Here is a 57,068-nt window from a genome sequence, read left to right on the forward strand (position 1 = left end):
GGAAATTTTTGGCGACAGCCTGAATGATCCGCGCGTGAGCATTCGGGAATCCGACGTCACCGAAATCATCGGCTCGCACCGTTTGAAATTCGACGCCATTCTGCTTGACGTCGACAACGGCCCGGAGGGGCTGACCCGCAAGGCCAATGATGCGCTCTATAGTCCGTCCGGGTTGGATGCGGCGCGCGCGGCGTTGCGGCCGGGGGGCGTGCTGGCGGTCTGGTCGTCCGGGCCCAATCCGGCATTCGCAAAGCGCCTTCGTGGTGCAGGCTTCGACGTCAACGAAGTCAATATCCGCGCCACTGGCAGAGGCGGCGGCGCGCGCCACGTCATCTGGATTGCCAATAAAGCGTAGCCCGGATGGAGCCAACGGGTCGCGCGAATGCGCGCCCGATGACAGGCTTCGCGTAATCCGGGCCAGGCGCGAGCTGATAGAGTTTCCCGGATTGCGCTGCGCTCCATCCGGGCTACGCGGAGCTACGCCGCCTTCGCTGCCGCGCGACGCGCGTGCTCGTCGATCGCGCCGATGATCTGCGGCCACATCGGGATCGGCAGCGCGTGACCCATGCCTTCGATCATCAGCAGCGTTGCGCCAGGGATCGACGCCGCCGTGTCCTTGCCGCCTTCGGGGCGTACCAGGGGATCGACGGTGCCGTGGATGACCAGCGTCGGCACCTTCACCTGACCCAGCCGTTCCTTGCGGCTGCCGGAGGCCAGCACGGCGCGCAATTGGCGTCCGACGCCGGCCGGATTGAGACCGCGCTCATAGGTGCGCGCGGCGCGTGAGGGGTCGAGCGCTTCGTCTTCCGGGAACGAGCCGACGCGCAGCACTTTCCAGGTCTTGGCGAACCGCGCGAAATATTCCTCCTTTGATGTCGGTGGCGGCGCCATCAGCACGGCGGCGGCTTCGCGCGTCGGCGGCGGCACTTTCGGGTTGCCGGTGGTCGACATGATCGAGGTCAGCGAACGCACCCGCTGCGGAAACGACAGCGCGACTTCCTGGGCGATCATGCCGCCCATCGATGCTCCGACGAGGTGTGCCGATTGGATGCCGAGTACATCGATCAGGCCGACCGTGTCCTTCGCCATGTCGATCAATTTGTAGGTCGAGGCGACCGGGATCTTCAGGAACCGCAGCTTGAGCAGCTCGAACGGGGTCAGGCGCTTGCCGCCGGAAAGATGCGAGGATTTGCCGATGTCGCGATTGTCGAAGCGGATGACGCGAAAGCCGCGCGCGGCGAGCTGGCGGCAGAACTCGTCGTCCCAATGGATCATCTGGGCGCCGAGCCCCATGATCAGCAACAGCGGTTCCGCGGCCGGATCGCCAAAAATTTCGTAGCAGATATCGATGCCGTTGGCGCGAGCGATCTGTGGCGGCTGATGAGCGAGCATCGCTGTGTCTTTCCCTCGGGTGGTACCTTGACGGATAAACTGTATGGCACGGTTTCCCGCACCGCAGAAGACCTGTCGCGGACGCCCATCGTCCGGTTGACCGGCCCGCCGCAACGGTGTGGTATGGCTCAACAGAAGCGAAGCGTGGCAAGCGCTCGTAACCTTTTAGGGAGAGGGCGTCTATGGCCGACAAAGGCAACGATCCTGCCGCGATCTGGCAGACCATGCTCGGGGAGATGGAGAAGGGGTTCAACTCCTTCGCCAACCAGGCGATGGCCTCGCCTGAGTTCTCCAAGGCGATGAACCAGGTCGGCGGCGTGTCGGCGGGCGCGCAGAAGCAGCTCGGCGAGCTGATGGAGAAATACCTGCTGGCGATGAACCTGCCGAGCCGGGCGCAGATGGTCGGCATGGCCGAACGGCTGCAGTCGATCGAAGGCCAGCTCAACGAGATCAAGGCGATGCTGCATCAGGTGCATCATAACTCGCTGGCGCAGGACGGCGGCCTTGGCACGCCGCGGCCGCCGCGCACCAAGCGTCCGCCATCGGAGGGAGAGCAGAAATGAACGCTCCGGCGGCTCTCGATCTGGCGTCGATCTCGGAGCGGGTCCAGTCCGAGGTGCAGCGCGCGATCCAGCGCAGCATCAAGGGCGTCGAATATTTTTCCTCGTCCGGTCCATCGCTCGGCTCGACGCCAAAGGACATTCTCGCCGTCCGCGGCACCATGAACCTCTATCACTATCGGCCGGTCGCGGACGAAATCTATCGCATTCCGATCCTGATCGTGATGGCGACCACCAACCGCGGCTACATCCTCGACCTGGTGCCGGGCCAGAGCTTTATCGAGTTTCTGTTGAAGCGCGGCTACGACGTCTACATGCTGGACTGGACCGCGCCGAAGCCGGAGGAAAAATCCCTGCGGATGGAGGACTACGTCCTCGACTTCATCCCGGATTGCGTCCGCCGCGTGCAGCAGGATTCCGGCGAGCATGATGTCAACGTGATCGGCTATTGCTTCGGTGGCGTACTGTCGCTGTTGTACGGCTCGATCTTCAACGACGGGCCGATGAAGAACCTGATCTGCTTCACCACGCCGATCGATTTCCGCGAGATGAAGCTGTTCCAGAATTTTTCTGATCGACGCTATTTCGATGTCGACAAGCTGGTCGACAGCGTCGGCAACGTGCCGCCGGAAATGATCCTGTCCTCGTTCGAAATGTTGCGGCCGGCCTCGCGCACCGTCAGCCAGGTGCAGTTGTGGGAGAACATCTGGAACGACGAATACGTCAAAGCCTACCGGATGATGGATCGCTGGGGCACGGACACCTTGCCGCTGGCCGGCGAGTACTTTCGCGCCATTACCAAGGACCTGATGTGGGACAACAAGCTCTACAACGACACCATGACGGTCGGCGGACGCGCGGCGGATATTTCAAAGATCAAGGTGCCGATCCTGCATGCGGTGGCCGAACACGATCACATCGTGCCCTATGACGCGGCAAAACACCTGATCACCAAGGTCGGCTCCACGGACAAGGAAGAGGTGATGCTGAAGGGCGGTCACGTCAGCCTTGTCGCCGGCGCCAATGCGATCAAGCGGCTGTGGCCGAAACTGGACTCCTGGCTAGGTAAGAGATCAACATGAGCGAAACACGTTCCTATCCGCGCCACGTCAAGACCGACGCCGGCGACATTGAATTCCGCATGATGGCGCGCAGCGACGAAGCCGCCGTGCTGGCCTTCGCGCAAAAGCTCCCGACACACGATCTGCTGTTCCTGCCGCGCAATATCAGTCAACCCAAAGTGCTGTCGGCCTGGGTCAACGAGATCGAACGCGGCGCCATCACGAGCCTGCTGGCAGTGAAGGGTGGGACGGTGGTCGGCTGCGGCACGCTGGTGCGCGACCCGCATTCCTGGTCGCCCCATGTCGGCGAGATCCGGATGGTGGTGTCGCAGGATGTCCGCGGGCAGGGCGTCGGCCGGGCGCTGTCCCAGGAGACCTTTGCGCTGGCCCTGGGCGCCGGCCTGGAAAAGCTGTCGGTACAGATGACGGTCGACCAGCAGGCGGCGATCACGCTGTTCGAAAGCCTTGGCTTCAAGGCCGAGGCCCTGCTGCGGGACCACGTCCGGGACGTCGACGGCAAGAAGCACGACATCGTCGTGCTCGGGCACAATGTGGCGCAGGTTCGGGCACAGATGGAAGCCTACGGGTTGCCGGGGGCGGTCCAGCACTAGAGACGGCTCCAGGGCGCTACATCGCGGAGCCGAGACAAAATAGCGAAAACAACCCCATGCAAAGTAGACGGGGCTCGGACCGGCATTAGCCAAAAGTATGACTTTTGCCGGTTCTCTGAGCAGAACGCTCACGCATCGGGCTTTTCACGGATTCGTGATATCGCGCTGCAACATTGATATTGCGGCGCACCATTAACTATGGCACAACGATCTCGCCCCGGGCCAATCCGGACGGGGTGAGCCCATAGCTCAAACCTGAGGATGGAGAGACCCCAATGACCACCGAAACCAATTCCGTGCTGAACACCGTCAAGGAAGCCTTCGCGCCCGTCACCGAGGCGTTCACCAAGCTTCAGAACCTGGAAGTTCCGGAAGCTGCCCGTGAGTTCGTGAAGAAGCAGGCCGAGACCGCCAAGGAGCGCGCTGCCGACTTTTACGCAGGTTCGGAGAAGGCGACCGCTGCGATCGAGACCGCCGTTGCCGGTTCGGTTTCCGAGGCCGCCAAGATCAGCCGCAACATCCAGCAGGCGTTCTATCAGGACGCGGAAGCGTTCTTCGCCGGCATCGACAAGCTCGCGTCGGCCAAGTCGCTGAGCGAAGCCGCCCAGATCCAGTCGGACCTGGTCCGTGCGCGTGGCGAAGTGCTCGTCTCGCGGGCGAAGGCCAGCACCGAATATCTCGGCAAGCTCGTCACCGAGGGTGCCAAGAACGCGCAGGACAACTTCGCCAAGGTCTATTCCAAGACCGCCTGATCGCGATCCGCCTGACAACTGCATTTTCGAAGGCCCGCTTTTGGCGGGCCTTCTTTTTGTCCTCTCCACGTCATGCCCGGGCAGAAGCGCGAAGCGCGTCTTCGCGCTAGATTGACCCGGGCATCCACGTCTTTCTTGCTTGGGTTGATCAAGACGTGGATGGCCGGGACAAGCCCGGCCATGACGGCAGTGGGGCATCGCGGTAGACTCCAAATCATGACGCTTCCCGCCACCTTCGGCATCGACACTCCCGGCGACGCCGCCCGCGCCGCCGAGTTGCGGCGTGTGAAGTTGCTGGCGACGGGGGTGCTGGCGGCGACGTTTGCGATTTTCCTCGGCGCGAAGGCGTTGCTGCCGGTGCATCCGGTGTTCGGCTTTATCGCGGCCTTTGCCGAGGCCGCCACCATCGGCGGCCTCGCCGACTGGTACGCCGTGGTGGCGCTGTTCAAAAGACCCTTGGGATTGCCGATCCCGCACACCGCGATCATCCAGAGCAACCAGCAGCGCATCGCCGACAAGCTCGGTGAATTCATCGAGGTGCATTTCCTCGAATCTGCCCCGGTCGAAGCAAAACTGCGGCAGATCGATTTCGGCTCGTTCATCGCGGACTGGCTGCGCGACCGCAAGCGCAGCGAGGATCTCGCGCGCTTTGCGCTGCGGCTGTTGCCCGAAGCGGTAGCTGCGACGGAGAATTCCGGGCTGATGACTTTCGTCAGCCGCCGCATCACCGCGCAACTGATGGCGATCGATCTCGCGCCGCTTGCTGCTGGTACGCTGCGCGCATTCGTGAAGGAGGGGCGGCATCAGGGTCTGCTCGACGATCTCCTTCGCGGCGTGCATCAGATGATGACGCAGGCCGAGACCATGGCGATGATCCGCGAGAAGATCCGCGCCGAATTGCCGACGCTTTTAAAACTCTATCGCGCCGACAAGTTTCTGGTGAACAAGATCGTAGCCTCGGCGACCGCGTTCTTCGAGGAAGTCCGCAACGATCCCCAACATCCGTTTCGCGGCGAGTTCGACCGTATGGTGCTGACCTTCGTCGACCGCCTCGGTAGCGATCCGGCTTACGCCGAACGCATCGCCGGCCTGAAGCGCGATCTCTTGGCGCGGCCCGAACTGACCAGCCTGGCGCGTCATATCTGGGAGAATGTGCGCACCTTCTTTGAACGCAGCGCGTCGGGCGAGACGCAGGTGCTGGAGCAATATCTGGTGCGCATGTTCGTGAAAGCGGGCGAGGCGCTGGCCGGCGACGCCGAGTTGCGCACCGAAATCAATCAGGGGCTCGTTGCGGTGATGCGCACCGTCGTCGCCGAACAGAAGAGCGGCGTTTCGACCTTCATCTCGGATCAGGTGAAATCCTGGGACATGGGGCAGTTGATCTCGCTGATCGAAATCAACATCGGCCGCGACCTGCAATACATCCGTTTCAACGGCTCGCTGATTGGCGGGCTTGCAGGGCTGGCGCTCTACACCCTCGAATACCTGCTGCGGCTGCTGTGACTAATTGATCACGTCAACGCTTTTAGTTGTCCCGACTGTGATCTGCCCCGCTTGCAACGGCAAAACCGGTTCCTTAGCTTTTTATGGAACAATGTTGCGTTGCGAACGATTCTACTGCGTTGCGTCTAACTGAACCAGTGGCGTGGCTGCCGAGACGTAAGGGGCCCGCCCGAGAGGAGACATAATGTCCGTTGCTACACAGACGCTTTCGCCGCCGTCCAGAACGCTGATGTTTCTGGAGGGGCGAGCTATTTCAGAACTGGGCGCTTTTCTCGGCGCGCTGCCGCTGCTCAGCCTCGCCCCACGAGGCGATGGTCATCCGGTGCTGGTTTTGCCCGGGCTTGTTGCATCAGACACTTCCACGCGTCCGCTGCGCAGCTTCCTGAAGAGCCGCGGCTACGCGGTCAGCGGCTGGCGCCAGGGCCGCAATCTCGGGCTGCGCCACGGTGTGCAGAACGCGATGGTCGATCTGGTGCACGAGTTGAACGACACCCATGGCCGCAAGGTCTCGCTGGTCGGCTGGAGCCTCGGCGGTCTCTACGCACGCCAGCTCGCCAAGATGATGCCGGAGCGCGTGCGCTCCGTGATCACGCTCGGCAGCCCGTTTGCCGCGGGACCGAAGGCGACCAACGCCTGGCGCGTTTATGAGATGGCAAGCGGCCGACGCGCCGACGAAGAGGATTCGCGTTTTGGCGGCGCGCTGTCGGGGACGCCGCCGGTGCCGACCACCGCGATCTTCAGCCGCACCGATGGCATCTGCGCCTGGCAGGGCTGCATGGAAAAGACGTCAGCGACATCAGAGAGCATCGAGGTCGAGAGCAGCCATTGCGGCATGGGCCATCACCCCGCCGTCGTCTATGCGGTGGCCGATCGCCTGGCGCAGGCGGAAGGTGAATGGTCGCCGTTCGATCGAAGCGGCTGGCGCAGCGTGGTTTATCCGGATCCGCATCGCTGACTGGCGCGGTTATCTTACCTCGCCCCGCTCTTGCGGGGAGAGGTCGGATCGCATCGTCAGATCGATCCGGGTAAGGGGCGCTCTCCGCGTACTCACGTCTATCGAATTTGCGGAGGCAGCCCCTCACCCCAACCCTCTCCCCGTGAAGAACGGGGAGAGGGAGAGGCAGCCACCGTTGTCGCAAATCCAAAAAACGCGGTATGCCTTGACGCATGCCGCCACCGCTTGCCCGCATCATCCAGCAATTGAAGCGAGAACCGTCGCGCACCGGTTCGATCGTCATCACCGTGTTCGGCGATGCCATCGTGCCGCGCGGCGGCTCGGTCTGGCTCGGCACGTTGCTCGAATTCTTCGAACAGCTCGACATCGACGCCAGCGTCGTGCGCACCGCGATGTCCCGGCTGACCGCCGACGGCTGGTTCGAACGCAATAAAGTCGGCCGCAACAGCTTCTACCGTCTGGTGCAGAGTGGGCGGCAAACTTTTGATATCGCAACGAAACACATCTACGGCCCGCCGGCTTCTGACTGGACCGGGCGCTTTGAACTGCTGCTGATCGGCAATGGCGAAGACCGCGACGCCTCGCGCGAGGCGCTGAAGAATGCGGGTTTTGGCAGTCCGCTGCCAGGCGTGTGGGTTGCGCCTTCGGGCGTGCCGGTGCCGGAGGAAGCCTCGGGCGCCATCCGCCTCGAAGTCTCCGCCGAAGACGACAGCGGGCGGCGCTTGCTCAGCGAAAGCTGGCCGCTGCATCGCACCGCCGACGCCTATCAGAAGTTCATGAAAACCTTCGAGCCGCTGCACGGCTGGATCGTCAGCGGCGAGCGGCTGACGAAGGCCGACGCCTTCACCGCGCGGATTCTCCTGATCCACCATTACCGCCGCGTCGTGCTGCGCGATCCCTTGCTGCCGATGGCGTTGCTGCCGGCGGACTGGCCGGGCAGGGCGGCCCGCGCGCTCTGCGGCGAAATCTATCGCGCGCTACTTCCCGCGTCGGAACAATGGCTTGACCGCCATGCGACCAACGAAAATGGGCCTTTGCCAAAGCCCGTCGCGGAACTTTCGAGGCGTTTCGGCGATCCGTAAATATGTTACAGAAATATATTGCGCATCTAAATTTATGTTATATATTTCCTCCCAACGATATCAGGGAGGTCCGCCATGTATACGCAGGCGCTCAATTCGTCCGAGGGCGAAGACCGCCACATTGAGGACGCCGCGCGGGCCGCGCAGTTTCAGGCGCGTATCGACGCCGACGAACGCATCGAGCCCAACGACTGGATGCCGGCGGCCTACCGCAAGACGCTGACGCGGCAGATTTCCCAGCACGCGCATTCCGAAATCGTCGGCATGCTGCCCGAAGGCAACTGGATCACCCGTGCGCCGTCGCTGCGCCGCAAGGCCGCATTGCTCGCCAAGGTGCAGGACGAATGCGGCCACGGGCTCTATCTCTACGCCGCCGCCGAAACGCTCGGCACTTCACGCGAAGAACTGGTCGACCTGATGCTGGCCGGCAAAGCAAAGTATTCCTCGATATTCAACTATCCGACGCTGACCTGGGCCGACATCGGCACGATCGGCTGGCTGGTCGACGGCGCGGCGATCATGAACCAGATCCCGCTGTGCCGCTGCTCCTATGGTCCCTATGCGCGCGCGATGATCCGCGTCTGCAAGGAGGAGTCCTTCCATCAGCGCCAGGGCTTTGAGATCATGCTGATGCTGTGCCGCGGCACCGACGAACAGAAAGCGATGGCGCAGGACGCGCTGAACCGCTGGTGGTGGCCGGTGCTGATGATGTTCGGTCCGCCCGACCAGGCCAGCCAGCACTCGGACACCTCGACCAAGTGGAAGATCAAGCGCTTCTCCAACGACGAGCTGCGCCAGAAATTCGTCGATGCGACCGTGCCGCAGGCGCAGTTCCTGGGACTTACGATTCCAGATCCCGGCATGAAACAGAACGAAGCGGGCAACTGGGAATACAGCGCGATCGATTGGGAAGAGTTCAAGCAGGTGCTGGCCGGCAACGGTCCCTGCAACCGCGATCGCCTCGCGGCGCGGCGGAAGGCGCATGAGGATGGTGCCTGGGTGCGCGAGGCGGCGATGGCCTATGCCGAGAAGCGCCGGCAGCGCGCCGCCTTGCAGGCTGCAGAGTAGGGAGACCCGCGATGGCAACGCCGAACATTCCGCTCTGGGAGGTCTTCATCCGCAGCCGCAACGGGCTGGCGCACAAGCATGTCGGATCGCTGCACGCGACCGACGCGACCCTGGCGCTGCAGGCCGCGCGCGACATCTATACCCGCCGCGGCGAGGGCCTCTCGATCTGGGTGGTGCCCTCGAATGCGATCACTGCGTCCGATCCGTCCGAGAAGGGCATGATGTTCGAACCGGCGGAATCGAAAATCTATCGGCACCCGACGTTTTACGACGTGCCGGATGAAGTCGGGCATATGTGAGACGACTAACCGCAGGTGATTGAAAATGATCGTCGCCAACATCTCTGTCTCCGAGGCCCCGCTGGTGCTCTACACCTTGCGCCGCGCCGACGATGCGCTGATCCTCGGGCACCGGCTGTCGGAATGGTGCGGCCACGCGCCGATGCTGGAAGAGGACATGGCGCTCGCCAATATGGGCCTCGACCTGCTTGGCCAGGCGCGCGAGCTCTATTCCTATGCGGCCAAGGTCGAGGGCAAGGATAACGACGAGGACAAGTTCGCCTATCTCCGCGACGTCAGGCAGTACCGCAATTTGCTGTTGCTGGAACAGCCCAATGGCGATTTCGCGCGTACCATGGTGCGGCAATTCTTCTACGCCACCTTCGCCGATCTCTATTGGCGGGCAATGATGCGCTCCGGCGATCCGACGCTGGCGGCGATCGCGGCGAAGTCGGAAAAGGAAAGCGCCTATCACGTCAGGCACTGTTCGGAATGGATCGTCCGCCTCGGCGACGGCACCGAGGAAAGCCACCGCCGCGCGCAATCTGCGATCGACGAGCTCTGGGCCTTTACCGGTGAGATGTTCGCCGTCGACGACAGCGAGCGCGCGCTGATCGATGCCGGCATCGCGATCGATCCCGCGCCGTTGCGTTCGCAATGGTTGAAGACGATCACGGGCGTCGTGGGCGAGGCGACGCTTGCGTTGCCGAAGAACGACTGGATGCAGCAGGGCGGCCGCAGCGGCCGGCACAGCGAGCATCTCGGCCATCTCCTCAGCGAGCTGCAGTCGATGCAGCGGACCTTTCCGGGGGCGACATGGTAACGGCCATTCTCAACGATAGCGATCTGCGCCGTCGCGCCTGGGAAGCGGCTGCGCAGGTGGTCGATCCCGAGATTCCCGTGCTCACCATCGCCGATCTCGGCGTGCTGCGCGAGGTCGACGTCCATGACGGCCGCGTTGAGGTCGCGATCACGCCGACCTATTCCGGCTGTCCCGCCATGAACATGATCGCTCTGGAGATCGAGCTCGCGCTGGAGCGTGCCGGCATTGCGCGGCCGACCGTCCGCACGGTGCTGTCGCCGGCCTGGACCACGGACTGGATGAGCGAGGACGGCCGCAATAAGCTGCGCGAATACGGCATTGCGCCGCCGCAGGCCTCGAATTCGCGCCGTGCGCTGTTCGGCGAACAGCAGGTGACTTGTCCGCAGTGCGGCTCGCAAAATACCGAGTTGCTGTCCGAATTCGGCTCGACCTCCTGCAAGGCGCTCTGGCGCTGCAAGAGCTGCCGCGAACCGTTCGATTATTTCAAGTGCCATTGAGGCCGTGATCCATGACCGTCATTGCGAGCGAAGCGAAGCAATCCAGAAGCCACGCAAAGAAAGACTGGATTGCTTCGTCGCTTCGCTCCCTTGCGCAAACGCTTTGCGTTTGTCGCAGGCAATGACGCTGAGAGACTATTAGAATGTCCCACGCACCGCGCTTTCACCGTCTTGCCGTCAACGACCTGCGCCGCGAAGCCGCCGACGCGGTGTCGATGACGTTTGCGATCCCGAAAGAGCTGGAAAGCGACTACAGCTTTATGCCAGGGCAATACCTCACCTTGCGCACGACGATGGACGGCGAAGAAGTACGCCGCTCCTATTCGATTTGTTCCGGCCCCGATGACGGCGAATTGCGCATCGCCGTGAAGAAAGTCGACGGCGGCGCGTTCTCCAATTGGGCCGCGGAAGAGTTGAAGAGCGGCGACGAACTCGATGTGATGACGCCGACTGGCCGCTTCGGCATCGCCCATGCGCCTGGCGAGGCGCGGATCTATGTCGGCTTTGCCGCGGGAAGCGGGATCACGCCGATCCTGTCGATCGTCAAGGGCGTGCTGGCGCGCGAACCCGATAGCCGCTTCTTCCTGTTCTATGGCAACCGCACAACATCGAGCATGCTGTTCCTCGAAGAGTTGGAGGAATTGAAGGACCGCTTCATGCAGCAGCTTTCGCTCTTCCATGTCATTTCGGGCGAAGAGCAGGACATCCCGATCCTGCACGGCCGGCTCGACGGCGAAAAGGTGCGCGTGCTGCTGCGCTCGCTGGTGCCGGCTTCAAGCGTCGATCACGTCTTCATCTGCGGCCCGATGGGCATGAGCGAGGACATCGAGGCGACCTGCCGCGACATCGGCATCGCCGAGAATCGCATTCATGTGGAGCGCTTCGTCTCCGAGTTCGGCGGCAAGCCGCGTCCGAAGAAGATGATCGAAGCGTCCGCGCCGCCCAGGGCGATGGCGTCCTTGATCATCGATGGAAAACGACGCGAGGTGCCGGTCGCTGAAGGTGAGGCCATCCTCGACGCGGCGTTGCGCGCCGGCATGGATTTGCCGTTCGCCTGCAAGGGCGGCATGTGCTCGACCTGCCGCGCCAAGCTGGTCGAAGGCAACGCCCAGATGGAAGTCAATTACTCGCTGGAGCCGTGGGAACTAAAGGCAGGCTTCATCCTGACCTGCCAGGCGCGGCCGTGTTCGGATAAGGTCGTGGTGGATTACGACCACGTTTAGGAGTTCGCGGGTCGTTGACACTTCAGGTGCTTCGACCCCAAGGCTGACACACTACGCAGCGAGGCCTGTTCAAACAGGCCCGTGCGCACAGGGAGAGAACGTCGTGGAACCGTCTCGCAGAGCGGGCAACCCGCTATGAACGTCGCGCTTTCGCCCGATGAGATCGCCCGCGCCTGCGCGGATGCGATGTGGAAGGAAGACGACGCCAGCAAGGGCCTCGGCATGAAACTTGTCGAGGTGAAGCCCGGGCAGGCGACGCTGACGATGACGGTGCAGCCGCACATGGTCAACGGCCAGCGCATCGCCCATGGCGGCTTCATCTTCCTGCTGGCGGATTCCACCTTCGCCTTTGCCTGCAACTCCCGTAACGAACGCGCCGTCGCCGCGCAATGCGACATCGCCTTCATCAGGCCGGGCAAGCTCGGCGACGTGCTGGTCGCGGCCGCGCGGGAAGTTTCGCGCAACGGACGGTCCGGGATTTACGACGTTCGCGTCACCGCTGGCGATGTCGTGATCGCCGAATTCCGCGGCCATTCCTGCACCATCGCCGGAACGTGGCTGCCGGTTGCGGACAACGGAGCCACACAAAGCTAGCGAGAAGGGAAACGCCATGGCCATGGCAAGATTGAAATCCAGCGGAAGCGGTTACGGCGCTGAATTGGACGAGGCCGAGCGCGCCTCGCGCGACGAGATCATGGCGCTGCAGACCAGGCGTCTCGCCTGGTCGCTCAAGCACGCCTATGACAACGTCGCGCATTACAAGAAGGCGTTCGATGCGGCGGGCGTGCATCCATCCGATTTCAGGCAGCTCTCCGATCTCGCCAAATTCCCGTTCACGGTGAAGACCGACCTCCGCGACAATTACCCCTTTGGCATGTTCGCGGTGCCGCGCGAAAAGCTGGTCCGCGTCCATGCGTCCTCGGGCACGACAGGCAAGCCGATCGTGGTCGGCTATACGCAAGGAGACATCGACATCTGGTCGGATGTGATGGCGCGCTCGATCCGCGCCGCAGGCGGCCGTACCGGCATGCTGATGCACAACGCCTATGGCTACGGCCTGTTCACCGGCGGCCTCGGCGCGCACTACGGCGCCGAAAAGCTCGGCTGCACGGTGGTGCCGGTTTCCGGCGGCATGACCGAGCGGCAGGTGCAGCTGATCAACGACTTTAAGCCCGACATCATCACGGTGACGCCGAGCTACATGCTGGCGATCTCGGATGAGTTCAAGAAGCAGGGCCTCGACCCGCGCAAATCGTCGCTGAAGTTCGGCATCTTCGGCGCCGAACCCTGGACCAACGCAATGCGCGCCGAGATCGAGCAGACCTTTGACATGGATGCGACGGATATCTACGGCCTTTCGGAAGTGATCGGGCCGGGCGTGGCGCAGGAATGCGTGGAGACTAAGGACGGTCTGCATATCTGGGAGGATCATTTCTATCCCGAGGTGATCGATCCCGAGACCGGCGCCGTGCTGCCTGACGGCGAGAAGGGCGAGTTGGTCTTCACCTCGCTGACCAAGCAGGGCTTTCCGATCATCCGCTACCGTACCCGCGACCTGACGCGGCTGTTGCCCGGCACCGCACGGCCGGGCATGCGGCGCATGGAGAAGGTGACGGGCCGTTCCGACGACATGATCATCCTGCGCGGCGTCAACGTATTCCCGACCCAGATCGAGGAAGCGCTGCTCGCGACCGACTGGTGCGGCGGCCATTTCATCATAGAGCTGACGCGCGAGGGACGCATGGACGAGATGACCGTGCTCGCCGAAGCCCGCCCTGAAAGCTGGGACGGCAGCGGGCTGCCCGCGCATGCCGAAAAGGTCGCGGTTTTCATCAAGAATACCATCGGCATCACCGCACGCATCAAGGCTGTGGCCCCGAACACGCTGGAACGTTCGCTCGGCAAGGCGAAACGTGTTTACGACAAGCGGCCGAAAGGGTAACTCCTGCTGCTCAGAAGCCAGCAGGAATGCCTGATGTCATTTGCCGAGAAGCCCGATCTTCGATCTGCCACGGTCCAGGCGCGCTGTGTTCGCCTGCCGGCAAAGGCCGCTGATGCCGCTTCGCTCGCGCCAGTCGTCGAGACGCAGGCTTTGTCGTGCGGCGAGAATGATCTGCTGATCGAGGTCAAGGCCGCCGCTGTCAACCCATCGGACGTGAAGGCCGCAACCGGGCTGATGCCTTACGCCGTATTTCCGCGCACGCCGGGCCGCGACTATGCGGGCGTCGTGATCGACGGTCCGCAGGGGTGGATCGGGCGCGAGGTGTTCGGCTCGTCCGGCGATCTCGGTATCCGCCGCGACGGCACGCATGCCACGCATCTGGTGGTCGAGGCGGAAGCCGTGGTCGAGAAACCGAAGGGCATTTCATGGGAAGAGGCGGCCGGCATCGGCGTGCCCTTTGTTACCGCGATGGAAGGCTTGCGCCGCGCCGGCATTCCCAAGGCGGGCGAGACCGTGCTGGTGATGGGCGTCAACGGCAAGGTCGGGCAGGCGGCGACACAGATCGCGAGTTGGCACGGCGCGCGCGTGATCGGCGTCGTCCGCAGGAGCGAGCCCTATGAAGGCCACGCCAATTCTCCCGTCGATGTCGTCGATGCCTCCGCGACCGAGGTTGCGGCGCGCGTGCGCGAACTCACTGATGGCAAGGGCGCCGACATCGTGTTCAACACGATCGGCGATCCCTATTTCGAGGCCGCGCACAAATCGCTTGGCTTGCGCGGGCGGCAGATCCTGATCGCCGCGGTGGACCGCATCGTGCAGTTCAACATCCTGGAGTTCTATCGCGGCCAGCACACTTACGTGGGCATCGACACGCTCGGCCTGTCGTCGGTCGCGACCGGCGCGGTGCTGCGGGAACTCGGCCCCGGCTTCGCGGGCGGGCATCTCAAGCCGTTCCCGATCAAGCCGAACGCGATCTATCCGCTGGAACAGGCCAAGGCGGCATTTATCGCCGTGGCCGGTTCGTCGCGCAATCGCGTGATCCTGCGACCCTGGGCCTAGCGGAAATTAATCTCTCCCGCCATGGTCGGCGACAACGGTTTTATTCCCCGATTGCTAGGCCGCGCGAGAGATTAATTCTCTGCATCGGCAGGCCGTGGACGGCCCCATGCTTCCAACGTAATAGCAGCACGGAAATTGCTTCCTATTTAAGCGATGACGGCCGGGCGGCCGCGCGAGAAGACTGGGAAATGCCGGTGCTGGACAGTGCCAATATCGTCATCATCAGCGGATTGCTGATCGGTCTCGTTTATGGATCGGTCGGATTGCTGAGCGGGTTTTGCCTGCTCAGCAGTCTGCGGGGCTTTTGGGCGGAAGGCGATGGCCGGCTGGTGCGGACCTATGCGCTGGCGATCGGCGTAGCCGTCGCAGGGACGCAGTTGCTGACGGCGGCAGGCCTCGCCGATATCGGCAAATCGATCTATCTGCAGCCATCTTTCTCCGCGCCGGTGATGTTCTTCGGCGGCCTCTTGTTCGGCTACGGCATGGTGCTGTCGAACGGCTGCGGTTCACGCGCGCTGGTGCTGCTCGGGCGCGGCAATCTCCGTTCTTTCGTGGTGGTGGTCGTGCTGGCGATCTTCGCCCAGATGACGCTGAAGGGCCTGATCGCGCCGGCGCGCATCGCGATGGTCGGCGCATCGCAGACCAGTGCCACGGCAAACTCGGTGCCCGCGCTGCTTGCGGCGGCAGGCTTGAGCGCAACGGCCGCGCGGATGCTGGCGGCCTCGATCATCTCGGCGGCGTTGATCATCTTCGCCTTTGCGCATCCTGCGTTCCGGCGCTCGCCGGGCCAGATCGCCGCGGGTCTCGCGGTCGGCCTGCTGGTGGCGGCCGGCTGGTTCGCGACCGGCTATCTCGGCGCCGACGATTTCAATCCGACGCCGGTGACCTCGCTTACCTTCATCGCGCCAATCGCAGATGCGCTGCAATACGTCATGCTGTCGACCGGATCGACGCTGAATTTCGGCATCGTTACCGTGTTCGGCGTGCTTGCCGGCAGCCTCGTCACGGCGCTGCTGACCGGCCGCTTTCAGCTTGAGGGCTTTCAATCGCCGCGCCACATGCTGCGATCCGGCGGCGGCGCGGCATTGATGGGCGCGGGCGGTGTGATGGCGTTCGGTTGCTCGATCGGGCAGGGGCTGACGGGATTTTCCACGCTGGCGCTGGCGTCGCTGATTGCCTTTGCCGGTATTTTGGTCGGCTCCGCCGCAGGACTGCGCGGCGCGCTCCGCGTCCGCCCGCTGGCGGCGGCCTAGTCGGCGGCCTTCGTCACGATGCGCACCTCCGACGTCAACGTCCGATGCACCGGACACTTGTCGGCAATCTCCATCAATCGCTTGCGCTGATCGGCGTCGAGCGCGCCTTCGATCGAGATCACGCGGTCGATCTGGTCCAGCATGCCCTCGCGGGTTTCGCATTCGGCGCAATCCTCTGCGTGAACCTTGCTGTGCTTCAGCGTCACGGTGACGCGATCGAGCGGCAGCGACTTGCGGTCGGCATACATCCGCATCGTCATCGAGGTGCAGGCGCCCAGGCCCGCCAGCACGAAATCATAAGGCCCGGGTCCGCTGTCCTGGCCGCCGGCGGCAACCGGTTCATCCGCCAGCATCTGGTGTGGGCCTGTTGTCACGGTCTGCTGGAACTTGCTGTTGCGGGTCTCGCGCACCACGACGTTGCGGGGCGCCTCGCTCGCGGCGGCGGGCTGCGCGGCGGCGGGCTCGATATAGCGCTCAGCCCATGCGGCGATGACGTCGGCGACATAGGCGGCATCGCGCTTGCCGCTCAACAGATGGTCGGCGCCTGACAGCGAAACAAAGCTCTTGGGATGTTTGGCCGCGACGAAGATCTTCGTGGCATTGTCGATCCCGACGGTGTCGTCGGTCGGCGACTGCATGATCAGCAGCGCCTTGTGAAGCTTCGCGACATGTGCCATCAGGCCATGTTCGGCGATATCGTCGAGGAATTCGCGCTTGATGTGGAACGGCCGGCCGGCGAGCTGGACCTCCACCTTGCCGTGCTTGCGGATGTCCTCGATGCGATCTCCAAAGAGATGGGTGACGTGTGCGGGATCGGCGGGCGCGGCGATCGTCACGACCGCCTTCGCATCCGGAATCTTTTCTGCGGCGGCGAGGATCGCGGCGCCGCCGAGGCTGTGTCCAATCAGAATCGCAGGCGTCCCGCGCGTTTCACGCAGATGGTCGGCGGCGCGGACAAGATCGGCGACGTTGGAAGTGAAGGTCGAATTTGCAAATTCGCCCTCGCTGGAGCCGAGCCCGGTAAAGTCGAAACGCAATACCGCAATCCCTTTGGCGGCCAGCGCGGTCGCGATGCGTTTCGCGGCCAGCACGTCCTTGCCGCAGGTGAAGCAATGCGCGAACAGCGCGTAGGCCTGCACCGGACCATCCGGTGTATCCAGCGCAGCGGCAAGCTGATGGCCGCCTTCACCGGTGAATTGGAAGCGTTCAGTCGGCACGGGCGTTCTCCCTAGTCAAATGTTGCGGCTTAGTCTCCGGAATATCTCTGCTCAGCCCAGGGGTCACCGCGGTTGTGATAGCCGCGCACTTCCCAATAGCCCGGCGCATCCTCAGCCAGAAACTCGATGCTCTGCAGCCACTTCGCACTTTTCCAGAAATAGAGATGCGGCACCACCAGCCGCACCGGGCCGCCATGCTCCTGCTCGAGCGGCGCGCCCGACCAGCTATGGACGAGGATGGCGTCCCCGGCGGCGAAATCCTCCAGCGTCAGATTGGTGGTGTAGCCGTCATGCGAATGCAGCACCACGAACCGCGCCTCCTCGCGCGGCCGGCAGGCATCGAGGAGATCGCGGGTTGCCAACCCCTCCCAGTGATTGTCGTAGCGCGACCAGGTGGTGACGCAGTGAATGTCGGATATGAACTTGCTCTGCGGCTGCGCGGAAAATTGCGCGAAATCCCAGAAGATCGGATTCTCGACCGCGCCGTAAACATCGAGCCGCCAGCGCTCGCGTGAAATGTTCGGGGTCAGTCCGAGATCGAGCGTCGGCCAATCCTTCGTCAGATGCTGGCCCGGCGGCAGGCGCGCTTCTTCGGGCCGCGAAATCTTGCCGGTGAGGAATTTTCCCTCGCGCGCCCAGCGCGCCTTGCTGCGCGTCAGCTTGCTTTCCGGCGGCGGCTCGTTCTCGTCGACCATATCGGAACCGGTCACTCGTGGCGATGCATTGCGGAGGCATGCTTGGTGTCGCGCATCGTCGCATAGATGATGAGCGAGAGGAAGATCATGCCGCTGAGATAATAATAGAACCAGTCCTCATGCCCCAGCGTCTTGAAATAGAGCGCGACCGCCGGCGCCGTGCCGCCGAACAGCGATACCGTGATGGCGTAGGGCAGGCCGACGCCGAGCGCGCGGACATTGGTCGGGAATAATTCGGCCTTCACGACGGCGTTGATCGAGGTGTAGCCGGCAACGAAGATCCAGGCGGCGCAGATCAGCAGAAAGGCCGTGAACGGCGACCTGGCCTCCTTCAGCGTGGTCAGGATCGGGACCGTGGCCAGCGTGCCGGCGAGCCCGAAGAAAATCAACAGCGGCTTGCGGCCGATGCGGTCGGAGAGGCCGCCATAGATCGGCTGCAACAGGGTTGCAAAGATCAGCGAGCCGAAGATCACGAACGTGGTCTGGTCCTCGGTGAGTCCGACGGACAGCTTGACGAAGGTCTGCATGTAGGTGGTGAAGGTATAGAACGCCGCGGTACCTCCCGCGGTGAGGCCAACCACCAGCAGCAATTCGCGCGGATACTTCAACAGGCCGCGGATCGATCCCGAGGGCTTGCTGACTTTCTTGGCTTCCTCGAACGCTTCCGTTTCATGCAGATTGCGCCGCATGACGGCGGCGAAGATCGCGAGCAGGGCGCCGATCACGAAGGGGATTCGCCAGCCCCACTCCTTCAGTTCTTCCGGGGTGAGAAACACCTTCTGCAGCAGGAGCAACACCATGATCGCGGTGAGCTGGCCGCCGATCAGGGTGACATACTGAAAGCTTGAATAGAATCCGCGGTGCCTGGGGTCGGCGACTTCGGTCAGGTAGGTCGCGCTGGCGCCGTATTCGCCGCCGAGGCTCAAGCCCTCGATGATGCGCGCCAGCGCCAGGATGGCGGGAGCGGCAATCCCGATCGTGGCATAGGTCGGCGTCACCGCGATGATCAACGAACCGAAGCACATGCAGATCACCGAGAGCGTCAGCGACAATCGCCTCCCATAGCGGTCGGCGATGAAACCGAACAGCCAGCCGCCGAGCGGACGCATCAGGAAGGTTGCAGCGAACAACACTGCGGCGTCGAGCTGCTGCACCACCGGATCGCTGTTCGGAAAGAACGCCGGCGCGAAATACAGCGCGAACGCGGTGTACGCGTAGAAATCATACCATTCGACGAGATTGCCGATCGAGCCGATGAAGATCGCCTTGATCCGCCGTTTCACGTCCTTGATGTCTAAATGATCGTCGGCGGGCTTGATGGCTTGATCCGTCATGGCGATCTCCACGGGCGATTGCGATCCCTTTATTCCGGATCGGTTCGCCTCTTTGACCAGCACTGCTAACGGTCGCGGGCCGCGCCCGGTTCCCTCTGATGGACGCGAGGAGTTGGTGCCCGCGCGCGGCCGATCACGGACCGTTCAAATAATCTTTAATTCGGCGCCCGTGGATCGATCGGTGTCGCGCCACGCACGCCGAGAATATCCTCAAGCACCTTGGCCCCCGCCAGCAACTGCGCCTCACCGCGCGGTGGCGCCACCACCTGCAGCCCGACCGGCAGGCCGGAGGCGGTAAATCCGCACGGCAGCGACAGCGCAGGACAACACACCAGCGTGATCGCATAGACGATGCCGAGCCATTCGACGTAATTGTCGAACTTCTTGCCGGCGCATTCGGCGACGTAGCGGTTCTCGACCGGGAAGGGCGGTACGATCGTGGCGGGCGCGAGCAATAGATCGTATTTGTCGAAAAATTCCAGCGTGCGCGCGGTCATGGCGACGCGCTGTGCTTCGGCGCGTTCGAGCTGCTCGACCGTCAGCTTCAGGCCTTCCTCGATGTTCCAGATCACCTCGGGCTTCAGCAGGTCGCGCTTCGAGCGTAACAGCGCCGCCTTTGACAGCGCAAAATCGAACGCGCGCAACACGTGGAAACATTCATGAGCCTCGCGCAGGTCGGGATGGGCCTCCTCGACGATCGCGCCCGCTTCCGCAAAACGCTGCGCGGCCTTGCGGGTGACGGCCGCGACCTCGGGATCGACCGGCGTGATGCCGAGATCGGGCGAATAGGCGACGCGCTGCGGCTTGCTGCCGGAACGCGCGGCGGACAGAAACGACGTCGGCAGCACGGGCAGCGACAGCGGATCGGCCGGATGTTCGCCGCTCATGGCATCGAGCAGCAGCGCGAGATCCTCGACATTGCGCGCCATCGGGCCCTGGACGCCGAGATTGCGATCGACCGCCGCGGCTATCGTGCGTGCGACGCGGCCGATGCTCGGCCGCATGCCGACGATGCCGCAGAAGCTCGCCGGGCTGCGCAAGCTGCCGCCCATGTCGGAGCCGTGCGCCAGCCATGCCGTGCCGGTGGCGAGCGCCACCGCCGCACCGCCCGAGGAGCCGGCTGCGGAGCGTGACGTGTCCCAGGGATTGCGGGTCGGGCCGAACACTTCGTTGAAGGTGTTGGCGCCGGCGCCGAATTCCGGCGTGTTCGACTTGGCGTAGACCACCCCGCCATTGTTTTCGAGATGCTCGACCAGGATATCCGACTTCGCCGGGATACTATCCTTGTAGATCGGCGAACCCTGCGTGGTCAGGACGCCGGCGACACTGGTCAGGTCCTTGATCGGGATCGGAAGGCCGGCGAGCAGCCCGCGTTCGCTGGCCGGCTTCTTCATCAGCGCGGTGGCGTGCTTGCGGGCGCGGTCGAAGCACAGCGTCGGCAGCGCGTTGACTTTGTCGTCGACTTCGGCGATGCGTTTTTCGAGCACGTCGAGCAGGTCGAGTGGGGTAACTTCGCCCGATTTCAGTTTGCCGACGATGGCACACGCCGTCTCACGCACCAGCCCCTGATCCGCCACTTCGCACTCTCCGTTCGTTTCCGTTTCTTGATTGCAGGTGGTGCTGTAGAACATTTTTTGGCAAAGTGGAAACGCACCAGAGTCGTAGCCGACTGGAGATATCTGCATGACGACATCGTTTTCCGCGCTGGACTGGCGCGCGATGAGCCAGGAGGCGCGCGACCTCGGCCTTAATAATGCCGTCGCCGCGCCCGGCAGCTTGGAGATGGTCGCCGGCTGGGAGCAGCGCTCTGCCGCGATGCGCAAGCGTTTCCCCGGGCATCTCGACCTGCGCTATGGCCCGCGCGAGCGCAACCGGATCGATTTCCTGAAGGCCGCCGACAACGCGCCGACGCTGCTGTTCATTCACGGCGGCTACTGGCAGGCGCGGGCCAAGGAAGTCTTCACCGTCGTTACCGAAGGTCCGATGGCGCATGGCATCAATGTCGCGCTGATCGGCTATACGCTGGCGCCGGAGGCTGCGCTGGACGAAATCGTCGCCGAAATCCACGCAGGCATAGATTTCCTCACCGGGCAATTGCCTGCGCTGGGTGCCGCGGCCGGAGGCATCGTGGTTTCCGGCTGGTCCGCCGGCGGGCATCTTACCTCGATGGTGCTGTCGCATCCGAAGGTGAGGGCAGGCATGGCCATATCAGGCATCTACGACCTCGAGCCGATCCGCCACAGCTACCTCAACGAAAAGCTGAGGGCCGATGAGGCAACCTCTCACCGCAACTCGCCGATGATGCACGAAGGTGGTCCGCCAAAACCGCTGTCGCTGGTGGTCGGCAGCGCCGAGCTGCCGCTATTGCGCAAGCAGACCGCAGACTTCGCCGGCCACCGTGCGAGATACGGCTTGCCGGTGACGTATGAGGAAATTCCGGGTGCGAACCATTTCACCATCATGCACGAAATGATGTCGCCGAGGGGACGGATCACGACGCTGATCCGGCAATTGTTCGAGCGAACGACCGGCCAGAATTAGCCGCACTGACGCCTGTCCGACCCTCATGGCAAGGAATTGCATACTGACAAGGATGGATCAGACAGGACGCTTCACCGTCCAACGCTCCTGGGCAGTGGCATCCGTCCATGCGGTGCCTGGTGGGAGTAGCGTAATCCAGGTCTCGGCGAGCTTGCCGCCCTCGATCCGGTAGCTTTGCATCCCCGCCCGGCTGGGGCGCTCGCCAGTTGTGGGATCAGGCCACACGAACGAGAAGCGAAACCACGCACGGTCATCTGTGAATGAGTGATCGTACACGACGACGCGGGTGCCCGGTCGCTCCTTGTGGATAGCTGCGAGTTCCGCCGCGTAGGCCTCCCGCGTCACCGTCCGGTCGCCCTTTTCGTCATGCCGGATGTAGTGCGATCCGACGCAACTCGGGATCAGATCGTATTGGCCTTCATGCCAAACTCGCTCCCATCGGTCGAACAGGTCGCGTACAGCCTCAGACATGGACTAAACTCTTTGGCGCGGAACTGCCGCAGTTCATTGATGGGCCAAGTGTATTTGGCTATGCTCGAGGAAATTCAATAGCAAACACTGATCCTCAAGGGCGGATGGCCCAGGCCATTTGTGCAGTGGCACCGGCCGCATGTGCAGCCGCGTTGCTGAACGTTTGATCGCGGAGTCTCAAAATGGATGCTGCAACCGCCCAAAAACTTATAGCGTTAGCGATTTCCATAGACAAAACGATTGGGGCTATATTGGATGAGGTCGAAAATATCAGCGACGATCAAGAACGGACGTGCTACAAGCGCGCAATCGAGGATATAATGGGCTTTATTGCGCGGGACCTAATTTTTCCTATTGTTGATCAGCACCCACAGCTAGATCCTGATAAATGAATTACGGGGACGGAACATTAAATCATGTAATTCGTAATTTTGATCTTTTCTCTTTGGGGGTCCGGACTCAATTAAGCTACAGTCGCACGATCGCTTCCCGTGACCGCGGCCTGGCAGACAGGGTCGGCAACCGCTTCTTATTGCCCTGTACTTAAAGCAAGAATTCAGGCCGCTTATTCCTTGCTCTTGCTTTCGTCTTTGCCAACCCCTCCATCAACTTGTCGCAGCGAGTTTCTTTTCGTCCGCCACCCCTATCTCAACGAGAAGCTGCGGGCGGATGAGGCAACCTCGCGCTGCAATTCACCGATGATGCAGGAAGACGGTCCGTTAAAACCGCTGTCGCTGGTGGTCGGCAGCGCCGAGCTGCCGCTGTTGCGCAAGCAGACCGCCGATTTCGCCGGCCACCGCGCCCGATTAGGCTTGCCGGTAACGTATGAGGAAATTTCCGACGAAAACCATTTCACCATCCTGTACGAGATGATGTCGCCGAAGGGACGGATCACGACGCTGATCCGGCAGTTGTTCGAGCGGACGACGGGTTAGGCGTCGCCATTGCGTCTGCCCGACCCTCATGGTGAGGAGGCGCGATAGCGCCGTCTCGAACCATGAGAGCCTGTAGCCCATCCTTCGAGACGCATCGCTTCGCGATGCTCCTCAGGATGAGGCTTGTGGGGCTGCAAGCAGCCTATCCCCACCCCGACGTATGTCCGCCGTCCACGGTAAAGATCACGCCCGACGTATACCCTGACCGGTCGGAAGCGAGAAACGCCATGAGGTCGCCGATCTCGCGCGCATGCGCAGGGCGGCCGAGCGGCATGCCTTTCTGGAATTCCTTGTAGCGGTTCTCGTCGCCGAACTGGTTCTTGGCCCGGGTCTTCAGGAGCGTGACGTGGCGGTCGGTGCCGACAGGGCCGGGATTGATGCCGACCACACGGATATTGTCGGCGAGGCTCTTGCCGCCGAGCGCGCGGGTGAAGGCCATCAGGGCCGCGTTGCCGGCGCTGCCGCAGATGTAGTTGGCGTCGAACTTTTCGCCGGCAGCACCAATGTCGTTGACGATGACGCCGTGCCCACGCGCCTTCATCTGCGCGTAGATCGCGCGGGTGAGGTTGATATAGCCGAACACCTTCAGCTCCCAGGCATGGCGCCAGGTCGCCTCGTCGATCTTGTCGATCGAGCCGCCCGGGATATCGCCGGCATTGTTGACGAGGATGTCGATGTCGGCGGCGTCCTTGACGAGCTTGGCGATGTCGTCGGGCTTGCGCAGGTCTGCGACATGGGCGGTCGCGCCGATCTGGTGCGCCGAGCGCAGCCGCTCCGCGAGGGCCTTCAACTGCTCGCCGTTGCGGGCGGCCAGCATGACGTCGCAGCCTTCTTCGGCAAAGGCTTCGGCCGCGGCCGCGCCAATGCCCTTGGAGGCGCCGGTAATCAGGACGCGCTTGCCGCGCAGGTGCAGATCCATGGGATTTCTCGCTTCGGTGAGGGAGGCAGGAAGAGGGGGCCGCAAATTGTTAGACTTGCGGCGACATGGCGGTCAACATTGCAGTGCAGCGTTGCGCAGGCGGCAGGTTTGGTCCATTGCAAGGCAATCAAATAACCGGCATTAGCCGCCTGACAAGACAACAAGGAAACTCTCGATGAGCGCCAAAAAGCAATATCGGATCGCGGTCATTCCCGGTGACGGTATCGGCAAGGAAGTGGTCCCGGAAGGCCTGCGCGTGCTGGAGGCGGCGGCGAAAAAGCACGGTGTGTCCGTTCATTTCGATCATTTCGACTTCGCGTCCTGGGACTATTACGAAAAGCACGGCGAGATGATGCCGGAGGACTGGAAGGCGAAGATCGGCAAGCACGACGCGATTTATTTCGGCGCGGTCGGCTGGCCCGCCAAAATTCCGGATCACATTTCCCTGTGGGGCTCGCTCATAAAATTCCGGCGTGAATTCGATCAATATGTCAATCTGCGTCCGGTGCGGCTGATGCCCGGCGTGCCGTCGCCGCTCGCCAACCGCAAGCCCGGCGATATCGATTTCTGGGTGGTGCGCGAAAATACCGAGGGCGAGTATTCTTCCGTCGGCGGCCGCATGTTCCCGGACACCGACCGTGAATTCGTGACGCAGCAGACCGTGATGACGCGCGTTGGCGTCGACCGCATCTTGAAATTTGCTTTTGATCTGGCGCAGTCACGCCCGAAGAAGCATCTGACCTCGGCGACCAAGTCCAACGGTATCTCGATCACGATGCCCTATTGGGATGAGCGCGTGGAGGCGATGGCGAAGAACTATCCCAAGGTGAAGTGGGACAAGTACCACATCGACATCCTCACCGCGAACTTCGTGCTGCATCCGGATTGGTTCGACGTCGTGGTCGGCTCCAATTTGTTCGGCGACATCCTCTCGGACCTTGGCCCCGCCTGCACCGGCACTATCGGCATCGCGCCGTCGGGCAATATCAACCCGGAAGGCAATTTCCCGTCGGTGTTCGAGCCGGTGCACGGCTCGGCGCCCGACATCGCAGGCCAGGGCATCGCCAACCCGATCGGCATGATCTGGTCCGGCGCGATGATGCTGGAGCATCTCGGCGAGAAGCAGGCTGCTGCCTCGATCGTCGGTGCGATCGAACGCACGCTGGGCGAACGCACGTTGCGGACGCGGGATCTCGGCGGCAATGCCGACACGGCGGCGTGTGGCAAGGCAGTGGCGGAGATGGTGGACTGAGTTCTTCCTTCTCCCCTTGTGGGAGAAGGTGGCATAGGCGGCCGTTGGCCGCCGTACTAAAATAGGACGCCGATGCTTTGCATCGGCTATGGACGCGCAGCGGCAGCGAGACGGATGAGGGGTCTGTCTCCGCGGAGAGAACCCCTCATTCGCCTGCGCTTCGCTTCGGCACCTTCTCCCACAAGGGGAGAAGGGACAGCGATCGTCTACGTCAAAATTACACGTACGATTTCCGCGACGGATCGAAAATCGGCGGGTAATCATTCTCGTCGAGAAGATCGAGAAACGCGCCGATACCCTCGTTCTTGATCAGCCCGTACTCGCGGTCGGAGATCAGGTTCACGGTCAGTATCTCTATCGCGTCTCCCGCGATCGAAAGCTGCTCCGCGATACGCTGGTCCGGGGTAATGACCGGCGTGAGGAACAGGAATGTCTTGAAGTCCGTGTCCGGCATAGGCGGCTCCGGCATCGGCACCCTGTGTCCGAACCCGAACCAGGTGCTATCGAGGAGCGGCACCGTGGCGAGCCAGCGCAGCGTAGCGCTGACTTCCGGTGTGGCTTCGCGGACGTACCACATCAGCTCGGCGCGAACCTTCGCCTCTGCCTGATCCGGTACGGCCATGCGATGTTCGCTCATGCCATTGGTCAGAAGAACGTAGCCTTCATCCGAACCCTCTTCGCAATCCGGCACGAAATCGCGGCCAAAGGCGTGCACGTCGATGCGGCGATCGCTGGCGTCGCTGAACGTATATTCGCGTTCGCCAAGCTCCTGTTCGTAGATGGCGAGCCGTTGCAGGTGGGAACCAGTGGGGTCTGCAGGCTTGCCGCGATTGAATAACGGTTTCTTGAGCAGTGACAGCATGTGAACCTCATGGGCGGCCGCGGGCCGCGACGCTGTCTGTTGTCGCGAGGCGGCGCCGGTCGGTTCAAACGCGTATCCTCGGTGCTGCTATTTTCCCTTCACGATCCGCCGGCAGTGCTCCCACGCCGCGCGCATCAAATTCTCGCTCGCCTCCGGCGTGCGGAACGCCGAATGCGCCGACAGCGTCACGTTCTCCAGTTTCGTGAGCGGATGATCCGCCGGGAGCGGCTCGATGTTGAAGACATCCAGACCGGCATGGCGGATCTGGCCAGACTTCAACGCATCGATCATCGCCTTTTCATCAACGATTGCGCCGCGCGCGGTATTGACCAGGATGACGCCGGGCTTCATGGCCTCGATGCAGGCGGCCGAGATCAGTCCGCGCGTCTCGTCGTTCAACAGCAGATGGATCGAAACGACGTCGCTCTCGGTCAGTAATTCGTCGAGATCGACGAACTCGACCTTCGGATGCTTCTTCGGCGAACGATTCCAGGCGACGACACGCATGCCTGAGCCGATCGCGATGCGGGCGACCTCGGCGGCGATACCGCCGAAGCCGATCAGGCCCAGCGTCTTGCCCGTCAGCTGCATGCCGTCGTCACGCAGCCAGTTGCCGGCGCGGATCCCGCGGTCCATCTTGGCGAGCCCGCGCGCGCCCTCCCACATCAGCGCGACAGCGCATTCCGCCACGGCGGTATCGCCATAGCCCTTGATCAGATGTACTTCGATCCCGAGCCCGGCGAGCTCTTCCGGGTTCATGTAGCTGCGTGCGCCGGTGCCGAGAAACACGACGTGCTTCAAGCCCGTGCACTTCTTCGCGACATCCGTTGGCAGTGCGGTGTGATCGACGATCGCGATCTCGGCGCCGTCGAGTATCGCAGGATACTGATCCGAGGTGATGTCGGGGTTCCGGTGGATTACGACCTTGGGATCGCCTGATTTCTCCAGCCGCTCGAAGATCACGGCCAGCGATTCATTGGCGTCAACGAAAACTCCACGCATGGCATTTCCCCAAGTTCTATTTATCAGGCTCTATTTATCAGGATGCGACGCCGGCCAGCGCCAGCACGGTATGCATCAGCACATTGGCGCCCGCCGCGCAATCGGCCTGGGTAGCGTCTTCCAGTTCGTTGTGGCTGATGCCGTCCTTGCAGGGCACGAACACCATCGCCGCCGGCATCACGGTGTTGAGGTTGCAGGCATCGTGGCCGGCGCCGGAGGTGATGCGGCGATGGGAAAGCCCCAGCATCTTCGCGGCGTTCTCCACCGCGTCCACCAGTTTGGGATCGAAATGCGTCGGCGGCTTGCGCCAGATCAGATCGAACTGGACCTCGACCTTGCGCCGCGATGCGATTTCGGCAATAGCAGCGCGCAAATCCTTATCCAGCACGTCCATGATGGCGGCATCCGCGCTGCGGCAGTCGACCGTGAAGGCGATCTCGCCGGGAATGACGTTGCGCGAGGGGTTGGCAATCACCGCCTCGCCGACGGTGCCGACGGCCTTGGGGCCGTGCTTCCTGGCAATCGCTTCCATCGCCAGCACGATTTCCGACAGCGTCGCCAGCGCGTCGCGCCGCAGCGGCATCGGCGTTGAGCCGGCATGGCTTTCGAAACCGGTGATCTTGCCGTCATACCAGAGCACGCCCTGGCCGGAATCGACCACGCCGATGGTCTTGTTTTCCGCCTCGAGAATCGGCCCCTGTTCGATGTGCAGTTCGACGAAGCCTGAGAATTTCTGCGTCCCCACCGGGGTCGCGCCGCGGTAACCGATGCTGTCGAGCGCCTGCGCCACCGTGACGCCCTCGGCATCCTTACGCGACAAAATGTCGTCGGTGGTGAAATCGCCGACGTAAGCCGCCGACGCCATCATCGCTGGCGCAAACCGCGAGCCTTCCTCATTGGTCCAGTTGCAGATGCAGATCGGCGTCTCGGTTTCGATCCCGGCATCGTTGAGCGTACGGACCACCTCCAGCGCGGCCAACGTGCCGAGCACGCCGTCATATTTGCCGCCGGTCGGCTGCGTGTCGAGGTGGGAGCCGAGGCCGATCGGAGCCTTCGACATGTCGCGGCCCTTGCGCAGGCCGAACATCGAACCCAGTGCATCGACATGGACTTCCAGCCCCGCGGCCTCGCAACGCGCGCGGAACCAGTCGCGCACCTGCTTGTCCTCAGGCCCCAGCGTCAGCCGCCGCACGCCGCCTTTCGGGGTGGCGCCGAATTTGGCGGTTTCGTGAATCGTGTCCCAAAGGCGGGCGGAATCGATTTGCAGGTTGGAGGCGATTTTTGTCATTGACCGTTCCGAAGTTCAGACGATACGCGAGGCGCGCTTTGTCAATGACGCGCCTCGCGCGGCGCGTCAACAATGACGCCGCCGCGCGCAAGGCTGGCGGCGAGTTCGACCACGCGCTCCACCGCGACCGTGTCGGGGGAGGCGAGCCAGCTTGCCGAGAATGTCAGCGGGGCCAGCTGCAGATTGGTCGACAACAATTGCAACCGCCCGTCCGCCATGTCGCTCTCGACAATCGCGGTAGGTATCAGGGCGATGCCGAGGCCTTCGATCGCCATGTGGATGACGGTTGCGAGCGAGGCGCTGGCATGCAGGCGTATCGGCGGCAGATCAGGGCGGTTGAACAGGGAGCGCACGATCTCGTAGGGCTGGGTCCGGCGCGAAAAGGTGATGATCGGAAATTTCGCCAGATCGTGCAGGGTCAACGCCTGCTTGCCGAGGCCGAGCGACGGGCTCGCCAGAAAGCCCACGGAATAATCGCACAGCGGCCGGTTGTTGACCATCGGAGCCGTCAGCGGCCCGAGCACGAAAGCGAGTTCGATTTCCTGTGCGAGGAGCCGGTTGCGCAGGTTCGAGGTAATGTCGACCTCGATCTCGAGCGAGAGGTTCGGATAGGCGTGATTGACGCTCTTGATGAGCTGCGGCAGCCAGGTATGCACGATGGTCTCGGCGACGCCGAGCCGCAGCACGCCGCGCATCGCCGAGCGGTCGCCGACCACCGCCAGCATTTCCGAGCGCAGCCCGATCAGCTTCTCGGCATAGACCATCAACTGCCGTCCGCTCGGCGTCGGCAGCACCATGCGGCGGTCGCGCTGCAGGAGTTTTACACCCACCTCGCGCTCGAGCTGGGCGATCCGCTGCGAGATCGCGGGCTGGGTGGTGTTGAGCTTCTGCGCCGCGCCGCGGAAGCTGCCGAGCGTGACCACCCACATGAAGGTCTCAATTGCCTTGAAATCAGTCATGCACCCTCTGGTCGCAGGTTGATAATTTTTATTTATCGAACTTGATTAAAAAAGACGATTAGACATTATCATAGCCATATGCGGGAGTAGATGTCGACAAGAATGGAAGCGGGGACAACGATGACCAGCTTGGCGAGGACGGAAACACGCGGTCACGATACGGCGGATTTATCGCCGAGCGTGGCGGCCCGGCATGCCTGCCGCAACGGCATGGCCCATCACACGGCGGGCGTCGCCAACGGCTTCGTCCAGGGCAACCTCGCCGTCCTGCCGGAAAAATTCGCGGGCGCTTTTCATCGCTTCTGCCAGCTCAATCCCAAACCGTGCCCGATCATCGGCATGTCCGACGTCGGTGACCCCCGCATTCCCGCGCTCGGCATCGACCTCGACATCCGCACTGACCTGCCGCGCTATCGCGTGTGGCGCGACGGCGAAATCGTGGAGGAGCCGACCGACATCATGGCGCACTGGCGCGACGATCTCGTCGCCTTCGTGCTCGGCTGCTCGTTCTCCTTCGAGGAGGCGTTGCTGGAGGAAGGTCTGCCGATCCGTCATATCGAGCGCGATGTGCGCGTGCCGATGTTCCGCACCAACATCGCCTGCAGCCCCGCGGGCCCGTTTGCCGGTCCGATGGTGGTGACGATGCGGCCATTCAAGCCAGCGGACGCGATCCGCGCGGTGCAGATCACTTCGCGCTTCCCCTCGGTGCACGGTGCACCGGTTCATATCGGTCTTCCCGGGTCGATCGGCATCGCTGACCTCGCCAAACCCGACTACGGCGATCCGGTGCCGGTCGAGGCGGACGAAATTCCGGTGTTCTGGGCCTGCGGCGTGACCCCGCAATCTGTCATCCAGGCCGCGAAGGTGCCGTTTGCGATTACGCATGCGCCCGGATTGATGCTGGTGACCGATCTCAGGAACAAAGCGCTTGCCGTGCTTTGATGCAGTTCCTGCTGATCATTGAGGCTTTACCGTAACCTTCGCCCGTTTCATCGATAGTCGCCATCCAACAAAGGATATCGCCATGAATATCACGCGCCGAAACGTACTGCTTGGAGCCACTGCTGCCGCAGCGCTCGGCCCGATCGCCGCCCATGCTCAAACTTCCGAAGTGGTGATCGGCGTGATCTATCCGTTCTCCGGCGCCAGCGCCCAGATGGGTGTCGATGCCCAGAAGTCGTACGAGACCGCGCTCGACATCATCAACAAGAATCACGATTTCGATCTGCCGCTGGCAAAGGGCGAAGGCTTGCCCGGCCTCGGCGGCGCCAAGATCCGCCTCGTATTCGCCGACCACCAGGCCGATCCGCAGAAGGGCCGTGCCGAGACCGAGCGCCTGATCACGCAGGAGAAGGTCTGCGCCGTCATCGGCACCTATCAGAGCTCGGTCGCGGTGACCGTCAGCCAGGTCTGCGAGCGCTACCAGATCCCGTTCATCTCGGCCGACAATTCCTCGCCGAGCCTGCACAAGCGCGGTCTCAAGTTCTATTTCCGCGCAGCGCCGCATGACGAAATGTTCTCGGCCGCGATGTTCAATTTCTTCGACGCCATGAAGAAGAAGGGCACCAAGATCGACACGCTGTCGCTGTTCCACGAAGACACCATCTTCGGCACCGATTCCGCCAACACCCAGCTCAAGCTGGCTGGCGATCGCGGCTACAAGATCGTCACGGACATCAAGTATCGCTCCAATTCTCCCTCATTGTCGGCGGAAGTGCAGCAGCTCAAGACGGCGAACGCCGACGTGCTGATGCCCTCGAGCTACACCACCGACGGCATCCTGCTGGTCAAGACCATGGCCGAGCTCGGCTACAAGCCGAACGCGATCGTCGCCCAGAACGCCGGCTTCTCCGAGAAGGCGCTGTATGATGCGGTCGGCGACAAGCTCGAAGGCGTGATCTCGCGCGGCAGCTTCTCGCTCGACCTCGCGGCCAAACGGCCGATGGTCGGCAAGATCAACGCCATGTTCAAGGAAAAGTCGGGCAAGGATTTCAATGACCTGACGTCGCGGCAGTTCATGGGCCTCCTGGTGATGGCGGAAGCCATCAACCGCGCCAAATCGACCGACGGCGAGAAGATCCGCGAAGCGCTGGTCGCGACCGACATCCCGGGCGAACAGACCATCATGCCGTGGAAGCGCGTCAAGTTCGACGAACTGGGCCAGAACAACGACGCCGATCCGGTGCTGCTGCAATATATCGGCGGCAAGTTCGTCACCATCTTCCCGCCGCAGGCCGCGATCGCCGAAGCCGTCTGGCCGATGAAGTAGGCCGTCGCTTTTTGGCGAGACATCACAAACGCAGTGTCGTCCCTGCGAACGCAGGGACCCATACGCCGAGGAGCATCGGTTTCATCGTGGCCTCACGTCCTTCGTTCAAATGCGACTCCAGTGGTTATGGGTCCCTGCGCCCGTGCGCAATGCGCACTAGGCAGGGACGACGTGCGATGGGGGTATCCCGGTGACCGCCGAAACCATCATCCAAAGCCTGGCGAGCGGCCTCCTCATGGGACTGCTCTACGGTCTCATCGCCGTCGGCCTCGCGCTCATCTTCGGCCTGATGGACGTCGTGAACTTCGCCCATGGCGAATTCCTGATGATCGCGATGTACGCGACGTTCTTCCTGTTCGCATTCTTCGCGATCGACCCGTTGCTGTCGGCGCCGCTGGTCGCGGCGGCATTGTTCGTGTTCGGGGCCGTGGTCTATCTATTGATCGTGCGCTTTGCCGTGCGCGCCAAGGCCAACGCCGGCATGGTGCAGATCTTCTCCACCTTCGGCCTCGCCATCGTCATGCGCGGCCTGGCGCAGTACTTTTTCACGCCGGACTATCGCAGCGTTACGCATTCCTGGCTCGGCGGCAAGACCGTCTCGGTCGCCGGCATCTTCCTGCCGGTGCCGCAACTGGTCGGCGCCCTGGTCGCGATCACAGCATTCGGCGCGCTCTATCTCTTCATCAACCGCACTGACTTTGGCCGCGCGCTCGAAGCGACCCGGGAGGACGCCGGCGCCGTGGCGCTGGTCGGCATCGACAAGAACAAGGTGTTCGCGCTGGGTTGGGGCCTGGGGGCGGCGCTGGTGGGACTATCAGGCGCGATCATGGCGATCTTCTTCTACATCTATCCGGATGTCGGCGCTTCATTCGCGCTGATCGCCTATGTGACGGTGGCGCTCGGCGGTTTCGGCAGCGTGTTCGGCGCCTTCGCCGGCGGCATCATCGTCGGCCTCGTCGAGGCCACGACTGCGTTGCTGCTGCCGCCTTCGCTCAAGGCGGTCGGCATCTATGCGGTCTATCTCCTTGTCGTCTTCATCCGGCCGCGCGGCCTGTTCGGATCGATGTGATGGATACCGCTTTCGCAGAACGCCGCCGCCGCGACCTCGTCGTCGCATGTGTTCTCGCCGCGATCGCAGCCGTCGTGCCGCTGTTCGTCAAGGACGTGTACGTCCAGAACATGATGGTGCTGACGCTGATGTGGGGCGCGCTGTCGCAGAGCTGGAACATTCTTTCCGGCTATTGCGGACAGATCTCGCTCGGCCACGCGCTCTATTTCGGGCTTGGCGCCTACACCACCGCGCTGCTGTTTACCAAATTCGGCGTGCTGCCGTGGTTCGGCATGCTCGGCGGCGGCGTGATCTCCGCGCTGATCGCGATGGCGCTTGGCTACCCCTGTTTCCGGCTGCGCGGACATTACTTCGTCATCGCCACCATTGTCATCGCCGAGATCGGGCTATTGCTGTTTCACAACTGGGATTGGGCTGGTGCTGCGATGGGCATCGAGATTCCCGTGCGCGGCGACAGCTGGCTGAAATTCCAGTTCCCGCGCAGCAAGCTGCCATACTTCTACTTCGCGCTGGCGTTGGCTTGCGTCGCCTGGTTCGTTACCTGGTGGCTGGAAAATTCCAAATGGGGTTTTTGGTGGCGCGCAGTAAAGGACAATCCGGAAGCGGCTGAAAGCCTCGGCGTGGTCGTGTTCAATTCCAAGATGGGTGCGGCGGCGGTTTCGGCGTTCCTGGTCGCGGTCGGCGGCAGCTTCTATGCGCAGTTCGTCTCCTATATCGATCCCGAGAGCATCATGGGCTTTCAGCTCTCGCTGCTGATGGCCTTGCCCGCCGTGCTAGGGGGTATCGGTACGCTGTGGGGTCCGATGCTGGGCGCGGTCATCCTGATCCCGCTCACGGAATTGACGCGTTCCTACATGGGCGGCTCCGGCCGTGGTGTCGACCTGATTGTCTATGGCGGCCTGATCATCGCGATTTCGCTGGCGCGGCCACAGGGGCTGATCGGCCTGTTCTCGTTCAAGCGTAAGGAGGCGGCCCGATGACGACGCCTCTTCTAGAAACCCGAGGCGTCTGGCAGCGCTTCGGCGGCCTGATTGCCAACAGCGACGTCTCGATCTCGGTCGGACGCGGCGAGATCGTCGGCCTGATCGGTCCGAACGGAGCCGGCAAGTCGACATTGTTCAACCTGATCGCGGGCGTGTTGCCGCCGACCCAAGGCTCGATCATCTTCGACGGTCAGGACGTCACCGCGTTGCCGGCGGCGGAACGCTGCCAGCGCGGAATCGGCCGCACGTTTCAGGTCGTGAAGAGTTTTGAGACCATGACTGTCATCGACAACGTCATCGTCGGCGCGCTGGTCCGCACCACCGTGATGCGCGATGCCCGCCGCAAGGCGCATGAGGTGCTGGAATTTTGCGGCCTCGGCCCGCGCGCCAATGTGCTGGCCAGCGATCTGGTCCCGTCTGAAAAGCGCCGGCTCGAGGTAGCGCGGGCGCTGGCGACCGAGCCGAAACTGTTGCTGCTGGACGAAGTGCTCACCGGGCTGACGCCGGTCGAAGCCAAGACCGGCGTCGAGCTGGTGCGCAAGGTGCGCGACACCGGCGTCACCGTGCTGATGGTCGAGCACGTCATGGAAATCGTGATGCCGCTGGTCGACCGCGCCATCGTGCTCGATCTCGGCAAGGTGCTGGTCGAGGGCAAGCCTGCCGACGTCGTTCGCGATCCGAAAGTCATCACCGCCTATCTGGGAGACCGTCATGCTGTCAGTGCATGAAGTCACCACCGCCTATCAAGGCCTGGTCGCGATCTCGGCAGTCAGCATCGAAGTGGCAAAAGGCGAGATCGTCTGCGTCGCCGGCGCCAACGGGGCCGGCAAGTCGACGCTGTTGAAATCGATTGCGGGTGCGGAACGCCCGCGCTCCGGCACCGTGTCGTTCGACGGCACCCGGATCGACGGCATGGCGCAGCATATCATCACCTCGCGCGGCATCGCCTACGTGCCGGAAAACCGAAGGCTGTTTCCGCGGCTCTCAGTGCGCGACAATCTCAGGCTCGGCAGCTACCTCTATCGGGGTGAAGCCGATCGCGAAGTGCCGCTCGATCTCGTGTTCAAGCTGTTTCCCCGTCTGCAGGAGCGGCTGGAGCAGCGCGCCGAAACGCTAAGCGGCGGCGAGCAGCAGATGCTGGCCATCGGCCGCGCGCTGATGACGCGGCCGCGCCTTCTGATGCTGGACGAGCCGTCGCAGGGCATCATGCCAAAGCTGGTCGACGAAATCTTTCAGGCGGTGAAGCGGATCCGCGACGCGGGGATGACCGTGCTGATTGTCGAGCAGCGCATGTCGGAATGCCTGGAGATTGCCGACCGCGCCTACATCCTGCAGACGGGGCGCGTGCTGATGCATGGCGGTGCGGCGGAAATCAGCGTCAATCCGGATGTGAGGAAGGCGTATCTGGGGCTGTAGTCGCTTCGGAAAACTCAGGGCTCTCTCCACGTCATTGCGAGCGAAGCGAAGCAATCCAGAAATTTCACGGCAGAGACGGTCTGGATGGGCGTTGTAGCTTATTGCTCCGCGAAATGACGAACACAAATGAGATCGCCGTAAAGGTCCTTCCAACTGGGGTTATGACTCTCAATCAACGCCAGCTTCTTCGCGCGGCTGCCTGCCTTGATTTGTTTTTCGCGGGTAATGGCCTCGATCATGCTGGCAAGGCTGTTTCATCCGATTTCTCTGCCGTCATTGTGGGGGGCGCTAGCGCTGAAGCAATCAGTCTTTCCGTGGCCCTGGATTGCTTCGCTTCGCTCGCAATGACGTGGAGAGTGTTTGGCATATACTCGCTATGTATGCTCGTCATGCTCCGGCAGCGTCAACCCGAACGTCTTGATCAAATCTTCCACCTGCGCCGGCGACAGATACCGTGGGTTCAGTCCGCGCAGCAGCAAATACAATCTCGCCGTTTCTTCCAGTTCCTCGATCGCGAACACCGCAGCTTCCAGCGCGTCCCCAGATACCACCGGCCCGTGATTGGCGAGGAGCACGGAGGAGTATTTTCCGGCCAGCCCCTTGATCGCGTCGGCGACAGCCGGATCGCCGGGACGATAATACGGCACCAGCGCGGTGTGGCCGCATTTCATCAGGTAGTAGGGCGTCATCGGCGGCAGCGCGGCGCGGGGGTCGATCTCCGGCAGCATCGACAATGCCACTGAGTGGGTCGAATGCAGGTGCACGACCGCACGGGCGCCAGTGCGGGTCTGATAAAGCGCGGTGTGCAGCGGAACTTCCTTGGTCGGCGCGTCGCCGGATATCAGCCGTCCGTCGGGGCCGAGCCGCGACATCCGCGCGGGGTCGAGCGAGCCCAGCGAGGCATTGGTCGGCGTCACCAGCCAGCCACCGTCGTCGAGTTTCACGCTGATGTTGCCCGAGGAGCCCGGCGTCAGCCCGCGCTCGAACAGCGAGCGACCGAGGCGGCAGATTTCCTCCCGGATTTTTGTTTCGCTCATGAACCGACCCTGTTTGACGCCTTTTCCCACGCTTTGGCAGCGCGGCCAAGCCGTGATACCCAGAGGCAAAGCCGTCAGGTCTGATGGCGGCCAAAATGAACCATTGAGGGATCGCCGCATGCCAGAATCCGCCAAACCGCGTGTCGCCGTCATCGGGCTGGGCTCGATGGGGTTCGGCATGGCGACCTCGCTGCGCCGCGCCGGGCTCGAAGTGACCGGCTGCGACGTCTCGGCGGACTCCGTGGCGCGGTTCGTGGCTGACGGCGGGAAGGGGGCCGGGACGCCGGCGGAAGCCGCCAAGGCGGCTGACATCGTCGTCAGCGTGGTCGTCAACGCGGCCCAGACCGAGACCATCCTGTTCGGTGCCAATGGCGTCGCCGAAACCCTGGGCAAGGGCGCGGTATTCGTCTCCTCCGCCACCATGGACCCCGACGTCGCGCGGCGGCTCGCCAAACAGTTGGAAGCCACCGGGCGGCACTACCTCGACGCGCCGATATCAGGCGGTGCGCAGCGGGCGGCGCAGGGTGAACTCACCGTTTTGGCCTCAGGCAGCCCGGCCGCCTTTGCCAAAGCCCGACCGGCACTCGATGCGATGGCCGCAAAACTTTACGAACTCGGCGATGATGCCGGCCAGGGCGCCGCGTTCAAGATGATCAACCAGTTGCTCGCCGGCGTCCACATCGCCGCCGCCTCGGAAGCCATCGCATTCGCTGCCAAGCAGGGCCTCGACATAAGAAAGGTCTACGAGGTGATCACGGCATCCGCCGGCAATTCCTGGATGTTCGAGAACCGCATGCCGCATGTGCTCGACGGCGATTATACGCCGCGCAGTGCGGTCGAAATTTTCGTGAAAGACCTCGGCATCATCCAGGACATGGCGCGCTCGCAAAAGTTCCCGGTGCCGGTGGCCGCTGCTGCGCTGCAGATGTTTTTGATGACGGCCGCATCGGGCATGGGCCGCGACGACGACGCCTCGGTGGCGCGGATGTATGCCCGCGTCACCGGCACGCATCTGCCCGGCGAACCGAAATAGCCGCAAGATCAAGAAGGGGACGCTCGATGCCGCATTTTGCCGCCAATCTCTCCATGATGTTCACCGACGTGCCGTTCCTCGACCGCTTCGAGGCGGCGGCGAAAGCGGGCTTCACCGCCGTCGAATTCCTGTTCCCTTACGACCATCCGGCCGAAGCCGTCGGCGACGGCCTGAAGCGCAACGGCCTGACGCAGGCGCTGTTCAATCTGCCGCCGGGCAATTGGGACGCCGGCGAAAAGGGCTTTGCGGCGCTGCCGGAGCGTTTTGACGATCTGAAGCGAAGCCTTGAGACGGCGCTTCCTTACGCGCAGGCGACCGGCGTCAAGCGGCTGCATCTGATGGCCGGCATCGCCAATCGCAGCGAACCGAAAGCCGTCGAGCAGTTTTATAAATCGGTGACGTGGGCCGCGGAGTTCTTCGCAGCCTATGGCCTCGACGTCGTGATAGAGCCGATCAATGCCCGCAACGTGCCGGGCTACTTTCTCAACGATTTTGGCTTCGCGCGCGACCTGATCACCGAACTGAAGATTCCAAATCTAAAACTGCAGTTCGATATCTATCACTGCCAGATCATTCATGGCGACGTCACCATGCGGCTGCGCGAGATGATGCCGATCACAGGCCACGTCCAGATCGCCAGCATTCCCTCGCGCAACGAACCCGACGGCGAGGAACTGAACTATCCTTTCCTGTTCACTGAACTCGACCGGCTCGGCTATGGCGGCTTCGTCGGCTGCGAATACAATCCGCGCGGCAAGACCACCGACGGCCTCGCCTGGTTCAAGCCCTATGCCGGAGTAAAGCCGTGAAATTGTCTCTGGGCTGCATCGCCGACGACTACACCGGCGCCTCCGATCTCGCCAACACGCTGACCCGTCAGGGCCTGCGCACGGTGCAGACCATCGGCGTACCGTCGGACGACCTCGCGCTGCCTGAGGTCGACGCAGTCGTGGTGTCGCTCAAGAGCCGCTCGATCGAGGCTGACGTTGCGGTTGATCGTTCCCGCGCCGCCGAAAAATGGCTGCGCGGCCGCGGCGCCGGCCACGTGCTGTTCAAGATCTGCTCGACCTTCGATTCCACCGACGCCGGCAACATCGGCCCGGTGATGGACGCGCTACGCGCCGATTCCGGCGACGCCATCGTTCTGGTGACGCCGGCCTTTCCGGAAACCGGCCGCACCGTCTATCAGGGCAACCTGTTCGTCGGTTCCGTGCCGCTGAACGAAAGTCCGCTGAAGGACCATCCGCTCAACCCGATGCACGATTCCAATCTGGTGCGCGTGCTGGCGCGCCAGAGCCAAACCAAAGTCGGGCTGGTCAATCTCGCCACGCTTTCGCGCGGCGCGGACGCCGTTCGCGAACGTCTCGCCGATCTGGCGGCGAAGGGCATCGGCGCAGCCATCATCGACGCCGTGTTCGACCGCGATCTGGAAACCATCGGCGACGTCGCGCTGGATCATCGCCTGTCGGTTGGCGCATCCGGCATCGGCCTCGGCCTGGCCCGGGCGCTGGTCGCTTCCGGTAAGGTCAAATCGGCTTCGGCTGGCGCGGCGTCCGGCGCGCCGGTCGGCGGGCCGGCGGCGTGCCTGGCCGGGAGTTGCTCGCAGGCGACGCTGGCCCAGATCGCCAATGCCGAAAAGACCATGGCCGTGCTGCATCTCGATCCCGAACAGATCATCGCCGGACCCGGCGAGGTGCGTCGCGCGCTGGCCTGGGCTGCCGACCGAATCACCGACGGTCCGATCCTGATCGCCAGCAGCTCGACGCCGGACCAAGTTGCAGCTCTGCAATCCCGGCATGGCCGCGATGCAGCCGGACATGCCATCGAGCAGGCGATGGCGGACATCGCGGAAGGTTTGGTGCGCTCAGGCGTGCGCCGGCTGGTGGTCGCCGGTGGTGAAACTTCGGGCGCCGTCGTCGATCGCCTGGGCATTCCCGGATTCCTCGTAGGCGAGGAAATCGCTGCAGGAGTGCCGGTTCTGCGCGCCGTCGGCGCCGATAAGGGCGAAATGCTACTTGCACTGAAATCGGGCAATTTCGGCGGTGCGGAATTTTTCTCCGATGCGCTGAAGCTGATGCGCTGATCGCTGCGCCGGCCTTCACGGGGCCGGTGCGGTCTGGCACCTACGTATTTTTACCCCGACGTCGTTAACTCAACCTGAGGACGTGCCGGGTTTTGTTTCTGTAACGGCATCCTTTTGATTCCCCCAACTTTCTCCGCCTCGTCACGTTTGGCGTCTCCCGTCGCGCCCAAAACCAAGAGATTCCCGCCATGCTCGCCAAATACTCCATCCGCACCAAGATCATCACCGTCGTTGCCTTCCTGCTCGTCGCGATGGCGGGCATGGGTCTGCTGGCGGTCAGGAACATGCGGGCCATTAATGCCAACACGGTAGACATCTCGACGAGCTGGCTGCCCAGCGTCCGCGTGCTGGGCGACCTGCGAGCCGGCGTCATCACCTACCGCAACGTGATCCGCGAGCATATGCTGTCTGAGACGCTGGAAGAAAAGCTGGCGATGGAGAAGACGCTGGCGACTGTTATCGAGTCCAACACCAAGATCCGTGCGGCTTATGAGCCGATGATTACGTCGCCGGAAGAGCGCGCGCTTTACAACGAATGGGCCAGGTTGTGGGAGCGCTACAAGAAGGGCACCGAGGAGGTCATGGCGCTGTCGCGCAAGGCCGCCGGCCAGATGCCGACGGAAGCGCACGACCTGAACACGACCACCGTGAACAAGATCGGGCTCGAGGCCGACGCAGTCCTTAAGAAGGATATCGACCTCAACAACGCGGGCGGCGACAAAGCGGCGCAGGAGGCTGCCGACAATTATACATTCGCTTTCATGATGCTCGCGACCATCCTGGGTGTGGCCATCGTCGCCGGTATCGCCGTCAGCTACTATCTGGTTCGCGACGTCTCCAGCGGCATTTCCTCCATCGTCATGCCGATGCAGGCGCTGGGCAAAGGCGATCTGAGCGCGGACGTGCCGCATCAGGGCGAAAAGACCGAAATCGGCGTCATGGCGGACACCTTGCAGGTATTCAAGCAGGCGCTGATTGCCAAGAAGGCCGCCGACGAAGCCGCGGCGGTCGACGCCGAAGCCAAGATCGAGCGCGGCCGCCGCGTCGACGGCATCACCCGCAATTTTGAAAACGTGATCGGCGAAATCGTGCAGACGGTGTCGTCGGCTTCGACGCAACTCGAGGCCTCCGCCGGCACGCTGTCGGCGACGGCCGAACGGTCGCAGACGCTCACGTCGACGGTGGCGTCGGCTTCCGGGGAAGCGTCTGCCAACGTGCAGTCGGTGGCATCGGCGACCGAAGAGCTTTCCTCCTCGGTCACCGAGATTGGCCGTCAGGTGCAGGAGTCGGCGCGGATGGCAACCGATGCGGTTGGCCAGGCTCGCGTCACAAACGACCGGGTCAGCCAATTGTCCAAGGCGGCGAGCCGTATCGGCGACGTCGTCGAGCTCATCAACACCATCGCCGGCCAGACCAATTTGCTGGCGCTCAACGCCACCATCGAGGCGGCGCGCGCCGGCGACGCCGGCCGCGGGTTTGCCGTCGTGGCGTCGGAAGTGAAGGCGCTCGCGGAGCAGACGGCAAAAGCCACCGGCGAGATCAGCCAGCAGATTGCCGGCATTCAGGGCGCGACCCAGGAGTCGGTCAATGCGATCAAGGATATCAGCGGCACCATTGAACGGCTGGCAGAAATCTCCTCGGCCATCGCGGCTGCCGTGGAAGAGCAGGGCGCGGCGACGCAGGAAATTTCGCGCAACGTGCAGCAGGCCGCCCGCGGAACCCAGCAGGTTTCCTCCAACATCTCCGACGTGCAGCGCGGTGCCAGCGAGACCGGCGCCGCCTCCTCGCAGGTGCTCTCGGCGGCGCAGTCGCTGTCGGGCGACAGCCATCGCCTCAAGCTCGAGGTCGGCAGGTTTCTGGATTCGGTCCGGGCGGCCTGACGGCCGCCGCGCGGCCGGGCCATGAGGCCGGCTTCCGGCGGGGAGCCGGGGCTTGATTCGCGCGATGCGCGAATTTGATCGATCTGCAACCAAAACCAAATTCCGCAAATTCACGCAAGCGGAAATTAACCGGTCCCGGCTACGCTGCCGGTACTTTTGGGGCCGCGCGCGCAAGGCTGGTCCCGTCGCGGCGCAACTTCCGCTTCCCGGAAATGTGCTTCAGAAAATTTGGGGTCGTCGACATGATCAAGCTCAACCGTATCGGAAACAAACTGGGCTTGGCCGGGGCGATCGGCGTCTTGCTGGCGATCGGCATGGTGGCCAACCAGATGGTCACCGAATCGAGAATCGAGGAAGGCAGCGATCGCGCCGCGCGATCGCAGCAGGTGGCGAATAATGCACTCGCCGCGCATATCGACCTGCGCAAGATTCAGCTTGCCGCCGACGATGTCCGCCTGGCGAGAAGTCCCGCTGAAGTCGAGAAGGCCCTTTCCGATCTGCAGCGCCACAAGGCGAGCGCGGCAAAGGAGCTGGAGGCGGCGCTAGCAATAGCCCAGCGGCCGGAAGCCAAGGAACAACTCCAGAAGACCAAGGCGTTGATGGAAGGCTTTGCTGCGGCAGTGGAAGATCTCGCGAAGGCGCAGACGACGCTGCTGGCGCAGATCGAGAAGCGCTCGGTCATTTCCGAGGAATGGAACAAGTCGGTCGATACCCAGATGAAGTTGCCGGCCATGCAAAAGCTGGACAACCGCCTCGAGATCGAGCGTTTGTTGTTTCAGGCCGATGGCAAGGTGAACGCGCTGCGGGCGAATGCCTGGAAGCTCGGCGCTACCGGCGATGCCAAGCTGGTCACGGAGATGGCCAAGACCGAGGCCTCGCTCAAGGACGTTTTCAACAAGCTGCGTGGCGAAGCCGATGACCGGGATTTGCTGGTCGTGGTCAGCAACCTTTCCTCGATCGTCAAGCGCTTCCTGGCCGCCAATGAGGAGGCCGTCAGGACCGAGCAGTCGAAGAGCGAAATCATCGCCAGCCGGACCGTCAAGGCCGCCGCTGACGTCGCCCACCTGATGGAAGCCACCGTCGCTGGCGCGCAAAAGGATGCGAAGGTCTCCAAGGACGAGGTCATGGCCGATACCGAGCGTGCCAACCAGATCAACCTGATCATGGCGATCGTCGTCGTCGTGTCGCTGATCGCCTCGGTGGTGTTTTCCTTCCTCGGCGTCGCACGTCCGATGACGCGCCTGAACGGTGCATTGGGCAAGATGGCGGGCGGCAATCTCGATGTCGAGATTCCCGGCGCCGCCCGCGGCGACGAAATCGGCGACCTCGCCAAGACGGTGACCGTCATCCGCGAGAACGCCGAGCAGAAGGCGCGTGAGGAAGCCGAGGCCAAGATCAAGCAGGACCTGGTCGCGGCGCAGCGGCGCAAGCAAGAAATGATCAAGCTCGCCGATGATTTCGAAGGCGCGGTCGGCAAGATCGTGGAGACGGTGTCGGCGGCTTCGACCGAACTCGAAACCTCCGCGGGCACGCTGACGGCGACCGCCGAACGCGCCCAGGAACTGACCACGATGGTGGCCGCGGCTTCCGAGGAAGCCTCAACCAATGTGCAGTCGGTGGCCTCCTCCACCGAGGAGATGGCCTCGTCCATCACCGAGATCGGCCGTCAGGTCCAGGAATCGGCGCGGATGGCCAATGAGGCCGTCGATCAGGCCCGCACCACCAATGACCGGGTAAGCGAATTGTCGAAGGCGGCCGCCCGCATCGGCGCGGTGGTCGAGCTCATCAACACCATTGCCGAACAGACCAATTTGCTGGCGCTCAACGCCACCATCGAGGCGGCCCGCGCCGGCGACGCCGGCCGCGGTTTTGCCGTCGTGGCGTCCGAGGTGAAGGCGCTGGCGGAACAAACCTCGAAGGCGACCGGCGAGATCGGCCAGCAGATCACCGGCATCCAGGCCGCCACTCAGGAATCGGTCGGGGCGATCCAGACGATCAGCACCACGATCGAGAAGCTGTCCGAGATATCCTCGACCATTGCGGCCGCCGTGGAAGAGCAGGGTGCCGCCACCCAGGAAATCTCCCGCAACGTGCAGCAGGCAGCCCGTGGCACCCAGCAGGTCTCCGCCAACATCACCGACGTACAGCGCGGCGCCGGCGAAACCGGCACGGCCTCGACGCAGGTGCTATCCTCGGCCCAGTCGCTGTCGCAGGACTCCAACCGCCTCAAGGCCGAAGTCGGCAAGTTCCTCGGCTCGGTGCGTGCGGCGTAATCAGCCGATAGACCGCAAACCAAACAGCCCGCCCCTGAACAAGGGGCGGTTTTTTGATGTTCGGAACCCGTGGCAAAGCCGGCTCCGACGTCGTCAGTTCGCATCCTCCCCCTGAATCACCGCCAAACCTCTTGGCGTCGGCCGCGTGGCGCCCGGCTAACGGAAACTCAGTATATCTACTGAGTAGAAATTAACGGGAAGAAAGCCGCTGACATATACGATTCCGTGCGTGAGGGGCGGACGACCCCCGTCGTCGCGTGGAGATCAGACATGTTTGGAATGATACGTCGGGCCAGGATGACGGTTGGCCGAAAGATCTATGCGCTCATCTGCCTCAGCTTCATCGGGCTCCTGGGCGTGACCTTTCTCGAATCGCGTGAACTGGCATCGAGCCTCGACCAGCAGAAGCAGATCGAGCTGCGGCACCTCGGTGACCTCGCGCTCGGCATCATCAAGGAAGAGCATGCCGCGGCGCAGAAGGGCGGCGTTTCAGACGCCGACGCCCAGAAGCGCGCGATGGCGCGGATCGCCGCGCTCCGCTACGGCAACAACGACTATTTCTGGATCAACGACATGCATCCGAAGATGGTGATGCACCCGATCAAGCCGGAAATGAACGGCAACGATCTGTCGGCCTACAAGGATCCGAACGGCAAGCTGTTGTTCGTCGATTTCGTCGATACGGTCAAAAAGAGCGGCTCAGGCTTCGTTCCCTATGAATGGCCCAAGCCGGGCTTCGACAAGCCCCAGCCGAAATTGTCCTACGTGGTCGGCTTCGCGCCGTGGAACTGGCTCGTCGGCACCGGCGTCTACATCGACGACCTGAAGGCGCAGGCCTGGGCTTCGACCCAGCGGTCCCTGATCGTTGCCGGCGTGATCCTGCTGTTTGTGCTCGTGGTGTCGATCTTCGTGGCGCGTAGCGTCACTGGTCCGCTGCAACGGATGACGGTTGCGATGAACGATCTCGCCGGCGGCAACCTTGCCGTCGAGGTGCCCGGCGTCGGACGCGGCGACGAGGTCGGCGAGATGGCCAAGGCAGTCGAGATCTTCAAGAGCAATGCCGTCGCGCGTCAGTCGCTGGAGGCCGAGCAACGCGCGGCCGAGACCCGCGCCGTCGGGAGCCGCAAGGCAGACATGAACAAGATGGCCGACGATTTCGAGACTGCGGTCGGCCGGATCGTCGAGACCGTTTCGTCGGCATCGAGCCAACTCGAAGTATCCGCGGGCACGCTGACTGCGACCGCGGAGCGCGCGCAGGAGCTCACGGGCGCAGTCGCGGCGGCCTCCGAGGAAGCTTCCACCAATGTGCAATCGGTGGCCTCCGCCACCGAGGAGATGGCCTCGTCCGTCACCGAGATCAGCCGCCAGGTGCAGGAATCGGCGCGGATGGCCAATGACGCCGTCGATCAGGCGCGCGTCACCAACGACCGCGTCAGCGAATTGTCGAAGGCGGCAACCCGCATCGGCGATGTCGTCGAACTGATCAATACCATCGCGGGCCAGACCAACCTGCTCGCGCTCAACGCCACCATCGAGGCGGCGCGCGCCGGCGAGGCCGGCCGCGGTTTTGCCGTCGTGGCCTCGGAAGTAAAGGCGCTTGCGGAACAGACCGCGAAAGCCACCGGCGAGATCGGACAACAGATATCAAGCATCCAGGCCGCGACCCAGGAGTCCGTGAACGCGATCCAGGCCATCAGCGGCACGATTGAAAAACTGTCGGAGATTTCGTCGACCATCGCAGCCGCCGTGGAAGAGCAGGGCGCCGCGACGCAGGAAATCTCCCGCAACGTGCAACAGGCGGCGGCGGGTACCCAGCAGGTATCCTCCAATATTGGCGACGTGCAGCGCGGCGCTAGCGAAACCGGATCGGCATCCTCGCAGGTGCTTGCGGCGGCGCAATCGCTGTCGGGCGACAGCAACCGCCTCAAGCTTGAGGTCGGCAGGTTCCTCGACTCGGTGCGGGCGGCCTGATCGCGCTGACTATTCAGTCCGAAGCCGGCGTCTCATGCCGGCTTTGCGATCGCTGACAACGCGAATCAGAAGCGTGAGCTGTCGCAAGCGGAGCGCTTTTCGGCTGCACGAGGAGCGGTAGACATCCCTAGATCGCAAAATTGCGATTGCGGCATGGGTCGACCAATCGCCCTAGGCGAAACTGATGCCGAATGTGGCGAACGGATTTCCGAAATCGGGAAAAACTGGTAATACACAAAGGCATCGTGAAGGTCTGATGCCAGAAGATCCGATGCCAAGTGTTCTGCGTCAATGAAGACGCGCCAGGACTCAAGACGCTTCATCCGGCGGTAGGGGCGCGTCGAGGCGCCCATTCGCCATGGTCAAGTTGCGCACTCGATCCCTCTCAATACCGGCTAGCGCTTTTTTCGTTGTTGCGACGATCGCTACCGACGGCTCGGATGACCGCCGCGTGTCGTTGCTTGATGAACTAGTTGAGTCTGACTTCGTGAAGATCAGCCGGTCTCCGGATTTCGATCATTTCCGGAGCATCGAAGGATTGGGCGAGGCAAACAGCATTCCGCTCGATTACCGGAACTTCGCCGCATCGTTCGCCTCGCTGCGGCTGAAGACCTGCACGATCTATCTGCAGCGGACATTTCCGCGAATCCTTCAGATCCAGTATTCCACGACCGGAGCGATTATCGGTCTGCTGATGGACGATGCGGCTTCGCTGACCCTGAACGGCGTGGAGGGCCGCGCGCCGGCATTGCTGCTGGTCAAGGGCAGCGCGCGATGTGAAATCGTCGAGCAGCAGGCCAATCTGGTCGCCCTCGTGAATTTCGATTCCATCGACGATCGCGGCTGGCCGGGTGAAATCGACCGCGCACAGTTGATCGCAACGGAACCTGCCAAATTCGATGCGCTTCGGGTAACCTTGCGCGATGTCCTGATGCTCGCATCGCATTCGCCCGATACCCTGGTTCAGCCTGGTGTGATCGAGAACATCGAGGAATCGATATTGCAGGCGGCCGATCTGGCGATGGCTGCGGCGACGCCTTCGTCCGAAGCCAAGCGCCTGAGCCTGAGCCACTATTTGGCGCTGGTCCGGAAATTCGACGAGTTCGTCGCCGTCAACGCCGGCAAGACGCTCTACAGCGCCGACGTGGCCCGACAGCTTGGGGTCTCGGTCCGGACGCTGCATAACGCCGTCGTTGCGATTCGCGGCATGAGCATGCATCGTTATATGCGGCTGCGGCGGCTGTGGAGCGTGCGTCAGCAATTGCTGCGGGGTACGTCACCGCAATCGATCAAGGCGGTCGCACTCGTGAATGGCTTCTGGCACATGGGCGAGTTCACAGCACTCTATCGCGAGCTGTTTGGCGAAACGCCGCAGCAGACGTTATCAGCGGCGCGGAAGCAGACGGGTGAGCCGTCTTGATGCCGGCGTTGTGCGCCGCCGTTCCGTAATTCTACCAATTCTCCGACCGTGCTGCCTTAGATGCCGGTTAACCATCGTGTGGAACGCTGGTGCGCATGAGTGCCGCTCTGTGGCCAAGCCGCCGCAGGAGCCCTTCGTCCGCAACGAACCGGCTCGTCCGATTATCCGGCCCGGCGCTTTTTCAACCGTGATCCCGCCGTGCGGGAAAAACCGGCATCGCTGCGATTTCGCTGACGCTTTTTTTCAAGGACGCTACCCATGTCTCGTCTCATTCTGAATCTGTCGATCGGTGCCAAGCTCGGCATCGCCTCGGGCCTTGGTGTCCTGCTCGTCGTCGTGATGGTGGTCAGCCAGATGCGGGCCAACGCGGCGACGCGCGACGCGGATGTGCGCAAGTCGGCGCAGCAGACGATCGCGCGAGATGCGGTGGACGCGAAGGCGTCGATTCGCGGCATGCAGACCGGCGTCCGTGATCTCCGTCTCGCAAACAGTGCGGCAGATCTGCAGAAGGCCAATGATTATCTGGCGGCGCGGCTCAAATCGGTGAACCGTTTTGCCGACGAGATGCTGCAATTGTCGGACCCCGGAGAAACCCGCGCACGCACCGAGAAGCTCAAGGCCAGGGCAGCAGACTATGCGAAAGCAGCCCACCAGATCGCATCGGTTCGCGGTGAAGCCGTAGCTGCGGCGGGCGGGTCCGACGCCGCCACGCGGACTACCAAACTGAATGAAGAAGCGATCCGGATTGCCCGCGAAGTGACGCTGCCGATTGCGGCCGAACTGGAATCTCTCGCCAACCAGATCGCCGAGTCGGCCAAGCAGGGTGTGGATCAGGAAGCGGCCCGGGCCACTCGGGAAATGGCCGCCGCCGAACGGGAGTCCATGGCAGTCGGTCTCTGCACGATCCTCCTCTTGATCGGCACTTCCGTGTTCTCCTTCTTCACCATCGCCCGTCCGATGCGCGCGCTGAGCGTGTCGATGGACGAGCTCGCCGGCGGCAATTTCGCCGTCGTGCTGCCGGGCCTCGGCCGCAAGGACGAACTCGGCGCGGTCGCCGGCGCCGTCGAGAAGTTCAAGGTCGCCTCGGAACAGAAGGCGCGCGACGAGGCCGAAGCCAAGATGAGGCAGGACCAGATCGCGGCGCAGCAGCGCAGGGCCGATATGGTCAGGCTGGCGGATTCCTTTGAGACCGCGGTCGGCGAGATCGTCGAAACCGTGTCGTCGGCGTCTACCGAGCTCGAGGCGTCTGCCGGCACGCTGACGTCGACCGCCGAGCGCGCGCAGCAAGTGACGACCATGGTGGCTGCGGCTTCGGAAGAAGCATCCACCAACGTGCAGTCGGTGGCATCGGCGACGGAGGAGCTGTCCTCCTCGGTTAACGAGATCAGCCGCCAGGTCCAGGAATCGGCGCGGATGGCCGGCGAGGCCGTGGACCAGGCCCGTCACACCAATGACCGCGTCAGCGAATTGTCGAAGGCGGCCGCCCGCATCGGCGACGTGGTCGAACTCATCAACACCATCGCCGGCCAGACCAATCTCCTGGCGCTCAATGCCACCATCGAGGCCGCGCGCGCCGGTGAGGCCGGCCGCGGTTTTGCCGTCGTAGCCTCCGAAGTGAAGGCGCTCGCCGAACAAACCGCAAAGGCCACCGGCGAGATCGGCCAGCAGATTACCAGCATCCAGGGCGCGACCCAGGAGTCGGTGAACGCGATCCAGGCAATCAGCGGGACCATCGAGAGGCTCTCGGAGATCGCATCGACGATAGCGGCGGCAGTGGAGGAGCAGGGCGCGGCGACGCAGGAAATCTCCCGCAACGTGCAGCAGGCCGCTCTGGGCACCCAGCAGGTCTCCTCCAACATCACCGACGTGCAGCGCGGCGCCAGCGAGACCGGCTCCGCGTCCGCGCAGGTGCTCTCCGCGGCGCAGTCGCTGTCGTCAGACTCCAACCGCCTCAAGCTCGAAGTCGGCAAGTTCCTGGATTCCGTGCGGGCGGCTTGACTCGTTCGTCATGGCCGGGCTTAGCCGTCCGAAGGACGGCGTCGCTTCCGCTCGCCTATGTCCCGGCCATCCACGTCTTTGGCGCTACAAGAAAGTATGACGTGGAGTGCCCCGGACATCTAGCGCGAAGACGCGCTTCGCGCTTCTGCCCGGGCATGACGGAGCAAGGTTCTTACCCCGCCCGCCACTCCAGCACACCATCGTCTGCCGTAACGATATCGCCGACCGATCCCACCGGCGTCCGATCCATGTTCAGCAAATGCTTCAGCGTCGCCGTATCATTCGCGGGAATGCGGGCCAGCGCCCGTTGATCGGTTTCCGTGCGCAGCATCACCACGCCGTGCTCGACTTCGCCCTTGCCTTTGTAGATGACGGTGAAGCTTTCGACCTTGCCCTTGCCTGAAGCTTCGGTGACGAAGTCCGGCACCTTGCGGCGGTTGCGATCGGCCTCGGCCTGTACGCTGGTGTCCTGCTGGAGGGCTTGCTTCGGCGCTTCGCGCGACAGCACCAGCCCGTGATGCTTGGTAACGAATCCGCCCTGGCCATAGAGCAGGCCGAGCTTGCCGCGCTCACGCAAGCTTCGCACCATCGCGACGGCGGCATGTGTCATATAGGTGTTGAGCGGGGCGCCGAAAAAGGTGAGTCCGCCGGTCACCGTCGGCTGCACGTCGGGGCCAAGGCCAAGCGTCCGCCGCGCCATCTTGGGCACGCAGGGGAAGCAGCTATACAACTCGATGGCGTCGAATTTTTTGCCGTCGCCCTCGACGAGGTCCATCACGGCCTTCAGCACCGCGTTCTGCGGGTGGCTCTCGAAGAACTGGTCGCGCACGAGGTAATCGCGCGGCTCTTCCGCCGACGCGCCGCCAATCGGATAGATCAGGCGGTCTTCGGGCACGCCGGCCGCGCGCGCTTTCGCCAGCGACGTCAGCAGCACTGCGCCGCCCATGTTCACGGTCGGATTGGCCACCATCAGCTTGGTATAGGGCCAGGCGATCAGGCGGTTTTCCGGCGTCGGTGTGGTGATCTCGTCGGGTGTAAAGCGCTTCTTCAGCCATGAATTTTCATTCTCGGAAGCGACGCGCGCATAGGTCGACCACAGCGCGCCGGATTCGGCGAGCGCCTCGCGCGGCGTCTGGCCCCAATGCGCCGAGGTTGCGGATTCATACAGCGGATAGACCGTGATCGGCCGGAACACGCCGAGCTTCACCGCCATCGGCTTCTGGAACGCCGCGCCGCGCTTCGGCTCCTCGACGTCATGGGCGAACGGCGTCCAGGGCAGCGCGATGCCGCCGCGCTCGGCCTTGGTCGCGGTGGATTGCGCTTCCGCGCCGCAGACCACGGCCACGCTGCACTCACCGCGCGCGATGCGCTTGGCCGCTTCGTGGATGTAGCGGATCGGGCTCTCGCCGCCGACCGGGCCATAATAGCAATGCGCCGGATTGGCGCCGAGCCGCGCCGCAAGCTGCTTTTCGGGATCGCGGTAGCGCCAGCTCAGGAAATTGACGACGTCGAGCGACCCGAGTTCGCCGAGCAGTTTTGCCCCGCTGTCCGCTTCCGCGCGCCGCACCGCCTCCTGGAGTAGCGCCAGCGGCTCGAGGCCGGCGGCGATGTCCTTGGGCCGGTCGACGATCTCGCCAACGCCGACGATGACGGGAATGCGGTCTTCGGGGAGGGAGGTGATTGGCATCTTTTCTTGTTTCGCTTTCTGGAAATTCAGACTCGTAGGGTGGGCAAAGGCGCGCCAGCGCCGTGCCCACCATCTAACGCCTTGCTCGGAAATGGTGGGCACGCTTCGCTTTGCCCACCCTACAAGATTTTCGCAATCACTCCTCCATCAGCATATTCATATGCTCCACCGCATCGGCAAAATCCTCCTTGAATTCCTGCACCACGGCGCCGGCTGATTTCACGCTGTCGATCAGGCCGACGCCCTGGCCGACAAAATACGTCACGAGGTCGCGCGCCTGCGCGTTCCCTGCAGCCGCGGCGCGGTCGATCGAGTTGAAGGCGTCGCGGCTGATGATGCTTTGCAGCGGCATCGGCAGCGCGCCGGGGCTGTCCGGCCCGCGGTCCCACGCGTCGGTCCATACCGAGCGCAACTGCCGCGCCGGCTTTCCGGTGCGGCCCTTGGAGCGCACCGCGTCGCGCGAAGAGGCCGCGATCATCTTCTCGCGGAAGATTTCGGTGGTCTCTGACTCGACGGTGGCGAGCCACACCGAGCCGGTCCAGGCGCCCGCGGCACCCATCGCCATGCACGCCGCCATCTGCCGCCCGGTCATGATGCCGCCGGCGGCCAGCACCGGCACATCGCGGATCGGCTTGATCGCCTTGATCACCTCAGGCACCAGCACCATGGTCGAGACTTCGCCGCAATGGCCGCCGGCCTCGGTGCCCTGCGCCACCAGAATATCGACACCGGCCGCGACCTGTCGCAGCGCGTGCTCCTTGGAGCCGACCAGCGCCGCCACCGGAACGTCGTGCTTCCTTCCCATGTCGATCATCGCCTTCGGCGGCACGCCGAGCGCGTTCGCAATCAGCTTGATCGGGTGGCGGAAAGAGACGTCGAGCACGTCAAGCGCGCGTTGCGCGTCGAACGGCTGCGGCTGGTTGTCGGCGACGTTGGTGGTCGTCAGCTCGACACCGTATTTCTTCAGGAGGTTGCGGGTAAAGTCGCGATGCTGCGGCGAGATCCGCGCCTCCAGGCTTTTCCAGGTGACGTCCTTTTCGCCCGCGGTCGAAATGTTTTCGGGGATCAGCACGTCGAGCCCGTATGGCTTGCCGTCGGTGTGATCGTCGATCCATTTCAGTTCCTGCTCGATCGTCTCCGGCGAGTGCGCAGTCGCGCCCAGCACGCCAAATCCGCCGGCGCGGCTGACGGCGGCGACCACATCACGGCAATGGCTGAAGGCGAGCAGCGGAAACTCTATACCAAGCATGTCGCAGATTGGCGATTTCATGGTTGTTGCTCCCTGTGGCGGCCGCTGGCCAGCCGCTCATTGTTGGTTTGTGTGTTGATCGAACGCTAGCCTATCGGAGGCCGGAAAGCCAAGCGCGTTGGCGAGGCGCTCAGGATGGGGGTGTTGCAATTCCACCTCGCAAAATATGCAAATCAAGCCCGCCGATTTGCGTCTTGCGCTTTGGCGCTACGGGAGGAATGCTGGCAGACAAATCAAAGAACACTCAGGGAGCCCGTCTTCATGTCCGCCATGCCATCCGCCGCCACTCAACCCACCGAATCCTACGACGTCGTCGTGGTCGGCGCAGGCTTTGCCGGCATGTATATGTTGTACCGGTTGCGCGGGCAGGGGATGACGGCGCGGGCTTTTGAGCAGGGCTCGGGCGTTGGCGGCACCTGGTATTGGAACCGCTATCCCGGCGCGCGCTGCGACGTCGAGAGCATGCAATATTCCTATTCATTCTCGGAAGAGCTGCAGCAGGAATGGGACTGGAGCGAGCGCTACGCGCCGCAGCCGGAGATTTTGAAATACGCCAACCACGTCGCCGACCGTTTTAACCTGCGGCCTGACATCCAGTTTAACACCCGCGTCGACAGCGCTGTGTTCGACGAGGCGACTTCGCTGTGGTCGGTCACGACCTCCGACGGCAAGGCCGTCACCGCAAAATTCATCGTTCTCGCCACCGGCTGCCTGTCGAACGCGAGGATACCTGACATCAAGGGCCTCGATCGCTTCAAGGGCAAGGTCTATCACACCGGCCACTGGCCGCATGAAGAGGTCGATTTCACCGGCCAGCGCGTCGCCGTCATCGGCACCGGATCGTCAGGAATTCAGTCAGTGCCGGTCATCGCCGAGCAGGCGAGCCAGCTCACGGTGTTTCAGCGCACCGCGAACTTCTCGATCCCTGCGCGAAATGCGCCGCTGAGCGAAGCGGAGCGGCAAAAATTTCGCGACAATTATCCCGAGATCAGGCGCTTTGCGCGCGAGGTGGCGAAGAACGGCATCTATACCGAGATGCCCGACCGCGGCGCGCTCGACGACGGCGACAACGAACGCCGCGCGAAGTACGAGGCGCGCTGGAACCGCGGCGGGCTCACCTTCATGTCGGTCTACAACAATCTCGGGCTCGACAAGGCGGCCAACGACACCGCCGCGAATTTCGTCCGCGAAAAGATCGCGGAGATTGTGAACGACCCGCAGACCGCAAAACTGCTGCAGCCGAATAACCATCCGATCGGGTCAAAACGCATCTGCATCGACACCGATTATTTCGCGACCTTCAACCGCCCCAACGTGACGCTGGTCGACATCAAGTCCAGCCCGATCGAGGAGATCACGGAGAATGCCGTGCGCGTGGGCGCCAAGGACTACGACGTCGATGCGCTGGTGCTGGCGACCGGTTTTGACGCTATGACGGGGTCGGTCGCGAAGATCGATATCAGAGGACGTAACGGCCAGACGCTGAACCAGAAATGGTCGGCGGGCCCGCGCACCTATCTCGGCCTGATGAGCGCCGGCTTCCCCAATCTCTTCGTCATCACCGGTCCCGGCAGCCCGTCGGTGCTGTCGAACATGATCGTCTCGATCGAGCAGCATGTCGACTGGATCACCGACTGCATGGCCTATATGCGCGACGGTGGCCTCGACACCATGGAGGCGGCCGTCGACGCCGAAGACAAATGGGTCGCCCACGTCAACGAGGTCGCCCACGCCACGCTCTATCCGCAAGCCAATTCCTGGTACATGGGCGCCAATGTCCCCGGCAAGCCGCGCATCTTCATGCCCTATATCGGCGGCGTCGGGCCCTACCGGCAGATCTGCAACGACGTCGCGGCGAAGGGCTATGAGGGATTTGTGATGGAGCGGGCCGAGCAGCCGCGGAAGGTGGCGGCGTCGTAACCGTCATTGCGAGCGAAGCGAAGCAATCCACATCTCACGGCATAAAGAATGGATTGCTTCGTCGCTACGCTCCTCGCAATGACGGGGAGCAATCCAGCGATCTCGTAGGGTGGGCAACGCGTAGCGTGCCCACCATTCGGCTTAACGATCGGGATAGGTGGTGGGCACGGCGCAAGTGCGCCTTTGCCCACCCTACGTGTCAGCCCCGGAGTCGCCTGCCCAAAACCTCAACGAACCGGTCGACATCAGCCTCGTCATTATAGACGTGCGGCGACACGCGCATCCGTCCCAAACGGGGCGCGACGTAGACGCCTTCGCTTGCCATTCCCTCGATCAATCCCGGCGGCATCCCGTCCTTGAAGGCGAGGCTCAATATGTGCGGCGCGCGCAGACGAAGCTCCGGCACGTGGACGCCGATGTCGCGCACGCCCGCCGCGATCCGCTCCGTCAGCATCGTGAGACGTTGCACAATGGCCGGCGCTCCCCATTCGACCATCATCTCCATGCCGATCGAAGCCATCTCCATCGAGATGAAATGATCGCGCTCGCCCATGTCAAAGCGCCGCGCGTCGGGAACGTAACTGAGATCTGTGAAATAGACCGCGTTCTCGGCGCGCACGTTGCGGCGGCCGGACGCGGTCTGCTCGAGCGGGATACCTCCTTGATGGCGTTTTGCAACAAAGAGAAAGGCGCGGCCGTAAGGGCCGAGCAGCCATTTGTAGGTCGGGAAGACCAAAAAATCCGGGTCGAGATGCTTCACGTCGGTCGCGAGGACGCCCGTGCTGTGCGTGGCGTCGACAAGGAAGGCGGCGTCCCGCTGCCGCAGCGTCGCGCCGACCTTGTCGACATCGATCAACCCGCCGTCCGACCAATGCACCGAGGAGATCGAGGCCAGGCTGACCGGCGCTGCGCCGGATTGCTCGATCGCGGCAAGCACCGCCGATGTCCAGTCGTCATCGTCAGGCTGCCGAACCGTCTCGACGGTGAAGCCTTCCGCCTCCGCCCGCGTCTGCCATTCGAGCACCGGCGAGGAATGATCGTTCTCCAGCACGATCACGCGTGTGCCGCGGGCGATCGGCAGCATCTTCGCGGCGGTCGCAGCGCCGTAGCTGATCGAGGAAATCAGCGCGATATCCGAAGCCTCGGCATTGATCAGCCGGGCGGCAGCAAGGCGCGCGCGTTCATGCTGCTGGTTGGCGAAGGAGGCCTCGAGCGTCCACGGCGTACCCTTGCGGAGCACCGCGGCACGGCCGGCCTCCAGCGTTCGAAGCGGCAGCGGGCTGTAAGAGGCGGCGTTCAGGTAGCAGATCTGGCGCGGTATCTCGAATAAAGCGCGCTGTGACGGGAGCATTTGGATGGTCTCGTTGTGGTGACCAATCCATTATGGCCGATCTCGACCACGCCAGCCACAGAAGCATTGCTCCGAGTACACCTGCCTCGTGCAATCAGGGCAAGGGCGCAGCATGGTGCATTCCTCCCCTGACTTTTGTACGCTATTTGTTTGGTTGCGGTGCTGATACGAAACCTTACATGGATTGCGCCGGCCGCTGCGCGACAGATCGTGCAACCGCGGGACGGCCGAAGAAGCTTGGAGCCGAACCAATGACCGACGCCCCCGTCACCGATCCCACAGCTTACGAGCCGCCAAAAGTCTGGATCTGGAACAAGGAGAGCGGTGGCCGCTTTGCCAGCATCAATCGCCCGATCGCAGGCCCCACGCATGAGGCCGAACTGCCGGTCGGCCGCCATCCGTTCCAGCTCTATTCGCTGGCAACGCCGAACGGCGTCAAGGTCACCGTCCTGTTCGAGGAGCTGTTGGCGGCCGGCCACAGCGGCGCGGAATACGACGCCTGGCTGATCAAGATCGACGGCAACCAGTTCGGCAGCGGCTTTGTCGCTGTCAATCCGAACTCGAAAATCCCGGCGCTGATGGACCGCAGCGGACCGACACCGATCCGGGTGTTCGAGTCCGGCGCGATCCTGATGCATCTGGCTGAAAAGTTCGGCGCGTTCCTGCCGAGCGGTGGCGCGGCGCGGGCGGAATGCCTGTCGTGGCTGTTCTGGCAGATGGGCAGCGCGCCGTTTCTCGGCGGCGGTTTTGGCCATTTCTACGCCTACGCGCCGACCAAGATCGAATACGCCATCGATCGCTACGCCATGGAGGTGAAGCGCCAGCTCGACGTGCTCGACCGGCGTCTGGCCGACAACGAATATCTCGCAGGCCACGAATACACGATCGCCGACATGGCGACCTGGCCGTGGTACGGCGCGCTGGCAAAGGGCCTGGTCTACGGCGCCGGCGAATTCCTGTCGGTGCACGAATACAAGAACGTGCAGCGCTGGACCGACGCGATCGCAAAACGCCCGGCGGTGAAGCGCGGCCGCATGGTCAACCGCATCTCGGGCGATCCGGCGAGCCAGTTGCACGAGCGGCATGAGGCCAGCGATTTCGATACCAAGACGCTGGACAAGATCGGCGAGCCGGCGAAAGCGTGATGCGAGGGGGAACGCGATGAGCTTTTTCGAAAAGGGCGTCGTCCGTATCCACTACCAAGAAGCCGGCTCCGGCTTCCCGCTGCTCCTGATCGCCGGCGGCGGATTGAACTCGAACATCTCAGGCATCACCGGCGACTATCCGCCCTTCAACGCCATCAAGGAGTTCGGCGACGAGTACCGCTGCATCGCCTACGACCTGCGCAACGCGCCGCCCGGGCAGTCTTCCGGCCCGCTCGAGATCGACCGTCCCTGGGATTCCCACACCGACGACCAGCTTGCGCTGATGGATCATCTGGGCTTCGACAAATTCATGGTGCTGGGCTTCTGCATCGGCGGCCCGCTGATCTGGAATCTCATCAAGCGCGCCCGGACCGCGTCGTGGCGGGCGTGCTGGCGATGCCATCCGGGTCGCGCCCCGAAATGCGTAATCTGTTCTACGACAACAACATGAAGGGCTGGGCGCCGGAGCTAACAAAGCGCTGGCCCGACATCACGATGGAGCAGGCTGAAAAATTCCTGACTCGAATGTACCGGACCGACCCCGATTTCGTCTTCACTGTGACGCGTGATTTCGTGCGGAGCTGCCAGACGCCGGTGCTGATCCTGCCCGACGACATCCCCGCGCACCCCTATGCGGTTGCCATGGAGAGCGCGATGCTGGCGCCGAATGCGGAAGTGAGTTTATTTCCGTGGAAGGAGCCGAAAGAGCGCGTGCCGCTCGCGGTGCGCCAGATCCGGTCTTTCCTGCGC

The 57,068-nt window shown here is 63.1% G+C and carries 55 protein-coding genes (2 of these 55 running past the window's edge); 39 read left to right on the top strand and 16 right to left on the bottom strand.

Annotation, left to right across the window (positions count from 1 at the left end):
• A protein-coding gene (locus tag V1294_RS15080) for a spermidine synthase (protein ID WP_334504648.1) crosses the window boundary here: on the top strand, positions 1–355 show its 3' portion. The gene continues 320 nt to the left of window position 1, outside the view; only the last 355 of its 675 coding nucleotides appear in the window; its start codon lies off the left edge, out of view; the stop codon is at positions 353–355.
• A gap of 122 nt (positions 356–477) precedes the next feature.
• Here V1294_RS15080 and V1294_RS15085 read toward each other — a convergent pair whose 3' ends face one another.
• On the bottom strand, positions 478–1,392 hold the full coding sequence (locus V1294_RS15085) for an alpha/beta fold hydrolase (protein WP_334498176.1): 915 nt from the start codon (positions 1,390–1,392) through the stop codon (positions 478–480).
• A 182-nt stretch (positions 1,393–1,574) separates the two neighbouring features.
• Here V1294_RS15085 and V1294_RS15090 point away from each other — a divergent pair, with 182 nt between their 5' ends.
• The 16 genes from V1294_RS15090 (at position 1,575) to V1294_RS15165 (ending at position 16,059) form a co-directional block, all read left to right on the top strand.
• Complete coding sequence (locus V1294_RS15090) at positions 1,575–1,955, top strand: hypothetical protein (protein ID WP_334498179.1); 381 nt, start codon at positions 1,575–1,577, stop codon at positions 1,953–1,955.
• Complete coding sequence (locus V1294_RS15095; RefSeq protein ID WP_334482490.1) at positions 1,952–3,034, top strand: alpha/beta fold hydrolase; 1,083 nt, start codon at positions 1,952–1,954, stop codon at positions 3,032–3,034. Before V1294_RS15090 ends, V1294_RS15095 begins: the two co-directional genes overlap by 4 nt.
• Complete coding sequence (locus V1294_RS15100; RefSeq protein WP_334498182.1) at positions 3,031–3,624, top strand: GNAT family N-acetyltransferase; 594 nt, start codon at positions 3,031–3,033, stop codon at positions 3,622–3,624. The genes V1294_RS15095 and V1294_RS15100 overlap by 4 nt, the downstream gene beginning before the upstream one ends.
• A gap of 275 nt (positions 3,625–3,899) precedes the next feature.
• Positions 3,900–4,376, top strand: coding sequence for a phasin (locus V1294_RS15105; RefSeq protein WP_108521834.1), 477 nt, complete (start codon positions 3,900–3,902; stop codon positions 4,374–4,376).
• 216 nt (positions 4,377–4,592) lie between these two features.
• Entirely contained in the window at positions 4,593–5,879 is a 1,287-nt protein-coding gene (locus tag V1294_RS15110) for a DUF445 domain-containing protein (protein ID WP_334498185.1), read from the top strand.
• A gap of 184 nt (positions 5,880–6,063) precedes the next feature.
• Positions 6,064–6,834, top strand: a complete 771-nt coding sequence (locus V1294_RS15115; RefSeq protein WP_334498187.1) for an esterase/lipase family protein — start codon at positions 6,064–6,066, stop codon at positions 6,832–6,834.
• Between the two features lie 212 nt (positions 6,835–7,046).
• Positions 7,047–7,916 (top strand): phenylacetic acid degradation operon negative regulatory protein PaaX, encoded by an 870-nt coding sequence (paaX, locus tag V1294_RS15120; protein ID WP_334482477.1) that lies wholly within the window; start codon positions 7,047–7,049, stop codon positions 7,914–7,916.
• 75 nt (positions 7,917–7,991) lie between these two features.
• A complete protein-coding gene (gene paaA, locus V1294_RS15125) occupies positions 7,992–8,984 on the top strand; it encodes a 1,2-phenylacetyl-CoA epoxidase subunit PaaA (RefSeq protein WP_334498190.1) in 993 nt (330 codons plus the stop codon).
• Positions 8,985–8,995: 11 nt separating this feature from the next.
• On the top strand, positions 8,996–9,283 hold the full coding sequence (paaB, locus tag V1294_RS15130; protein WP_027539035.1) for a 1,2-phenylacetyl-CoA epoxidase subunit PaaB: 288 nt from the start codon (positions 8,996–8,998) through the stop codon (positions 9,281–9,283).
• A 25-nt stretch (positions 9,284–9,308) separates the two neighbouring features.
• Complete coding sequence (paaC, locus tag V1294_RS15135) at positions 9,309–10,085, top strand: 1,2-phenylacetyl-CoA epoxidase subunit PaaC (RefSeq protein WP_334498192.1); 777 nt, start codon at positions 9,309–9,311, stop codon at positions 10,083–10,085.
• Positions 10,079–10,582 carry a 1,2-phenylacetyl-CoA epoxidase subunit PaaD gene (gene paaD / locus V1294_RS15140; RefSeq protein WP_334498194.1) on the top strand — a complete coding sequence of 168 codons (504 nt, stop codon included), beginning with the start codon at positions 10,079–10,081 and terminating at the stop codon, positions 10,580–10,582. The genes paaC and paaD overlap by 7 nt, the downstream gene beginning before the upstream one ends.
• A 143-nt stretch (positions 10,583–10,725) precedes the next feature.
• Positions 10,726–11,805, top strand: a complete 1,080-nt coding sequence (gene paaE, locus V1294_RS15145; protein ID WP_334498196.1) for a 1,2-phenylacetyl-CoA epoxidase subunit PaaE — start codon at positions 10,726–10,728, stop codon at positions 11,803–11,805.
• 135 nt (positions 11,806–11,940) lie between these two features.
• Complete coding sequence (gene paaI, locus V1294_RS15150) at positions 11,941–12,399, top strand: hydroxyphenylacetyl-CoA thioesterase PaaI (RefSeq protein ID WP_334498198.1); 459 nt, start codon at positions 11,941–11,943, stop codon at positions 12,397–12,399.
• Positions 12,400–12,415: 16 nt separating this feature from the next.
• Positions 12,416–13,747 carry a phenylacetate--CoA ligase PaaK gene (gene paaK, locus V1294_RS15155; protein ID WP_334498200.1) on the top strand — a complete coding sequence of 444 codons (1,332 nt, stop codon included), beginning with the start codon at positions 12,416–12,418 and terminating at the stop codon, positions 13,745–13,747.
• A 33-nt stretch (positions 13,748–13,780) separates the two neighbouring features.
• Positions 13,781–14,806, top strand: coding sequence for a quinone oxidoreductase family protein (locus V1294_RS15160; RefSeq protein WP_334498202.1), 1,026 nt, complete (start codon positions 13,781–13,783; stop codon positions 14,804–14,806).
• 188 nt (positions 14,807–14,994) lie between these two features.
• Positions 14,995–16,059, top strand: a complete 1,065-nt coding sequence (locus V1294_RS15165) for a YeeE/YedE family protein (protein WP_334498204.1) — start codon at positions 14,995–14,997, stop codon at positions 16,057–16,059.
• On the opposite strand, the gene V1294_RS15170 is transcribed toward V1294_RS15165, so the two are convergent.
• The 4 genes from V1294_RS15170 to V1294_RS15185 all read right to left on the bottom strand — a co-directional run bounded on the left by V1294_RS15170 (position 16,056) and on the right by V1294_RS15185 (position 20,882).
• Positions 16,056–17,276, bottom strand: a complete 1,221-nt coding sequence (locus tag V1294_RS15170; RefSeq protein ID WP_334498206.1) for a bifunctional alpha/beta hydrolase/OsmC family protein — start codon at positions 17,274–17,276, stop codon at positions 16,056–16,058. The two genes, V1294_RS15165 and V1294_RS15170, sit on opposite strands and share 4 nt — an antisense overlap.
• Before the next feature lie 29 nt (positions 17,277–17,305).
• Positions 17,306–17,971 (bottom strand): sulfite oxidase-like oxidoreductase, encoded by a 666-nt coding sequence (locus V1294_RS15175; RefSeq protein WP_334504650.1) that lies wholly within the window; start codon positions 17,969–17,971, stop codon positions 17,306–17,308.
• An 11-nt stretch (positions 17,972–17,982) separates the two neighbouring features.
• A complete protein-coding gene (locus tag V1294_RS15180) occupies positions 17,983–19,305 on the bottom strand; it encodes an MFS transporter (protein ID WP_334498208.1) in 1,323 nt (440 codons plus the stop codon).
• 155 nt (positions 19,306–19,460) lie between these two features.
• A complete protein-coding gene (locus V1294_RS15185) occupies positions 19,461–20,882 on the bottom strand; it encodes an amidase (protein ID WP_334498210.1) in 1,422 nt (473 codons plus the stop codon).
• A 106-nt stretch (positions 20,883–20,988) separates the two neighbouring features.
• On the opposite strand from V1294_RS15185, the gene V1294_RS15190 reads away from it, so the two are divergent.
• On the top strand, positions 20,989–21,846 hold the full coding sequence (locus V1294_RS15190) for an alpha/beta hydrolase (protein ID WP_334498212.1): 858 nt from the start codon (positions 20,989–20,991) through the stop codon (positions 21,844–21,846).
• A gap of 57 nt (positions 21,847–21,903) precedes the next feature.
• Here the strand turns inward: V1294_RS15190 and V1294_RS15195 are convergent, their stop codons facing one another.
• Positions 21,904–22,317 (bottom strand): nuclear transport factor 2 family protein, encoded by a 414-nt coding sequence (locus tag V1294_RS15195; RefSeq protein ID WP_334498214.1) that lies wholly within the window; start codon positions 22,315–22,317, stop codon positions 21,904–21,906.
• Between the two features lie 182 nt (positions 22,318–22,499).
• Between V1294_RS15195 and V1294_RS15200 the strand changes: the two genes are divergently transcribed.
• Both V1294_RS15200 and V1294_RS15205 read left to right on the top strand, forming a co-directional pair.
• Complete coding sequence (locus tag V1294_RS15200; RefSeq protein ID WP_334498218.1) at positions 22,500–22,709, top strand: hypothetical protein; 210 nt, start codon at positions 22,500–22,502, stop codon at positions 22,707–22,709.
• 99 nt (positions 22,710–22,808) lie between these two features.
• A complete protein-coding gene (locus tag V1294_RS15205) occupies positions 22,809–23,252 on the top strand; it encodes a hypothetical protein (RefSeq protein ID WP_334498220.1) in 444 nt (147 codons plus the stop codon).
• A 142-nt stretch (positions 23,253–23,394) separates the two neighbouring features.
• Here V1294_RS15205 and V1294_RS15210 read toward each other — a convergent pair whose 3' ends face one another.
• Positions 23,395–24,171: an SDR family oxidoreductase gene (locus V1294_RS15210; RefSeq protein ID WP_334498223.1), complete on the bottom strand. Its 777-nt coding sequence runs from the start codon at positions 24,169–24,171 to the stop codon at positions 23,395–23,397.
• Between the two features lie 175 nt (positions 24,172–24,346).
• Here V1294_RS15210 and V1294_RS15215 point away from each other — a divergent pair, with 175 nt between their 5' ends.
• Positions 24,347–25,423 carry a tartrate dehydrogenase gene (locus V1294_RS15215; RefSeq protein WP_334482448.1) on the top strand — a complete coding sequence of 359 codons (1,077 nt, stop codon included), beginning with the start codon at positions 24,347–24,349 and terminating at the stop codon, positions 25,421–25,423.
• Positions 25,424–25,640: 217 nt separating this feature from the next.
• On the opposite strand, the gene V1294_RS15220 is transcribed toward V1294_RS15215, so the two are convergent.
• From V1294_RS15220 to V1294_RS15235, 4 genes are all read right to left on the bottom strand, one after another.
• The gene (locus tag V1294_RS15220) at positions 25,641–26,285 is read right to left on the bottom strand and encodes a suppressor of fused domain protein (RefSeq protein ID WP_334482446.1); all 645 of its coding nucleotides are present in this window, start codon (positions 26,283–26,285) and stop codon (positions 25,641–25,643) included.
• Positions 26,286–26,372: 87 nt separating this feature from the next.
• Complete coding sequence (locus V1294_RS15225; RefSeq protein ID WP_334482444.1) at positions 26,373–27,287, bottom strand: NAD(P)-dependent oxidoreductase; 915 nt, start codon at positions 27,285–27,287, stop codon at positions 26,373–26,375.
• Between the two features lie 37 nt (positions 27,288–27,324).
• A complete protein-coding gene (locus V1294_RS15230) occupies positions 27,325–28,575 on the bottom strand; it encodes a Zn-dependent hydrolase (protein ID WP_334482443.1) in 1,251 nt (416 codons plus the stop codon).
• A 41-nt stretch (positions 28,576–28,616) separates the two neighbouring features.
• Entirely contained in the window at positions 28,617–29,534 is a 918-nt protein-coding gene (locus tag V1294_RS15235; protein WP_334498226.1) for a LysR family transcriptional regulator, read from the bottom strand.
• A gap of 120 nt (positions 29,535–29,654) precedes the next feature.
• On the opposite strand from V1294_RS15235, the gene V1294_RS15240 reads away from it, so the two are divergent.
• The 6 genes from V1294_RS15240 (at position 29,655) to V1294_RS15265 (ending at position 35,271) form a co-directional block, all read left to right on the top strand.
• On the top strand, positions 29,655–30,476 hold the full coding sequence (locus V1294_RS15240; RefSeq protein WP_334498230.1) for a putative hydro-lyase: 822 nt from the start codon (positions 29,655–29,657) through the stop codon (positions 30,474–30,476).
• Between the two features lie 82 nt (positions 30,477–30,558).
• Positions 30,559–31,803 carry an ABC transporter substrate-binding protein gene (locus V1294_RS15245; protein WP_334498233.1) on the top strand — a complete coding sequence of 415 codons (1,245 nt, stop codon included), beginning with the start codon at positions 30,559–30,561 and terminating at the stop codon, positions 31,801–31,803.
• Between the two features lie 190 nt (positions 31,804–31,993).
• Positions 31,994–32,872 carry a branched-chain amino acid ABC transporter permease gene (locus tag V1294_RS15250; RefSeq protein ID WP_108519823.1) on the top strand — a complete coding sequence of 293 codons (879 nt, stop codon included), beginning with the start codon at positions 31,994–31,996 and terminating at the stop codon, positions 32,870–32,872.
• The gene (locus tag V1294_RS15255; RefSeq protein ID WP_334482437.1) at positions 32,872–33,852 is read left to right on the top strand and encodes a branched-chain amino acid ABC transporter permease; all 981 of its coding nucleotides are present in this window, start codon (positions 32,872–32,874) and stop codon (positions 33,850–33,852) included. Before V1294_RS15250 ends, V1294_RS15255 begins: the two co-directional genes overlap by 1 nt.
• A complete protein-coding gene (locus tag V1294_RS15260; RefSeq protein ID WP_334498239.1) occupies positions 33,849–34,583 on the top strand; it encodes an ABC transporter ATP-binding protein in 735 nt (244 codons plus the stop codon). Before V1294_RS15255 ends, V1294_RS15260 begins: the two co-directional genes overlap by 4 nt.
• Entirely contained in the window at positions 34,567–35,271 is a 705-nt protein-coding gene (locus tag V1294_RS15265; protein WP_334498242.1) for an ABC transporter ATP-binding protein, read from the top strand. The genes V1294_RS15260 and V1294_RS15265 overlap by 17 nt, the downstream gene beginning before the upstream one ends.
• Positions 35,272–35,369: 98 nt before the next feature.
• Here the strand turns inward: V1294_RS15265 and V1294_RS15270 are convergent, their stop codons facing one another.
• Both V1294_RS15270 and otnC read right to left on the bottom strand, forming a co-directional pair.
• Positions 35,370–35,510, bottom strand: coding sequence for a hypothetical protein (locus V1294_RS15270; protein WP_334498245.1), 141 nt, complete (start codon positions 35,508–35,510; stop codon positions 35,370–35,372).
• Between the two features lie 135 nt (positions 35,511–35,645).
• On the bottom strand, positions 35,646–36,308 hold the full coding sequence (gene otnC, locus V1294_RS15275) for a 3-oxo-tetronate 4-phosphate decarboxylase (protein ID WP_334498248.1): 663 nt from the start codon (positions 36,306–36,308) through the stop codon (positions 35,646–35,648).
• A 118-nt stretch (positions 36,309–36,426) separates the two neighbouring features.
• Between otnC and ltnD the strand changes: the two genes are divergently transcribed.
• From ltnD to V1294_RS15315, 8 genes are all read left to right on the top strand, one after another.
• Complete coding sequence (gene ltnD / locus V1294_RS15280) at positions 36,427–37,341, top strand: L-threonate dehydrogenase (RefSeq protein WP_334482430.1); 915 nt, start codon at positions 36,427–36,429, stop codon at positions 37,339–37,341.
• Between the two features lie 26 nt (positions 37,342–37,367).
• On the top strand, positions 37,368–38,150 hold the full coding sequence (gene otnI / locus V1294_RS15285; RefSeq protein ID WP_334498251.1) for a 2-oxo-tetronate isomerase: 783 nt from the start codon (positions 37,368–37,370) through the stop codon (positions 38,148–38,150).
• On the top strand, positions 38,147–39,424 hold the full coding sequence (gene otnK / locus V1294_RS15290) for a 3-oxo-tetronate kinase (protein WP_334482426.1): 1,278 nt from the start codon (positions 38,147–38,149) through the stop codon (positions 39,422–39,424). Before otnI ends, otnK begins: the two co-directional genes overlap by 4 nt.
• A gap of 188 nt (positions 39,425–39,612) precedes the next feature.
• Positions 39,613–41,304, top strand: coding sequence for a methyl-accepting chemotaxis protein (locus tag V1294_RS15295; RefSeq protein ID WP_334498254.1), 1,692 nt, complete (start codon positions 39,613–39,615; stop codon positions 41,302–41,304).
• Between the two features lie 245 nt (positions 41,305–41,549).
• Positions 41,550–43,577: a methyl-accepting chemotaxis protein gene (locus V1294_RS15300; protein WP_334504652.1), complete on the top strand. Its 2,028-nt coding sequence runs from the start codon at positions 41,550–41,552 to the stop codon at positions 43,575–43,577.
• A 270-nt stretch (positions 43,578–43,847) separates the two neighbouring features.
• A complete protein-coding gene (locus tag V1294_RS15305) occupies positions 43,848–45,548 on the top strand; it encodes a methyl-accepting chemotaxis protein (RefSeq protein WP_334498257.1) in 1,701 nt (566 codons plus the stop codon).
• Positions 45,549–46,035: 487 nt separating this feature from the next.
• A complete protein-coding gene (locus V1294_RS15310; protein WP_334498260.1) occupies positions 46,036–46,968 on the top strand; it encodes a helix-turn-helix domain-containing protein in 933 nt (310 codons plus the stop codon).
• 258 nt (positions 46,969–47,226) lie between these two features.
• Positions 47,227–48,966: a methyl-accepting chemotaxis protein gene (locus V1294_RS15315; RefSeq protein WP_334498263.1), complete on the top strand. Its 1,740-nt coding sequence runs from the start codon at positions 47,227–47,229 to the stop codon at positions 48,964–48,966.
• 172 nt (positions 48,967–49,138) lie between these two features.
• On the opposite strand, the gene V1294_RS15320 is transcribed toward V1294_RS15315, so the two are convergent.
• Both V1294_RS15320 and V1294_RS15325 read right to left on the bottom strand, forming a co-directional pair.
• Entirely contained in the window at positions 49,139–50,653 is a 1,515-nt protein-coding gene (locus tag V1294_RS15320; RefSeq protein ID WP_334498266.1) for an acetyl-CoA acetyltransferase, read from the bottom strand.
• Between the two features lie 136 nt (positions 50,654–50,789).
• Entirely contained in the window at positions 50,790–51,923 is a 1,134-nt protein-coding gene (locus tag V1294_RS15325; protein ID WP_334388697.1) for a nitronate monooxygenase, read from the bottom strand.
• Between the two features lie 240 nt (positions 51,924–52,163).
• On the opposite strand from V1294_RS15325, the gene V1294_RS15330 reads away from it, so the two are divergent.
• The gene (locus V1294_RS15330; protein WP_334498269.1) at positions 52,164–53,822 is read left to right on the top strand and encodes a flavin-containing monooxygenase; all 1,659 of its coding nucleotides are present in this window, start codon (positions 52,164–52,166) and stop codon (positions 53,820–53,822) included.
• Positions 53,823–54,021: 199 nt separating this feature from the next.
• Here V1294_RS15330 and V1294_RS15335 read toward each other — a convergent pair whose 3' ends face one another.
• The gene (locus V1294_RS15335; protein ID WP_334498272.1) at positions 54,022–55,173 is read right to left on the bottom strand and encodes an aminotransferase class V-fold PLP-dependent enzyme; all 1,152 of its coding nucleotides are present in this window, start codon (positions 55,171–55,173) and stop codon (positions 54,022–54,024) included.
• A gap of 251 nt (positions 55,174–55,424) precedes the next feature.
• Here V1294_RS15335 and yghU point away from each other — a divergent pair, with 251 nt between their 5' ends.
• The 3 genes in view from yghU to V1294_RS15350 are tightly spaced (at most 16 nt apart) and all read left to right on the top strand, a layout consistent with a single transcriptional unit that may run on beyond the window.
• A complete protein-coding gene (gene yghU / locus V1294_RS15340) occupies positions 55,425–56,318 on the top strand; it encodes a glutathione-dependent disulfide-bond oxidoreductase (protein ID WP_334498275.1) in 894 nt (297 codons plus the stop codon).
• Between the two features lie 16 nt (positions 56,319–56,334).
• Positions 56,335–56,769, top strand: a complete 435-nt coding sequence (locus tag V1294_RS15345) for an alpha/beta fold hydrolase (protein ID WP_334498277.1) — start codon at positions 56,335–56,337, stop codon at positions 56,767–56,769.
• Positions 56,766–57,068, top strand: the 5' portion of a protein-coding gene (locus V1294_RS15350) for a hypothetical protein (protein WP_334498279.1). The gene runs 24 nt beyond the window's last position; only the first 303 of its 327 coding nucleotides appear in the window; its start codon is at positions 56,766–56,768; its stop codon lies beyond the right edge, outside the window. The genes V1294_RS15345 and V1294_RS15350 overlap by 4 nt, the downstream gene beginning before the upstream one ends.

This window comes from Bradyrhizobium sp. AZCC 1678, from assembly GCF_036924765.1.
GTDB lineage: Bacteria > Pseudomonadota > Alphaproteobacteria > Rhizobiales > Xanthobacteraceae > Bradyrhizobium > Bradyrhizobium algeriense.

Coding starts and splice junctions, on each gene's coding strand:
- paaD (WP_334498194.1), top strand. CDS start 10,079: ATGGTAACGGCCATTCTCAACGATAGCGATCTGCGCCGTCGCGCCTGG.
- V1294_RS15315 (WP_334498263.1), top strand. CDS start 47,227: ATGTCTCGTCTCATTCTGAATCTGTCGATCGGTGCCAAGCTCGGCATC.
- V1294_RS15235 (WP_334498226.1), bottom strand. CDS start 29,534: ATGACTGATTTCAAGGCAATTGAGACCTTCATGTGGGTGGTCACGCTC.
- otnI (WP_334498251.1), top strand. CDS start 37,368: ATGCCGCATTTTGCCGCCAATCTCTCCATGATGTTCACCGACGTGCCG.
- otnC (WP_334498248.1), bottom strand. CDS start 36,308: ATGAGCGAAACAAAAATCCGGGAGGAAATCTGCCGCCTCGGTCGCTCG.
- V1294_RS15115 (WP_334498187.1), top strand. CDS start 6,064: ATGTCCGTTGCTACACAGACGCTTTCGCCGCCGTCCAGAACGCTGATG.
- V1294_RS15255 (WP_334482437.1), top strand. CDS start 32,872: ATGGATACCGCTTTCGCAGAACGCCGCCGCCGCGACCTCGTCGTCGCA.
- V1294_RS15260 (WP_334498239.1), top strand. CDS start 33,849: ATGACGACGCCTCTTCTAGAAACCCGAGGCGTCTGGCAGCGCTTCGGC.
- V1294_RS15200 (WP_334498218.1), top strand. CDS start 22,500: ATGGATGCTGCAACCGCCCAAAAACTTATAGCGTTAGCGATTTCCATA.
- V1294_RS15265 (WP_334498242.1), top strand. CDS start 34,567: ATGCTGTCAGTGCATGAAGTCACCACCGCCTATCAAGGCCTGGTCGCG.
- paaB (WP_027539035.1), top strand. CDS start 8,996: ATGGCAACGCCGAACATTCCGCTCTGGGAGGTCTTCATCCGCAGCCGC.
- paaE (WP_334498196.1), top strand. CDS start 10,726: ATGTCCCACGCACCGCGCTTTCACCGTCTTGCCGTCAACGACCTGCGC.
- V1294_RS15295 (WP_334498254.1), top strand. CDS start 39,613: ATGCTCGCCAAATACTCCATCCGCACCAAGATCATCACCGTCGTTGCC.
- V1294_RS15220 (WP_334482446.1), bottom strand. CDS start 26,285: ATGCTGTCACTGCTCAAGAAACCGTTATTCAATCGCGGCAAGCCTGCA.
- V1294_RS15110 (WP_334498185.1), top strand. CDS start 4,593: ATGACGCTTCCCGCCACCTTCGGCATCGACACTCCCGGCGACGCCGCC.
- V1294_RS15195 (WP_334498214.1), bottom strand. CDS start 22,317: ATGTCTGAGGCTGTACGCGACCTGTTCGACCGATGGGAGCGAGTTTGG.
- V1294_RS15240 (WP_334498230.1), top strand. CDS start 29,655: ATGACCAGCTTGGCGAGGACGGAAACACGCGGTCACGATACGGCGGAT.
- V1294_RS15335 (WP_334498272.1), bottom strand. CDS start 55,173: ATGCTCCCGTCACAGCGCGCTTTATTCGAGATACCGCGCCAGATCTGC.
- V1294_RS15330 (WP_334498269.1), top strand. CDS start 52,164: ATGTCCGCCATGCCATCCGCCGCCACTCAACCCACCGAATCCTACGAC.
- paaI (WP_334498198.1), top strand. CDS start 11,941: ATGAACGTCGCGCTTTCGCCCGATGAGATCGCCCGCGCCTGCGCGGAT.
- V1294_RS15165 (WP_334498204.1), top strand. CDS start 14,995: ATGCCGGTGCTGGACAGTGCCAATATCGTCATCATCAGCGGATTGCTG.
- V1294_RS15105 (WP_108521834.1), top strand. CDS start 3,900: ATGACCACCGAAACCAATTCCGTGCTGAACACCGTCAAGGAAGCCTTC.
- V1294_RS15325 (WP_334388697.1), bottom strand. CDS start 51,923: ATGAAATCGCCAATCTGCGACATGCTTGGTATAGAGTTTCCGCTGCTC.
- V1294_RS15175 (WP_334504650.1), bottom strand. CDS start 17,971: ATGGTCGACGAGAACGAGCCGCCGCCGGAAAGCAAGCTGACGCGCAGC.
- V1294_RS15345 (WP_334498277.1), top strand. CDS start 56,335: ATGAGCTTTTTCGAAAAGGGCGTCGTCCGTATCCACTACCAAGAAGCC.
- V1294_RS15190 (WP_334498212.1), top strand. CDS start 20,989: ATGACGACATCGTTTTCCGCGCTGGACTGGCGCGCGATGAGCCAGGAG.
- V1294_RS15225 (WP_334482444.1), bottom strand. CDS start 27,287: ATGCGTGGAGTTTTCGTTGACGCCAATGAATCGCTGGCCGTGATCTTC.
- paaC (WP_334498192.1), top strand. CDS start 9,309: ATGATCGTCGCCAACATCTCTGTCTCCGAGGCCCCGCTGGTGCTCTAC.
- paaA (WP_334498190.1), top strand. CDS start 7,992: ATGTATACGCAGGCGCTCAATTCGTCCGAGGGCGAAGACCGCCACATT.
- V1294_RS15210 (WP_334498223.1), bottom strand. CDS start 24,171: ATGGATCTGCACCTGCGCGGCAAGCGCGTCCTGATTACCGGCGCCTCC.
- V1294_RS15180 (WP_334498208.1), bottom strand. CDS start 19,305: ATGACGGATCAAGCCATCAAGCCCGCCGACGATCATTTAGACATCAAG.
- V1294_RS15270 (WP_334498245.1), bottom strand. CDS start 35,510: ATGATCGAGGCCATTACCCGCGAAAAACAAATCAAGGCAGGCAGCCGC.
- yghU (WP_334498275.1), top strand. CDS start 55,425: ATGACCGACGCCCCCGTCACCGATCCCACAGCTTACGAGCCGCCAAAA.
- V1294_RS15100 (WP_334498182.1), top strand. CDS start 3,031: ATGAGCGAAACACGTTCCTATCCGCGCCACGTCAAGACCGACGCCGGC.
- paaK (WP_334498200.1), top strand. CDS start 12,416: ATGGCCATGGCAAGATTGAAATCCAGCGGAAGCGGTTACGGCGCTGAA.
- paaX (WP_334482477.1), top strand. CDS start 7,047: ATGCCGCCACCGCTTGCCCGCATCATCCAGCAATTGAAGCGAGAACCG.
- V1294_RS15160 (WP_334498202.1), top strand. CDS start 13,781: ATGTCATTTGCCGAGAAGCCCGATCTTCGATCTGCCACGGTCCAGGCG.
- V1294_RS15085 (WP_334498176.1), bottom strand. CDS start 1,392: ATGCTCGCTCATCAGCCGCCACAGATCGCTCGCGCCAACGGCATCGAT.
- V1294_RS15090 (WP_334498179.1), top strand. CDS start 1,575: ATGGCCGACAAAGGCAACGATCCTGCCGCGATCTGGCAGACCATGCTC.
- V1294_RS15245 (WP_334498233.1), top strand. CDS start 30,559: ATGAATATCACGCGCCGAAACGTACTGCTTGGAGCCACTGCTGCCGCA.
- V1294_RS15305 (WP_334498257.1), top strand. CDS start 43,848: ATGTTTGGAATGATACGTCGGGCCAGGATGACGGTTGGCCGAAAGATC.
- V1294_RS15215 (WP_334482448.1), top strand. CDS start 24,347: ATGAGCGCCAAAAAGCAATATCGGATCGCGGTCATTCCCGGTGACGGT.
- V1294_RS15095 (WP_334482490.1), top strand. CDS start 1,952: ATGAACGCTCCGGCGGCTCTCGATCTGGCGTCGATCTCGGAGCGGGTC.
- ltnD (WP_334482430.1), top strand. CDS start 36,427: ATGCCAGAATCCGCCAAACCGCGTGTCGCCGTCATCGGGCTGGGCTCG.
- V1294_RS15230 (WP_334482443.1), bottom strand. CDS start 28,575: ATGACAAAAATCGCCTCCAACCTGCAAATCGATTCCGCCCGCCTTTGG.
- V1294_RS15320 (WP_334498266.1), bottom strand. CDS start 50,653: ATGCCAATCACCTCCCTCCCCGAAGACCGCATTCCCGTCATCGTCGGC.